General features: G+C 62.2%; 59 protein-coding genes (1 of these 59 only partly in view). 25 read left to right on the top strand and 34 right to left on the bottom strand.

Annotated features, from left to right (window positions below; translation table 11 throughout):
- Positions 1–486, top strand: the 3' portion of a protein-coding gene (locus tag HEP69_RS13410; RefSeq protein WP_290559050.1) for an alpha/beta hydrolase. The gene continues 246 nt to the left of window position 1, outside the view; only the last 486 of its 732 coding nucleotides appear in the window; its start codon lies beyond the left edge, outside the window; its stop codon occupies positions 484–486.
- Between the two features lie 4 nt (positions 487–490).
- Here HEP69_RS13410 and HEP69_RS13405 read toward each other — a convergent pair whose 3' ends face one another.
- Entirely contained in the window at positions 491–1,096 is a 606-nt protein-coding gene (locus HEP69_RS13405) for a DUF6151 family protein (RefSeq protein WP_290559049.1), read from the bottom strand.
- 6 nt (positions 1,097–1,102) lie between these two features.
- On the bottom strand, positions 1,103–2,374 hold the full coding sequence (gene phaZ, locus HEP69_RS13400; RefSeq protein ID WP_290559048.1) for a polyhydroxyalkanoate depolymerase: 1,272 nt from the start codon (positions 2,372–2,374) through the stop codon (positions 1,103–1,105).
- Positions 2,375–2,483: 109 nt separating this feature from the next.
- Between phaZ and phaC the strand changes: the two genes are divergently transcribed.
- The 3 genes from phaC to phaR all read left to right on the top strand — a co-directional run bounded on the left by phaC (position 2,484) and on the right by phaR (position 5,686).
- Positions 2,484–4,289, top strand: a complete 1,806-nt coding sequence (phaC, locus tag HEP69_RS13395; RefSeq protein WP_290559047.1) for a class I poly(R)-hydroxyalkanoic acid synthase — start codon at positions 2,484–2,486, stop codon at positions 4,287–4,289.
- Between the two features lie 131 nt (positions 4,290–4,420).
- Positions 4,421–4,867, top strand: coding sequence for a phasin family protein (locus HEP69_RS13390; RefSeq protein WP_290559046.1), 447 nt, complete (start codon positions 4,421–4,423; stop codon positions 4,865–4,867).
- A 255-nt stretch (positions 4,868–5,122) separates the two neighbouring features.
- Positions 5,123–5,686 (top strand): polyhydroxyalkanoate synthesis repressor PhaR, encoded by a 564-nt coding sequence (gene phaR / locus HEP69_RS13385; RefSeq protein WP_290559045.1) that lies wholly within the window; start codon positions 5,123–5,125, stop codon positions 5,684–5,686.
- Positions 5,687–5,967: 281 nt separating this feature from the next.
- Here phaR and HEP69_RS13380 read toward each other — a convergent pair whose 3' ends face one another.
- From HEP69_RS13380 to secG, 14 genes are all read right to left on the bottom strand, one after another.
- A complete protein-coding gene (locus tag HEP69_RS13380) occupies positions 5,968–7,158 on the bottom strand; it encodes an aminotransferase class I/II-fold pyridoxal phosphate-dependent enzyme (RefSeq protein WP_290559044.1) in 1,191 nt (396 codons plus the stop codon).
- A gap of 120 nt (positions 7,159–7,278) precedes the next feature.
- Positions 7,279–8,583: an FAD-binding oxidoreductase gene (locus HEP69_RS13375; protein ID WP_290559043.1), complete on the bottom strand. Its 1,305-nt coding sequence runs from the start codon at positions 8,581–8,583 to the stop codon at positions 7,279–7,281.
- Between the two features lie 57 nt (positions 8,584–8,640).
- The gene (locus tag HEP69_RS13370) at positions 8,641–10,005 is read right to left on the bottom strand and encodes a glutamine synthetase family protein (RefSeq protein ID WP_290559042.1); all 1,365 of its coding nucleotides are present in this window, start codon (positions 10,003–10,005) and stop codon (positions 8,641–8,643) included.
- Positions 10,005–10,685, bottom strand: coding sequence for a type 1 glutamine amidotransferase (locus tag HEP69_RS13365; protein ID WP_290559041.1), 681 nt, complete (start codon positions 10,683–10,685; stop codon positions 10,005–10,007). The genes HEP69_RS13370 and HEP69_RS13365 overlap by 1 nt, the downstream gene beginning before the upstream one ends.
- A 60-nt stretch (positions 10,686–10,745) precedes the next feature.
- On the bottom strand, positions 10,746–12,065 hold the full coding sequence (locus HEP69_RS13360) for a glutamine synthetase family protein (protein ID WP_290559040.1): 1,320 nt from the start codon (positions 12,063–12,065) through the stop codon (positions 10,746–10,748).
- Positions 12,066–12,129: 64 nt separating this feature from the next.
- Positions 12,130–12,936 (bottom strand): ABC transporter permease subunit, encoded by an 807-nt coding sequence (locus tag HEP69_RS13355; protein ID WP_290559039.1) that lies wholly within the window; start codon positions 12,934–12,936, stop codon positions 12,130–12,132.
- A gap of 178 nt (positions 12,937–13,114) precedes the next feature.
- Positions 13,115–13,999 (bottom strand): ABC transporter permease subunit, encoded by an 885-nt coding sequence (locus HEP69_RS13350; RefSeq protein WP_290559038.1) that lies wholly within the window; start codon positions 13,997–13,999, stop codon positions 13,115–13,117.
- A gap of 68 nt (positions 14,000–14,067) precedes the next feature.
- On the bottom strand, positions 14,068–14,790 hold the full coding sequence (locus HEP69_RS13345) for a transporter substrate-binding domain-containing protein (protein WP_290559037.1): 723 nt from the start codon (positions 14,788–14,790) through the stop codon (positions 14,068–14,070).
- Between the two features lie 28 nt (positions 14,791–14,818).
- The gene (locus HEP69_RS13340) at positions 14,819–15,592 is read right to left on the bottom strand and encodes an amino acid ABC transporter ATP-binding protein (RefSeq protein ID WP_290559036.1); all 774 of its coding nucleotides are present in this window, start codon (positions 15,590–15,592) and stop codon (positions 14,819–14,821) included.
- 221 nt (positions 15,593–15,813) lie between these two features.
- Entirely contained in the window at positions 15,814–16,554 is a 741-nt protein-coding gene (locus HEP69_RS13335) for a PhnD/SsuA/transferrin family substrate-binding protein (RefSeq protein ID WP_290559035.1), read from the bottom strand.
- Positions 16,551–16,988, bottom strand: a complete 438-nt coding sequence (locus HEP69_RS13330; protein WP_290559034.1) for a TerB family tellurite resistance protein — start codon at positions 16,986–16,988, stop codon at positions 16,551–16,553. Before HEP69_RS13330 ends, HEP69_RS13335 begins: the two co-directional genes overlap by 4 nt.
- Positions 16,989–17,069: 81 nt before the next feature.
- Entirely contained in the window at positions 17,070–17,516 is a 447-nt protein-coding gene (locus HEP69_RS13325; RefSeq protein WP_290559033.1) for a TerB family tellurite resistance protein, read from the bottom strand.
- Between the two features lie 16 nt (positions 17,517–17,532).
- Positions 17,533–19,176 carry a CTP synthase gene (locus tag HEP69_RS13320; RefSeq protein ID WP_290559032.1) on the bottom strand — a complete coding sequence of 548 codons (1,644 nt, stop codon included), beginning with the start codon at positions 19,174–19,176 and terminating at the stop codon, positions 17,533–17,535.
- Between the two features lie 188 nt (positions 19,177–19,364).
- Positions 19,365–19,745, bottom strand: a complete 381-nt coding sequence (secG, locus tag HEP69_RS13315; protein WP_290559031.1) for a preprotein translocase subunit SecG — start codon at positions 19,743–19,745, stop codon at positions 19,365–19,367.
- A 111-nt stretch (positions 19,746–19,856) separates the two neighbouring features.
- Here secG and nthA point away from each other — a divergent pair, with 111 nt between their 5' ends.
- Genes nthA through HEP69_RS13300 form a run of 3 tightly spaced genes read left to right on the top strand, consistent with a single transcriptional unit; the run spans position 19,857 to position 21,486 of the window.
- Complete coding sequence (gene nthA, locus HEP69_RS13310; RefSeq protein WP_290559094.1) at positions 19,857–20,492, top strand: nitrile hydratase subunit alpha; 636 nt, start codon at positions 19,857–19,859, stop codon at positions 20,490–20,492.
- A complete protein-coding gene (nthB, locus tag HEP69_RS13305) occupies positions 20,489–21,163 on the top strand; it encodes a nitrile hydratase subunit beta (protein WP_290559030.1) in 675 nt (224 codons plus the stop codon). Before nthA ends, nthB begins: the two co-directional genes overlap by 4 nt.
- Positions 21,163–21,486: a nitrile hydratase accessory protein gene (locus HEP69_RS13300; RefSeq protein WP_290559029.1), complete on the top strand. Its 324-nt coding sequence runs from the start codon at positions 21,163–21,165 to the stop codon at positions 21,484–21,486. Before nthB ends, HEP69_RS13300 begins: the two co-directional genes overlap by 1 nt.
- 78 nt (positions 21,487–21,564) lie before the next feature.
- On the opposite strand, the gene HEP69_RS13295 is transcribed toward HEP69_RS13300, so the two are convergent.
- Together HEP69_RS13295 and HEP69_RS13290 are read right to left on the bottom strand one after the other, a co-directional pair.
- Positions 21,565–21,792, bottom strand: coding sequence for a hypothetical protein (locus tag HEP69_RS13295; RefSeq protein WP_290559028.1), 228 nt, complete (start codon positions 21,790–21,792; stop codon positions 21,565–21,567).
- Positions 21,792–22,187, bottom strand: coding sequence for a DUF6524 family protein (locus HEP69_RS13290; RefSeq protein ID WP_290559027.1), 396 nt, complete (start codon positions 22,185–22,187; stop codon positions 21,792–21,794). The genes HEP69_RS13295 and HEP69_RS13290 overlap by 1 nt, the downstream gene beginning before the upstream one ends.
- 150 nt (positions 22,188–22,337) lie before the next feature.
- Between HEP69_RS13290 and HEP69_RS13285 the strand changes: the two genes are divergently transcribed.
- Positions 22,338–23,630, top strand: a complete 1,293-nt coding sequence (locus HEP69_RS13285) for an adenylosuccinate synthase (protein ID WP_290559026.1) — start codon at positions 22,338–22,340, stop codon at positions 23,628–23,630.
- A 10-nt stretch (positions 23,631–23,640) separates the two neighbouring features.
- Entirely contained in the window at positions 23,641–23,877 is a 237-nt protein-coding gene (locus HEP69_RS13280; RefSeq protein ID WP_290559025.1) for a DUF2842 domain-containing protein, read from the top strand.
- 517 nt (positions 23,878–24,394) lie between these two features.
- Here HEP69_RS13280 and HEP69_RS13275 read toward each other — a convergent pair.
- The 5 genes from HEP69_RS13275 to HEP69_RS13255 form a co-directional block, all read right to left on the bottom strand.
- On the bottom strand, positions 24,395–25,276 hold the full coding sequence (locus HEP69_RS13275) for a transglutaminase family protein (RefSeq protein WP_290559024.1): 882 nt from the start codon (positions 25,274–25,276) through the stop codon (positions 24,395–24,397).
- A gap of 368 nt (positions 25,277–25,644) precedes the next feature.
- A complete protein-coding gene (locus HEP69_RS13270; RefSeq protein WP_290559023.1) occupies positions 25,645–26,766 on the bottom strand; it encodes an alanine/ornithine racemase family PLP-dependent enzyme in 1,122 nt (373 codons plus the stop codon).
- Positions 26,763–27,947, bottom strand: a complete 1,185-nt coding sequence (locus tag HEP69_RS13265) for a DUF1611 domain-containing protein (protein ID WP_290559022.1) — start codon at positions 27,945–27,947, stop codon at positions 26,763–26,765. The genes HEP69_RS13270 and HEP69_RS13265 overlap by 4 nt, the downstream gene beginning before the upstream one ends.
- Before the next feature lie 89 nt (positions 27,948–28,036).
- Positions 28,037–28,834, bottom strand: coding sequence for a hypothetical protein (locus HEP69_RS13260; RefSeq protein WP_290559021.1), 798 nt, complete (start codon positions 28,832–28,834; stop codon positions 28,037–28,039).
- A gap of 43 nt (positions 28,835–28,877) precedes the next feature.
- Positions 28,878–29,231, bottom strand: a complete 354-nt coding sequence (locus tag HEP69_RS13255; protein ID WP_290559020.1) for a hypothetical protein — start codon at positions 29,229–29,231, stop codon at positions 28,878–28,880.
- Between the two features lie 334 nt (positions 29,232–29,565).
- Between HEP69_RS13255 and HEP69_RS13250 the strand changes: the two genes are divergently transcribed.
- Together HEP69_RS13250 and HEP69_RS13245 are read left to right on the top strand one after the other, a co-directional pair.
- Positions 29,566–29,982, top strand: a complete 417-nt coding sequence (locus HEP69_RS13250; RefSeq protein WP_290559019.1) for a hypothetical protein — start codon at positions 29,566–29,568, stop codon at positions 29,980–29,982.
- A 171-nt stretch (positions 29,983–30,153) separates the two neighbouring features.
- A complete protein-coding gene (locus HEP69_RS13245) occupies positions 30,154–30,354 on the top strand; it encodes a hypothetical protein (protein WP_290559018.1) in 201 nt (66 codons plus the stop codon).
- Between the two features lie 56 nt (positions 30,355–30,410).
- On the opposite strand, the gene HEP69_RS13240 is transcribed toward HEP69_RS13245, so the two are convergent.
- Positions 30,411–31,142: a Crp/Fnr family transcriptional regulator gene (locus tag HEP69_RS13240; protein WP_290559017.1), complete on the bottom strand. Its 732-nt coding sequence runs from the start codon at positions 31,140–31,142 to the stop codon at positions 30,411–30,413.
- Between the two features lie 155 nt (positions 31,143–31,297).
- On the opposite strand from HEP69_RS13240, the gene HEP69_RS13235 reads away from it, so the two are divergent.
- The gene (locus HEP69_RS13235; RefSeq protein ID WP_290559016.1) at positions 31,298–31,534 is read left to right on the top strand and encodes a hypothetical protein; all 237 of its coding nucleotides are present in this window, start codon (positions 31,298–31,300) and stop codon (positions 31,532–31,534) included.
- 38 nt (positions 31,535–31,572) lie between these two features.
- Here the strand turns inward: HEP69_RS13235 and HEP69_RS13230 are convergent, their stop codons facing one another.
- Positions 31,573–31,707 carry a hypothetical protein gene (locus HEP69_RS13230; RefSeq protein WP_290559015.1) on the bottom strand — a complete coding sequence of 45 codons (135 nt, stop codon included), beginning with the start codon at positions 31,705–31,707 and terminating at the stop codon, positions 31,573–31,575.
- 677 nt (positions 31,708–32,384) lie between these two features.
- On the opposite strand from HEP69_RS13230, the gene HEP69_RS13225 reads away from it, so the two are divergent.
- Complete coding sequence (locus HEP69_RS13225; protein ID WP_290559014.1) at positions 32,385–33,044, top strand: cation transporter; 660 nt, start codon at positions 32,385–32,387, stop codon at positions 33,042–33,044.
- Positions 33,045–33,090: 46 nt separating this feature from the next.
- On the opposite strand, the gene HEP69_RS13220 is transcribed toward HEP69_RS13225, so the two are convergent.
- Positions 33,091–35,043 carry a hypothetical protein gene (locus tag HEP69_RS13220; RefSeq protein WP_290559013.1) on the bottom strand — a complete coding sequence of 651 codons (1,953 nt, stop codon included), beginning with the start codon at positions 35,041–35,043 and terminating at the stop codon, positions 33,091–33,093.
- 199 nt (positions 35,044–35,242) lie between these two features.
- Here HEP69_RS13220 and HEP69_RS13215 point away from each other — a divergent pair, with 199 nt between their 5' ends.
- Positions 35,243–35,872, top strand: coding sequence for a thiamine diphosphokinase (locus tag HEP69_RS13215; protein ID WP_290559012.1), 630 nt, complete (start codon positions 35,243–35,245; stop codon positions 35,870–35,872).
- Here HEP69_RS13215 and HEP69_RS13210 read toward each other — a convergent pair.
- From HEP69_RS13210 to HEP69_RS13195, 4 genes are all read right to left on the bottom strand, one after another.
- Positions 35,790–36,731 (bottom strand): DMT family transporter, encoded by a 942-nt coding sequence (locus HEP69_RS13210; protein WP_290559011.1) that lies wholly within the window; start codon positions 36,729–36,731, stop codon positions 35,790–35,792. The genes HEP69_RS13215 and HEP69_RS13210 overlap by 83 nt on opposite strands.
- A 288-nt stretch (positions 36,732–37,019) precedes the next feature.
- A complete protein-coding gene (locus HEP69_RS13205; RefSeq protein ID WP_290559010.1) occupies positions 37,020–38,393 on the bottom strand; it encodes an L-serine ammonia-lyase in 1,374 nt (457 codons plus the stop codon).
- Position 38,394: 1 nt separating this feature from the next.
- Positions 38,395–39,102 (bottom strand): glutathione S-transferase family protein, encoded by a 708-nt coding sequence (locus tag HEP69_RS13200; protein WP_290559009.1) that lies wholly within the window; start codon positions 39,100–39,102, stop codon positions 38,395–38,397.
- 78 nt (positions 39,103–39,180) lie between these two features.
- On the bottom strand, positions 39,181–39,630 hold the full coding sequence (locus tag HEP69_RS13195; RefSeq protein ID WP_290559008.1) for a hypothetical protein: 450 nt from the start codon (positions 39,628–39,630) through the stop codon (positions 39,181–39,183).
- A gap of 75 nt (positions 39,631–39,705) precedes the next feature.
- Between HEP69_RS13195 and HEP69_RS13190 the strand changes: the two genes are divergently transcribed.
- From HEP69_RS13190 to HEP69_RS13160, 7 genes are all read left to right on the top strand, one after another.
- Positions 39,706–40,140 carry a MarR family transcriptional regulator gene (locus tag HEP69_RS13190; protein ID WP_290559007.1) on the top strand — a complete coding sequence of 145 codons (435 nt, stop codon included), beginning with the start codon at positions 39,706–39,708 and terminating at the stop codon, positions 40,138–40,140.
- 103 nt (positions 40,141–40,243) lie between these two features.
- A complete protein-coding gene (gene rpiA, locus HEP69_RS13185; protein WP_290559006.1) occupies positions 40,244–41,032 on the top strand; it encodes a ribose-5-phosphate isomerase RpiA in 789 nt (262 codons plus the stop codon).
- A 6-nt stretch (positions 41,033–41,038) separates the two neighbouring features.
- Positions 41,039–42,502, top strand: coding sequence for an FAD-dependent oxidoreductase (locus HEP69_RS13180; RefSeq protein ID WP_290559005.1), 1,464 nt, complete (start codon positions 41,039–41,041; stop codon positions 42,500–42,502).
- A gap of 73 nt (positions 42,503–42,575) precedes the next feature.
- On the top strand, positions 42,576–43,736 hold the full coding sequence (gene hflK / locus HEP69_RS13175; RefSeq protein ID WP_290559004.1) for an FtsH protease activity modulator HflK: 1,161 nt from the start codon (positions 42,576–42,578) through the stop codon (positions 43,734–43,736).
- Positions 43,736–44,650 carry a protease modulator HflC gene (gene hflC, locus HEP69_RS13170; protein WP_290559003.1) on the top strand — a complete coding sequence of 305 codons (915 nt, stop codon included), beginning with the start codon at positions 43,736–43,738 and terminating at the stop codon, positions 44,648–44,650. Before hflK ends, hflC begins: the two co-directional genes overlap by 1 nt.
- A complete protein-coding gene (locus HEP69_RS13165; RefSeq protein WP_290559093.1) occupies positions 44,650–44,844 on the top strand; it encodes a DUF2065 domain-containing protein in 195 nt (64 codons plus the stop codon). Before hflC ends, HEP69_RS13165 begins: the two co-directional genes overlap by 1 nt.
- A 338-nt stretch (positions 44,845–45,182) precedes the next feature.
- On the top strand, positions 45,183–46,661 hold the full coding sequence (locus HEP69_RS13160; protein ID WP_290559002.1) for a Do family serine endopeptidase: 1,479 nt from the start codon (positions 45,183–45,185) through the stop codon (positions 46,659–46,661).
- Positions 46,662–46,722: 61 nt separating this feature from the next.
- Here HEP69_RS13160 and HEP69_RS13155 read toward each other — a convergent pair whose 3' ends face one another.
- On the bottom strand, positions 46,723–47,193 hold the full coding sequence (locus HEP69_RS13155) for a peptidoglycan-binding domain-containing protein (protein ID WP_366111415.1): 471 nt from the start codon (positions 47,191–47,193) through the stop codon (positions 46,723–46,725).
- A 396-nt stretch (positions 47,194–47,589) separates the two neighbouring features.
- Between HEP69_RS13155 and HEP69_RS13150 the strand changes: the two genes are divergently transcribed.
- Together HEP69_RS13150 and HEP69_RS13145 are read left to right on the top strand one after the other, a co-directional pair.
- A complete protein-coding gene (locus HEP69_RS13150) occupies positions 47,590–47,913 on the top strand; it encodes a 2Fe-2S iron-sulfur cluster-binding protein (RefSeq protein WP_290559001.1) in 324 nt (107 codons plus the stop codon).
- A 2-nt stretch (positions 47,914–47,915) separates the two neighbouring features.
- Positions 47,916–48,650 carry a VCBS repeat-containing protein gene (locus tag HEP69_RS13145; protein ID WP_290559000.1) on the top strand — a complete coding sequence of 245 codons (735 nt, stop codon included), beginning with the start codon at positions 47,916–47,918 and terminating at the stop codon, positions 48,648–48,650.
- A 449-nt stretch (positions 48,651–49,099) separates the two neighbouring features.
- Here HEP69_RS13145 and purD read toward each other — a convergent pair whose 3' ends face one another.
- Positions 49,100–50,365 carry a phosphoribosylamine--glycine ligase gene (gene purD, locus HEP69_RS13140; protein WP_290558999.1) on the bottom strand — a complete coding sequence of 422 codons (1,266 nt, stop codon included), beginning with the start codon at positions 50,363–50,365 and terminating at the stop codon, positions 49,100–49,102.
- A gap of 73 nt (positions 50,366–50,438) precedes the next feature.
- Here purD and xseA point away from each other — a divergent pair, with 73 nt between their 5' ends.
- Positions 50,439–51,977, top strand: a complete 1,539-nt coding sequence (gene xseA, locus HEP69_RS13135; RefSeq protein ID WP_290558998.1) for an exodeoxyribonuclease VII large subunit — start codon at positions 50,439–50,441, stop codon at positions 51,975–51,977.
- 117 nt (positions 51,978–52,094) lie between these two features.
- Here the strand turns inward: xseA and HEP69_RS13130 are convergent, their stop codons facing one another.
- Positions 52,095–52,496, bottom strand: coding sequence for a hypothetical protein (locus HEP69_RS13130; RefSeq protein ID WP_290558997.1), 402 nt, complete (start codon positions 52,494–52,496; stop codon positions 52,095–52,097).
- A 22-nt stretch (positions 52,497–52,518) separates the two neighbouring features.
- Complete coding sequence (locus HEP69_RS13125; RefSeq protein WP_290558996.1) at positions 52,519–53,592, bottom strand: alkane 1-monooxygenase; 1,074 nt, start codon at positions 53,590–53,592, stop codon at positions 52,519–52,521.
- Positions 53,593–53,792: 200 nt separating this feature from the next.
- Here HEP69_RS13125 and HEP69_RS13120 point away from each other — a divergent pair, with 200 nt between their 5' ends.
- Complete coding sequence (locus HEP69_RS13120) at positions 53,793–55,490, top strand: NAD(P)H-dependent oxidoreductase subunit E (RefSeq protein WP_290558995.1); 1,698 nt, start codon at positions 53,793–53,795, stop codon at positions 55,488–55,490.
- Positions 55,491–55,668 lie beyond the last annotated feature (178 nt).

Genomic DNA, 55,668 nt, shown 5'->3' with positions numbered 1-55,668 from the left:
GCGCCGGAACGGGTGAACCGGATCGCGCTGATGGGGGTCGACCCGCAGGCTGACACCCCCGCCATCGCCGCCGAACGGGACTTGCAGATCGTGCGCGCCCGCAGTGGGCGGCTGGACGATGTCATGGCGCAGGTCCTTCCGCCCGACCATCTGGCCCCCGGACCCGGTCGGATGGAGGTACAGTCCCTGATCCGTACCATGGCGCAGGATCTGGGGGCCGAGTTGTTCGTGCGCCAGACCCGTGCGATGCAGCGGCGGCGCGACTATCAGGGGGAGCTGCGCCGGATCAAGGTGCCCGCCACCGTGATGGGCGGGGCCGAGGATCGCGCCATTCCACCCAAGCGCCAGCAATTCATGGCCGATCTGATCCCCAAGGCCCGGCTGCACATGATCGAGGATGCGGGCCGGATGCCCATGGTCGAGCAGCCGCAGGCGACGTTGCGAGCGCTCAACGCGTGGCTGGTTCAGCCGCTGATTTTGGGCTGAGAGTTCAGCCCGCGGGACCGACAGCCTGCGGGCGCAGCCCCAGCGCACTCCGCTCGTCCTGAGTGAGGATCGTGGCATCGCGCACGGGATTGCGTGTCTCGGGGTCGAAGAACACTGTGTTGCGCCAATCGCCGCTGATCAGCCCTGCGAGGGAACGGACGGCCACGGGCCATATCATCCGCATTGGGTGTTCATGCCCCCGTTTACCCTTGCGCTTGGGTACAAAAGCCCGCGCGCGCACCGGCCCCGCCCGTTCGGGGTGGTCGATGCGGTTTGTCCGCACCGCAACCAGTCTGATCTTGGGGGTCGCTGTGGTATTGAACATCGGTGTCTTGCAACAATCGGCGTACCAGCGCAGCAACCCGGATGGATAAAGACGAAACAGCGCCAGATGTGCCTCGCCGCTGTCGATACTGACATCCGAAGGACTGACCTGTACCAGATCTACCCCGGTCTTGGCCGGGTCCGGTTGACCAAGATTGAGGTCGGCGGCCCGGCAATCGGCGCAAAAACAGACCGCGCGCACAACGGTGCCCGGACTCATGTTTCGTACATGCCCGGTCAGAGTGCCGCAAGCGCAGGAAAACCGGTTATCTGCGCTCTGTGGCATGGCGCATCAGGCCGCCGCGTTTTTGTTGGCCGGCTTTCTGCCCTTCTTGCCGCTATTTGCGTCAATGAATTCCAGAACCAGCGGGCGGATATTGTCGCGCCAGCTGCGCCCTGCGAAGATGCCGTAATGCCCCGCACCCGGTTCAAGATGGCTGGCCTTCTTCTCGGGCGGCAGACCGGTGCAAAGATCGAGGGCGGCCACACATTGACCAGGGGCCGAGATATCGTCGTTTGCCCCTTCGACGGTTTTGACCGCCACACGGGTGATTTTGCCGATATCGACCATGTGGCCGTCGACCATGAACTCATTCTTGGCGACCTCGCGGTTCTTGAAGATCCGCTCAACCGTCGACAGATAGAATTCGGCCGTCATGTCCATCACGGCGAGATATTCGTCATAGAACCGGTTATGGGCGTCGTGATCGGACGCCTCGCCCTTGCTGACCCGGCTGATCTGATCGTTAAAGGCCTGGCTGTGGCGTTCGCCGTTCATCGACATGAACGAGGCAAGCTGCAAGAGGCCCGGATAGACCATGCGCCCGACGCCGGGATACTTGAACCCGACACGTTGGATCATCGTCTCTTCGAGTTGACCCATCGTGACGCGGCGCCCGAAATCGGTGACTTCGGTGGGGGTGGCGTCGGGGTCGATGGGACCACCGATCAGGGTCAGCGTCGCGGGCTGCGCGTCTGGATCCTGTTCGGCCAGATAGGCGGTCGCGGCCAGGGTCAGCGGCGCGGGCTGGCAGACTGCGATCACATGGGTGTCCGGCCCCAGCTCCCGCATGAAATCAACGAGGTAGAGCGTATAATCCTCCACATCGAATTTGCCCTGGCTGACCGGGATGTCACGCGCATTGTGCCAATCGGTGATATAGACCTCGCAATCGACCAGCAACGATTTCACGGTCGAGCGCAGCAGCGTTGCGTAATGCCCCGACATCGGCGCCACCAGCAACACCTTGCGCGTGTTTTTCTTGCGGCCCGACACGTTGAAATAGATCAGATCGCCAAAGGGCCGCTCGACCACCGTTTCGACATTCACCAGGTGATCCTTGCCATCCTCGCAGGTGAATGTGCGGATGCCCCAATCGGGTTTGACCACCATGCGCTGAAACGTGCGTTCGGTCACTTCACCCCAGGCGGCCATCCATTGCAGGCCGGGGTTTGGAAACATCGAGAAAATAGGGTAGGATGCCATGGCTTGCGCAGTTGCACCCAACCATTGGTTTGTATTTCGGGCGGTTTCCATGAGATCATACGTCATCATGTAGCGCATCGGGCTCTCCTTGAAGTTAACCCCGGAGGGTCGGACTTTTCGTCGCTTTGCCTCCCGAAACCGGCGACGGTATTCTGCATAGCAGCGAGGTTAGGGGGAAATAGTTAAAATGACAACTGTCGATGATAACGCGGTTGAGATGAGCGGCGAACACCTTGAACAGCTTACCGAAAATCTGGCAAAGGTGGAAGCGCTGTCAAAACGTCTGATCGACGTGGTGTCGAACAAAACCACGCATCACCCGGCTCTGGACGGTCCGAATCAAGAGCTTTATGCAAAAGCAGCAACGGCTTATTGGGCCGAGGCTGTGCAGAATCCCGCCAAGATTATCGAACACCAGATCGACTACTGGTCGAAATCGGTTCTGCATTTCGTCGAGGCGCAACAGGCATTGGCCAAAGGCAAATTGCAGGCGCCCGCGGATCCGGGCCCCAAGGACCGCCGCTTTGCCAATCCGCTCTGGGACAGTCACCCCTATTTCAACTTCATCAAGCAGCAATATCTCATCAACGCCAAGGCGCTGGAAGAGGCGGTGACCGGGCTGGAAGACCTGGAGGCCAAAGACCGGCGCAAACTGACCTATTTCACCAAGCAGATCGTCGACATGATGTCGCCCACGAATTTTCTGGCCACCAACCCGGATGTGCTTGAAAAAGCGGTGGCCACGGAAGGCGAAAGCCTGGTCAAGGGGCTGGAAAACCTGATCGCCGATCTGGAGGCCAATAACGGCGAGCTGGTGGTCAAGCTGGCCGATGACACCGCGTTCGAGCTGGGCGCCAACATCGCGACCACGCCGGGCAAGGTCGTCTATCGCAACCGGATGATGGAGCTGATCCAGTACGAACCGGCCACCGACACCGTCTATGAAACGCCCATCGTGCTTTTTCCGCCATGGATCAACAAATACTATATTCTCGATCTCAAGGCCCAGAACAGCATGGTCAAATGGGTGACCGAGCAGGGCTATACCCTGTTTGTGGTCAGTTGGATCAACCCCGATGCCAGCTATGCCGACATCGGTATGGAAGACTATATCGAGGACGGGTTCCTGACCGCCATTCGCGAGGTCAAGGAGATCACGAATGTCAAACAGGTCAACGCCGTGGGCTATTGTATCGCCGGTACGACGCTGTCGCTGACCCTGTCGCTGATGAAAAAGCGTGGCGACAAATCGGTGAAATCGGCCACCTTTTTTACCGCGCTGACCGATTTCTCGGATCAGGGCGAATTCACGCCTTTCCTGCAGGACGATTTCATCGACGGGATCGAAGAGGAAGTCGCCGAAAAGGGCATGTTGCCGTCCTATATCATGGCGCGGACATTCTCGTATCTGCGGTCCACCGACCTGGTTTATGCCCCCGCGATCCGCAGCTATATGATGGGAGAGACGCCGCCGGCCTTCGATTTGCTTTACTGGAACGGCGATGGGGCGAACCTGCCCGCGAAGATGGCGATGCAATATCTGCGCAGCCTGTGCCAGCGGAATGAATTCACCGAAGGCGGCTATGATCTGTTCGGCGAGACCTTGCATGTGCGCGACGTGGATGTCCCGGTCTATGCGATCACCTGCGAGACCGACCACATCGCCGCGTGGAAAGACTGTTACCGGGGCGTGCAGATGATGGGGTCAAAGAACAAAAGCTTTGTGGTCAGCGAATCCGGTCATATCGCAGGCATCGTCAATCCGCCCACAAAGGAGAAGTACGGCCATTACATCAATGGCGATCTGAGCCTTTCGGCTGACGATTGGATGGAGGGCGCGGAGTTCCATAAAGGATCGTGGTGGCCGCGCTGGGATGAGTGGTTGAAACGACGGTCGGGCAAGAAGGTTGCCGCTCGTATTCCGGGTGATTCGGGACATCCCGTCCTCGAAGACGCTCCCGGAAGCTATGTTGCTGTCAAGGCAAGCGGTTGATTTCAAAAGATTTTCGTAGATTTTTCTGCGGTGCAGCAAAAAATACTTGAAATGCTGCACCGCAGAATACATATTCATTTCAGACGCAAGGAGCGGGGTGGGCCCGCAAGGCGCACGAAAGGAACGGATCAATGGCTAAGACCACACAAGATTTCACCGCTGTGATGAAAGACATGATGGGCGCATTCCCGGTTGATACAGCCGCAATGGAAGACGCGTTCAAGACCACCGCGACACTGAACGAGAAACTGTCGGGCGTTGCTCTGGAAGCTGCCGAAAAATCGGCCGAGATTTCCAGCAAATGGACCAAAGACACCATCGCCAAAATGGGCGAGATGTCCAAAGCCAAGGCAGAGCCTGCCGATTACGCCAAAGCAATGACCGATTTCGCCTCCGCTTCCGCTGAAGTGGCCGCCGAAAACATGGCCGCTTTCGCCGAGATCGCCAAGAAAGTCCAGATGGACACCGTCGAGCTGATGATGGCCGCAGGCAAAGATCTGTCGGAAGACGCAGCCTCGGCCATGAAAAAAGCCACCACCGAGGTGACTGCGGCGGCCAAGAAAGCCACTGCCAAGTAACACACACTCAAATTTGCACCCTCTCCTCCCAACCAGGTGCAAACGCGAGAAGGGCAGGTCTTCGGACCTGTCCTTTTTTGTGTCGGGCGGTTCGGACAGATGCTTGGGGGCCCTGCCGCTAGGTGGCCCAGAGGTCCAGTGCCGTGACGCAGGTTCGGACCGGGGCCACGCCTTGCACCTATTTCAGCGCCCTTTCTTTTTCTACAACGCTGGCATAGGCTTGCTGCACTGCATCATGTCCGGGGAGTGAAAGACATGGCCGAAGAACAAAAACCCCTGCTGATCAAGCGTTATGCCAGTCGGCGTCTCTATAACACCGAGACCAGCGATTACGTGACACTCGAAGATATCGCGGGGTTTATTCGAGATGGCCGTGAGGTGCAGATCGTCGATCTGAAATCCGGGGACGATCTGACCCGGCAATACCTGCTGCAAATCATTGCCGAACACGAAAGCCGGGGCGAGAATGTGCTGCCTGTCAACGTGCTCAACGATCTGGTGCGCAGCTATATGATCCCCGGGGGCGGGATGATGCCGCAATTCCTGCAAAGCTCGTTCGCGATGCTGCGCGAAAGCCAGTCCAAGATGGTCGAGAATATGACGGCGATGAATCCGATGTCGAAAATGCCCGGGTTCGAGGCAATTCAGGCCCAGCAAGAAGCGTTCATCAAGGCGATGACGGGGGCGATGGCCGGCAAATGGGGGCCATCCGGTCCGGCCCCCGAGGTCCAGGCCGATGACGAGGCCACGGGCGAAGATCTCGACGACATCAAAAAGCAGCTTGCCGACTTGCAGCAAAAACTGTCGAAACTCAGCTAAAGCGTCCCGACCGAAACCTGCATCACCCGTCCCCGTCTGAAACCTGGCGCTTACATCGCGACAGCCGATGCGGGGTGTCTCCGGTCAAGGTCAAGACGTCATTCTCAACCGGCGCGCCTGTCTGGCACGCACCTGCAGTGCCTGGAAAAACGGACTGCGGCCACTGATGCGATCCTTGTCGATCGGATCACGGCGGCCTGGACTTTGGGTGTTCCATTCGATCGCTCGGATCGCCCCCGACCGCCGTGGTGTCGCGTCAGCCCCATAGATGACAGACCCCCTCAGGTACCGTAGGCGCGCACCGGTCCGGTGACCTCCGCCAAGGCCTCCAGCAGGATATCGGCCACCGCGTCCAGCTCCGCCCGGGTCAGCCGGACAGGCAGCCGCACATCGCAAGCCCGCATCAGCATCGCGCGTGTCTGGGGCAGATCCGGCAGATCCCCCAGAAACTGCCAGTTCCAGAAGGCGCGCGCATTGTCGGCCGACAGCCCAAAGACCTGCACGGCCACTCCTCGGGTCTTGGCAGCCTCGGCAAAAGCACGGATGTCGTCCTGATCCAGCCCCAACAGGTTGAACTGAATGGAATCCGGCGCGCGCTGTTCCGGTGCCAGAGGGGCAGGGACCGTGACATATGGCGACGCTTCAAGCCGTTCTGCGACATAGTCATGATTGGCCCGTCCGTCGCGCACCCGGCGCGCCAGTTCCGGCAATTGCGGGCGGATCACCACAGCGGAAAGGTTCGACATCCGCAGATTATAAAGCGGCAACTGGTTCTGCCAGCGGGCAAAGGCGTCCTGCAACACGGGGTGCTTTTTCCAATTATGCTCATAGGCGCCCGACATGATGATCGCGCGCCCCACCAGATCGGCATCATCCGTGATCAGGATGCCGCCTTCACCCGCGTTGATCATCTTGTAGGATTGAAACGAGAAACAGCCGATCTTGCCAATCGTACCGATATTGCGCCCGTTCCAGGTGGTGCCCAGCGAATGCGCGGCATCTTCGATCACCGGAATGCCCCGCGCATCGCACAAGCCCATGATGGCGTCCATATCGCTGGTGTGACCACGCATATGGCTGATGATCACCGCCTGCACGGTGTCCAGCTTGGCCTCGAAATCCGCCAGATCGACGCGGTAATTCTCACCCACCTCGCACAGGACGGGGATGCAATCGGCATGCACCACCGAGGACGGCACCGCCGCAAAGGTAAAACCCGGGATCAGGACACGCGCGTCGCGCGGCAGACCAAGCGCCTTGAGCGACAAAAACAGCGCGGCAGAACAGGATGAGACGGCAAGCGCGTATGTCGCGCCGATCCGTTCGGCAAATTCCGCCTCCAGCAGAGAGACCGGTGCGTTTTCAGGCGCGGTATAGCGAAAAAGATCACCCGACTGCAAAAGCGCCTCAAGCCCGGCGCGGGCAGCCTCGGGGATGGGTTCAGCCTGATGGACATCGGGTGCCTGTCGCATATTCGGATTTCCTTAATCAGAGTTTCCAGAAATATAAATCAGAACTGCGGATGACAAAAGCCCCAACCCCGCGGCAGCGCGGATTTTCACAAACCTGTCGTGAAGAGAGGCCGCCTGAGCCTAAAGGCCCAGCCGGTCGCGCAACGCGTACCAGCTCATTGCCAGCACCAGCAGCGGGGAGCGCAGCTTCGGCCCGCCGGGAAATGGGGCGGACGGCAGGCGCGCCATTGTGTCAAAGCCCTCAACCTCGCCTTGGATCGCGCGGGCCATTAATTGCCCCGCATGGGTGGCGGTGCCCACACCATGCCCGGAATAGCCGGAAGCGGTCAGGATGTTGGGCGCCAGCCGCGCCAGATACGGCAGGCGTTTCATGGTGATCGCCAGCGTGCCGCCCCAGGCATAGTCAATCTTCACATCCCGCAGATGCGGGAAGATCTCTGTCATCGGTTTGCGCACCAGCGCCGCGATATCGCGCGGAAAGCGATAGCCATAAGTCTCGCCGCCGCCGAAAAGCAACCTTCGGTCACCGCTGAGACGGAAATAGTTCACCACGAACTTGCTGTCGGCGACCGCCACGTCCCGGGCCAGCACACGCCCGGCCTCGTCACCCAACGGCTCCGTCGCTGCGATGAAATTGTTGATCGGCATCACCCGTGCGGCCACCTGCCGGTTCAGCCCGCCAAGATAGCCATTACAGGCCAGGATCACATGATCCGCTGTGACACGCCCTTGGCCCGTGCGCAGACCTGCGGGCGACCCGCCGTCGATATCAAGGACTTCCGTGCCCTCATAGATCCGTACGCCCGCCGCCTCGGCCGCGCGCGCCAGCCCCAGCGCATAGTTCAGAGGATGCAGATGCGCCGCGCCCATATCCAGCGTGCCGCCATGATAGGCCGGAGACGGGCAAACGGCGGCAAAGGCCGCAGGGTCCAGCAGTTCCACCTGGTCATAGCCATAGCGGACCTGCACCCGCTCGGCGTAATCGTGCAACTCGTCCATCTCGGCCTTGGAAAAGCCGGTGTTGGCCACCCCGGGTTTCAGATCGCAGTCGATCCGGTGTCGCTGGATCAGATCCTTGACCAGATCCTTCGCCTCTTCGGCCAGGCGCCAGAGTTTGTCGGCGTCATCGCGCCCGACCATCTTGTCCAGACTATCCTGATCGGCGCGCTGGCCCGACCCCAACTGCCCGCCATTGCGCCCCGATGCACCAAAGCCCGCACGATGTGCCTCCAGCACCGCAACCGAAAGGCCCGCCTGGGCCAGATGCAGCGCTGCCGACAGGCCGGTATATCCGGCGCCGACAACACAGACATCGACCTTGATATCTGCGTCCAGCCGGGCCCGCTCCGGCGCGGCCTGCGCCGTCGCCGCATACCAGCTTCGCGGATATGTCCCCGCCTGATCATTGGCATAAAGCAGGTTCACCGCGTGCCCCCGTGCTTCTTCTTGCCAAAAATACGCAACACGACCTCCGCCACCCGCTCAGACATTCAACAAAAGATGCTCCCGCTCCCACGGAGAGATCACCTGCAGGAACTCCTCGTACTCGGCCCGTTTCACGATCGAATAGACCCGCGCGAACTCCGGTCCCAGAACGTCGTGTAATTCAGGCGCCTCTTCAAAAATGCTCAGCGCCTCACCCATGATGCGGGGCAGGTCGCCCTCGCTGTCTTCATAGGCATCACCCTTGAAGCTCTTGTCGGGGCGCTCTTCGTTGACCAGGCCCAGATAGCCACAGGCGAGGCTGGCGGCGATACCCAGGTAAGGGTTGCAGTCCATCCCCGCGATCCGGTTTTCGACGCGCCGCGCCTCAGGCCCAGAGAGCGGCACGCGGATGCCCGTCGTGCGGTTGTCGCGGCCCCATTCCAGGTTAATCGGGGCCGCGTGATCGCGCACAAACCGCCGGTAGCTGTTCACATAGGGCGCCATCACCGCGATGGCGGCGGGCATGTGGTTCTGCAAGCCCCCGATGAAATAGAAAAACGCATCCGTCTCTCCGCCTTGCGGCCCGGAGAAAATGTTGCGGCCGGTCTCCGTCTCCAGCACCGAATGGTGGATATGCATCGCCGATCCCGGCTCATCGGCAATTGGCTTGGCCATGAAGGTCGCAAAACAATCATGGCGCAGCGCGGCCTCCCGGATCAGCCGTTTGAAGTAAAAGACCTCATCGGCCAGCTTGACCGGATCGCCATGCCGCAGGTTGATTTCCAACTGGCCGGCCCCGCCCTCCTGGGTGATGCCGTCGATCTCGAAGCCCTGCGCCTCGGCAAAGTCGTAAATGTCGTCGATGACCGGGCCGAACTCGTCCACGGCGGTCATCGAATAGGCCTGGCGTGCGGCTGCCGGACGGCCAGAACGGCCCATCATCGGCTCGATCTCCTTGGCCGGATCGCGGTTGCGGGCGACCAGAAAGAACTCCATTTCCGGCGCCACCACCGGGGTCCAGCCCTTTCGCGCATAAAGCTCGACCACCCGTTTCAACACGTTGCGGGGGGCAAACTCGATCGGCGCGCCCTCGCGGTCATAGGCGTCATGGATCACCTGCAAGGTCCAGTCGCCGGTCCAGGGGGCGGCACTGGCCGTGGACATATCGGGCTTGAGGATCATGTCGCGCTCGATGAAGCCTTCTTCGCCCGCGGCCTCTCCCCAATCCCCGGTGATCGTCTGGTAAAAGATCGAATCCGGCAGGTGAAAGTATTCCTGCCGCGCGAATTTCGACGCGGGCACCGCCTTGCCGCGCGCGATGCCGGGCAGGTCCGAGATGATGCATTCCACCTCATCCAGCCTGCGCCCTTCAAGATAGCTTTGTGCGGCTTCAGGCAGGTGCGTGATCCAATCCTTGGCCATCAGGCCCTCGCTTTCTTAAAGAACTCGGCCATGAATGCGGCCATTTCGGCATTCTGCGTCGGGCCGTTCAGATTGGCGGCCGCTTCGGCCAGTTGGGTGTCGGGCACCACGCCCTTGCCCCGGCCCTTGATCAGGCCGTCGATAAAGGCGGGACCGAATTCAGGGTGGGCCTGGACCGTCCAGATATGATCGCCATAGGCCAGAAAGGCATTCTCGCAAAAACCGCTTGAACCGGCCACGCGCGCTTCTGCGGGCCGCTCGACCACTTGATCCTGATGCCACGCATTCAGAGCCACGGGTTTGCCCGCAAGCATGTAATCGGTCACGCCCACGGACCAGCCTTCGGGATACTTGATCACCCGCCCCCCCAGCGCTTGCGCAATGATCTGATGTCCGAAACAGACCCCGACCATGGGGCGCCTTTGCGCATGGATCTCCCGGATCAGCGCCTCCAGCTTCGGGATCCATGGCAGATCTTCGTAGGTGCCATGTTTGGACCCGGTGATCAGCCAGCCATCGGCGGCATCAGGCCCATCGGGAAAGTCCATGTCCACGACATCCCATGTCTCAAAGCCGAACCCGTGCCCGTCCAGCATCTTCTGGAACATGTCGGTGTAATCGCCCAGTGGCTCCAACAGCTCTTTTGGCGCGTGACCGGTCTGCAGAATACCGATTTTCATCGCTCACCCATAATTTGATCAAATTCAAATTATGACAAAGACCATCCCTTGGGCAAGGGGTCAGACCGCCTCGAGGTAAGTTTGCCAGTGCAGGGCCGGGTCTATGGTCGAGAAACGCGCGATCTCCTGTCGTTTGGTCCGGCACAGATTGTCGATGAGGGCAGACGGGAAAATCCGTGCCAGCATCGCATCTGCGGCCAGCGCGTCAATTGCCGCGCCCATGTCGTCGGCCAGTTGCGGCACACCCGACGCCGCATAGGCGTTGCCGGTGATTGGCTCGGGTGGCGTCAGCTCTGCTTCGATCCCCTCCAGCGCTGCCCCCACCACGGCGGTCAGCATCAGATAGGGGTTGATGTCGCCGCCCGCCGTCCGATGCTCGATACGCCGCGCGGCAGGAGCGCCGCCGGGGATACGAATGGCCGCCGTGCGGTTTTCATAGGCCCAGGTCGCCCCGGTAGGCGCATGGGCGCCCGGCACCAGCCGGGTATAGGAATTCAAGTGCGGCGCAAAGATCAGCGTACTGGCGGGCATTGCCGCCAGACAGCCCGCAACCGCCTGGCGCAAAAGCGCGGTGCCCTTCGGCCCGCCATCGTCGAACACATTGTGCCCGGCACCATCCACCACCGAGAAATGGACATGCATGCCATTGCCGGCATCATCCGCAAAAGGCTTGGCCATAAATGTCGCGGCCAGCCCGTGCTTGCGCGCCATTCCCTTGACCAGCGTCTTGAAAAGCCAGGCGTCATCGGCCGCCCGCATCAGCGGCTGATGGGTCAGGTTGATCTCGAACTGGCCGATACCGCTTTCGGAAATGGCGGCCTGTGCGGGGATATCCATTGCCTCCGCACCTGCATAAAGATCGGTGAAGAACCCGTCGAACGCATCAAGCTGGCGCACCGACAGGATCGCCTCGCCCGCCAGCGCCCGCCCGGTCTGGGGGTGCGGCGGATGGGCCAGAGCATCGCTCCGGTCATCGACCAGCGTGAATTCCAGCTCGGTCGCGGCCATCACAGCCCAGCCCCTGGCCCGGAACCGCGCGTCGATACGGGCCAGAGCATGGCGCGGATCGCCTGCGAATGGAGTGTCATCGTCATGATGCATCCACAGCGGCACCAGCGCGCTGGGCGCGGCAAGCCAGGGCATCGGAACCGGTCCGCGATCGGTGGGCCGCATCACGCCGTCCGCGTCACCGCTGTCAAACACCAGCGGGCTGTCCTCGATATCGGCCCCCCACAGATCCACGTTCACGGACGACAACGGCATGCGCACCGCCCCGTCGCCCAGTTTCCCGGCATATGATCCGGGCAGCCGTTTGCCCCGCATCTGGCCGTTCAGATCCGAGGTTGCGACCCGTATCGTGGGTAAATGGGAGATATCCATGCGTGCCCCGTCCGTCTTTTGCTCCGCCATAACGCGCAGCCCAGGTGCCTGTCTATCGCTTTGCTCAGCGGATCATGTTGGGTCTGATCCGCATCTTGGCGCGCCGCTCTTGCGGCAGATGCCGGTTCAGGTGGCGGTTGATCAATCCGAAAACGCCCACGATCACGAGGGTAAAGAGGATGAAATAGAATGCCAGGATCGGGTAGGGGACAAACGGGTTGAAGGTCTTGTCGGCGAAGTAATTCGCGTAGTAAAGCGCATCGCCGCGCTGTTGCCATGCGGGGAAGCCGGTGAAAAACACCAGCGTGGTGGCGTGGAACAGAAAAATGGCTTCATTGGTATATGCAGGCCAGGCCAGCCGCAGCATGGTGGGCCAAACGATGCGCCGGAACCGGGGCAGCCCGGTCATGCCATAGGCATCCGCGGCCTCCACATCGCCCTTGGGGATCGACCGCAGCGCACCATAGAAGATCTCGCCCGAATAGGCGGCTGTATTGAGAAAGAGCACGATCAGCGCTCCCAGCCACGCGGCGGTGAACGGATCCCAGAAGGGTGCGGTGCTCTTGAGACTCAAAAACAGGAAATAGGCAAAAAAGAACTGAATAAAGAGCGGCGAGCCCCGGAAGAGAAAAATGAACCATTCCGCCGGTTTGCGGAGGAACGCGCGCGGCGACATCTTGGCCACGGCCAGGGCCGTGGCGAAAAAGAACCCAAGGCTCAGCGCTATCACCCCGAAATAGACATTCCAGATCATACCCGAGCCGATCAGGGTGAAATGTTCGCACAAGGTAAAGTCGCTGCGCGGCAACAGCCGCTCGCCATAACCCAGCGAGCGGAACGCATAATCCTGAACAGTTTGCCAACAGGACATTACCGTCGCCTCCATGGGAGGCGACGCGTGCGCGAAAGCGGGTGCGCAGCACCTGCGTGCGGCACCCATTTGCCCCCAACGCGCCGCCACCGCGAAAGCGGGCACGCCCCCTCGATCTCTATCGCCCATCGGTCCATGGAGCATCCCACCCGCGCGCGCGGTGTGACCACATCCCGCCTCATGCCACGGCCTTGCGTTGGGCTTCGCCACCGGTGGTGGCCTGTCCATGGGTGAGGCGCTGCATCAACCGCTCGAGCGCCACTTCCGAGACCCGCGTCATCATCAGATAAAAGATCAGCAAAGCCAGAAAATACCACATCCGCCAGTCGCCATGGGGATAGTCGGAAAAGCGTGAGGTCTTGGTGCCGCCCAGTTCCCGCGCCCAATAGACGATATCCTCGATCCCCAACAGGAACAAAAGCGGTGTCGCCTTGATCAGCACCATCCACAGGTTCGACAGCCCGGGCAGCGCAAACACCCACATCTGCGGCACTAAGACACGCCAGAAGGTCTGCCGATGGCTCATGCCATACGCCTCGGCCGTTTCCAGCTGCGCGCGCGGCACAGCGCGCATCCCGCCATACAGCACATTGGCCGCAAAAGCGCCAAAGACGATGGCAAAGGTGATCACCGCAAGAAAAAACCCATAAGTCTCATGCACCCACTCCGGAGAGGTGCCAAGCGGCAGTTTCGCCTGCTGGCAGACCAGGAAATCGCTGCCTTGCCGAACCGGCTCGGTCCAGTCGGGGCAAAGCACCCGGTGGCGCAGATACTCGAAGGCCTGATCGAGGGCGATCACGAAAAACAGAAAGAACGCGATATCCGGCACGCCGCGCACAATGGCAATGTACCCCTTGCCGATCCATCCAATGGGGGCAATCCGCGACCGCGCCGCCATGGCGCCGACAAAGCCAAACGCCAGCGCCACCGGTGCCGTGATCGCCAGAAGCAGCAGCACCTTGAAGAACGAGGCGTAAAACTGCATGTGCACCCCGGTCGTGAGATAACACGAAAACCAGCGAAAGGTGCCCAGCGTGTCAGGGTCGGTGCAATAAGAAAACATGATGTCCGATCATGCGGGGGCCGTGCCCGGCCCCCGCCGTAGGGCGGGATTTATCCCGCCGCCCGTCCTCAATAGGTTTGGGTGTCTTCGCCGAACCATTTGATCAGCAACGCGTTCAGCGACCCGTCTTCCTTCATCGAAGCGATCGCGGCGTCGAACTGGTCTCTCAAGGCGCCATCGCTTTCGCGCAGGCCCATGCCAACGCCGCCGCCCAGCGGAACCGGGGCGCCCACAAATATCAGCTCACCACCAGATTCGTCCACCAGCGGCACCAGATAGTCGCGATCGGCAAAGACCGCGTCGGCCTCGCCATTGCGCACAGCGGCCACTGTCTCTTCAGGGGTTGCGAACTCAACCAGCGTGGCACCGCTTTCGGCGACATACCCGGCCTGGATGGTGGCGGATTGCGCGGCAACCACACCACTCTCCAAATCGGCGCTATCGGATGTGGCGACATAGGCCGATGCCGTGGGCGGGTAGTAATCTTGAGTGAAATCAATGACTTCGTCGCGTTCTGCGGTGATCGACATGCCTGCCATGATGGCGTCGTAATTGGCCGACACCAGGTTGGGAATGATCGAGTCCCAATCGTTCTTAACCCATTCGCAGGTCAGTTCGGCCCTCAGGCACAGCTCATTGCCAAGCTCGATCTCGAACCCGTCGAGATCGCCGTTATCATTGATGAAGTTATACGGCGCATAGGCGCCCTCGGTGCCGATACGCACCGTATCGGCCATTGCCAGCCCGGCGGTCAGGGCCAGTGCGGCCGTGCTCAGGATCAAGGTCTTCATGACAGTTACTCCCTTTTGTTTGTTTGGGTTACGCTGCGCGTGTCGCCGATAGAAAGCCGCGCAATCGTTCTGATTTGGGCGCACCGAAAAGAGAGCCCGGCGGCCCGTGTTCCTCAACCAGGCCTTGGTGAAGAAAGACCACATGGTCGCTCACATCCGCCGCCAGCTTCATGTCATGGGTCACCAGCAGCATGGTGCGCCCTTCTGCGGCCAGATCCTTGATGACCCGGACCACCTCTTGTTCCAGTTCGGGATCCAGCGCGCTGGTCGGCTCATCGAACAACAGAGCCTCGGGCTCCATGCACAGCGCGCGCGCGATGGCGGCCCGCTGCTGTTGCCCGCCGGACAGCTGCGCGGGATAGACATCGCATTTGTCGCCGATACCGACCTTGTCGAGATACGCACGCGCGGCCGCCTCAGCCTCGGTCTTGTCGCGGCGCAGAACGGTACAGGGCGCTTCCATCACATTTTGCAGGATCGTCATATGCGCCCAAAGGTTGAATTGCTGAAACACCATCGACAGGTTGGTGCGGATGCGCAGCACCTGTTTGGCATTGCCCGGATGTCGGTGTGCGCCCTGGCCTTTCCAGACCACCGGCTCGCCCTTGAACAGGATGTCGCCCTGTTGGCTGTCTTCCAGCAGGTTGGCACATCGCAGCAACGTTGATTTGCCCGATCCCGATGACCCGATGAGCGAGACGACATCGCCCCGATGCGCAGTGACGTCCACACCTTTGAGGACCTCCAGCGATCCATAGGCTTTGTGCAGGTTGTGGATTTCTATGACGGGTGTGTCGGTCAAGCAGGGCTCATGAGCTGGCGGATTACCGCAGCTAATAGGGATGAAATTTTGACCCATTGCAATGTGCAAAACGGCAGTTTGCCCGCGTGAGCGCCCGATTTGACCAAAGGGAAACCGATTTTTTGGGCGTTTTCTGCACGACCTGCCACAATATGCACCGAACCGCCCCGGCAGCGGTCGGGGCAGCCTGCGAGGAACAGGCCGGCTTGCAGCGGCTGGCCTCACATCCGGGGCGCCGGCGGTGTCGCTACGGCAAGATAGGTCTCCGACGGGATCGCGATCAATCCTTTCAGGTGCAGGGCTGCGCGATCCTCAGGCGTCAGTTCGGTGATGGCCTGGCGCAGGGCTGTCGCGATGACCTGCACGTCCCGGTTGCGCGCGGTGATGTAGGGCAGGCCGGGCGTCGGCTCGGTGCGGGCCAGCACGCGCAAGCGCCCTGTCACCGCCTCGTGTTCGCCCATCAGCGTCCAGGTGAGCGCGTCCAGTCCGGCCAGATCCGCCCGCCCGTCGGCCACTGCCTGGGCCGAGGCCACATGCGCGCCGGTTTGCATCAGCTCTCCCATCGGCACGCCGCGGGCGCGCAGATGGACCACCGGTGCAGCCCAGCCCGATTGCGAGAGCGGTTCGTTGAAGGCAAATCTCGCCCCGGCAAAAGCATCCTCGCTTTGCCTTGGATCGTCGGCGCGTACCACAAGAACCGACCGGTAATACCCCGGCGGACATCCCTCCACCCCGTAATCGGGCGTGCCCACGAGCGCCACGTCATCACACAGTCTTGTGCGATAGGGCATCCCGCAGGTTTGCGCCAGCAGCAAATCAGGGCTCTGCCAGATCTCCCACAGCTCGTCGGCGCGGGTCAGCCGGTCGGGTCCATAGCCGAGTGCCGCGCGGATAAGGTCCCAGAACCTGTCATTGGCCGCCTGAACGGGCGCCATGTCATACATGCCGAGAGAGGCGATCACGCCCCTTGGGCGCGTTGGCGGGCCAGCGCGCTGTCGCGGTCGTTCACACCCAGCAGGCTGGCGGCCAGCCGCAGGATCGCATCTTCGGCATCGTCGCGTTCGCCATCGGCCAGGGCGACCTGCCACAGGGCTTCGATGACGCTGCGCCGGTCCTCATAGGGGACCGCTTCCTTGATCGCGCGGGTAAACCGTACGGTGTCGGGGGCCTCACTTTCCAAGGTCTCCGCATCCCGGCGCAGCGCTTCGGCGGCCTCGCCCTCCAGGCCATAGCGCTGGGCGATCACGGCCTCGATCTGGGCCACCTCATCGCTGTCGTAATGCCCATCGGACCGCGCAATGCGTACCAAGAGCGCGGCCAGGGCCAGGCGCGCGTCTTCATCGGGCAGGGGGGCGGGAGACGGGGCGGTCAGACGCCGCAGGAAATCACCAAACATGAGCGCAGATATAGGGCCAAGTGCCGCGCAGGCCAACCTGCTTCTTTTCGGCCCAGCCCTGCCTCGCGCAACCCGCAGGCCTCACCCGGCCTCTGCGGCCCTTTGATGGGCGCGGGCACTGTCGGCCTCGGTCAGGCCCAACGCGGCGCGCACGGCCTCGACGATGGTGACCTCGCCGGGATCTTCATCGCCGTCGACCATCACCACCCGCCACAGATCGCAAAGCGCTTCCATACGCTCATCGTGGCTCAGCTCCTTGCGGATCAGTTCGGCGAACTCGCCAGACAAGGGGGCGGCGGCCTGAAGCTTTTCGCAGGTGGCGCGCATCTTGGCGGCCTCCACTGCGTTCAGCCCGAAATGCTGTGCAAGGATGCGGTCGATCAGGCTGATCTCCGACACGGTATAGACCCGGTCGGATTTGGCGACCCGCACCATCAGCGCTCCCAGCGCCAGCTTTTCATCCGGTGCAGGCAACGGTTCGGGATGGGTCTCGCGAAATCCGCTCAGCAGGCGTGACAATAGCGACATCTCGGGTCCTCCTGTCTCAGACCAACCGGCTCATATCGCGCGCGGCGCGCACGAAATCGGCAAACAGCGGGTGCGGCTCGAAGGGTTTGGATTTCAGCTCGGGGTGGAACTGCACCCCGATGAACCAGGGATGATCGGGCCATTCCACGATCTCGGGCAAGCGGCCGTCCGGCGACATGCCGGAAAACCGCAGGCCCGCACCTTCGAGCTGTTCGCGGTATTTGATATCCACCTCATAGCGGTGGCGGTGCCGCTCATCTATCGCCGTCGTACCATAGACTTCGGCCACCTTTGAGCCATCGCTCAGCACCGCGTCATAGGCGCCCAGCCGCATCGTACCGCCCTTGTCGTCATCCAGCTTGCGGGAAATCTTGTAATTGCCCTGCACCCATTCCTTGAGGTGATACACAACGGGCGTGAAGCGTTTCTTGCCCGCCTCATGGTCGAACTCCTCCGAGCCCGCATCGGCCAGATCCGCCATGTTGCGGGCCGCCTCGATCACCGCCATCTGCATGCCAAGGCAGATCCCCATATAGGGCACCTTGTGTTCGCGCGCGAATTGCGCGGCCTTGATCTTGCCCTCGGTGCCGCGTTCGCCAAAGCCTCCCGGCACCAGAATGGCATGGAACCCTTCGAGATGGGGCGCGGGATCTTCACGCTCGAAAATCTCGGCATCGACCCAGTCGACCTTGACCCGCACGCGATTGGCCATGCCGCCATGGGTCAGCGCCTCGGCAATCGACTTATAGGCGTCCTCCAATTGCGTGTATTTCCCCACGATGGCGACCTTCACCTCACCTTCGGCATTGTGGATGCGATCGCTCACATCCTCCCATTTGGTCAGATCGGGCCGGGGCGCGGGCGAGATCTGAAACGCATCCAGCACCGCCTGATCCAGCCCCTCGCGGTGATAGGCCAGCGGCGCGTCATAGATAGTCGACAGATCCTGCGCCGCGATCACGCTGTCAGGCCGGACATTGCAGAAAAGCGCCAGCTTCTCGCGTTCCTTTTCAGGGATCGGACCCTCGGACCGGCACACCAGAATATCGGGCGCGATCCCGATCGACCGCAGCTCCTTGACCGAGTGTTGGGTGGGTTTGGTTTTCAGCTCCCCGCTTGCCTTGATCCAGGGCAGCAGCGTCAGATGCATAAAGATGCACTGCCCGCGCGGCTTGTCCTGGCTGAATTGCCGGATCGCCTCAAAGAACGGCAGGCCTTCGATATCGCCCACCGTGCCGCCGATCTCGCAAAGCATGAAATCGACCTCATCCTCTCCGATCTTGATGAAATCCTTGATTTCATTGGTCACATGCGGGATCACCTGGATCGTTTTTCCCAGGTAATCGCCGCGCCGTTCCTTTTCCAGCACATTGGAATAGATCCGTCCCGAGCTGACGGAATCCGTGCGCCGCGCGGCCACGCCGGTGAACCGTTCGTAATGGCCCAGATCCAGATCGGTTTCCGCGCCGTCATCGGTCACAAAGACCTCGCCATGCTCAAACGGGCTCATCGTGCCGGGATCGACATTGAGGTAAGGGTCAAGCTTGCGCAGGCGCACCGAAAACCCACGCGCCTGCAAAAGGGCGCCCAACGCGGCCGAGGCGAGCCCTTTGCCAAGGGAGGAGACCACGCCACCTGTGATGAAAATAAAGCGCGCCATATGCTCGGATGCTCCCCGTGAGATGCAGCGGTGCCTCATCTGAGAAACACCCCATTGGTCAATGCGATTCGGCGGTCAGAAACCGCAACATCACGGGACTTATGGAATAAGAGATTCCCACCCGTTTTGCAACCCTGCCCGCAAGATGCTGTTGCGCGCAGGAGGGTCCTGTCAAAACCTTGTGGATTTCAGTCGGCGCTGGGCACCAATGGCGCGTTGTCGCCCTCGGCAGGTGGCAGCAGCCCCCCTCCGCCAGGCAGGCCCGGGATCACCGGTGTGTCGGACGTGTCAGAGGCCGGCGGCGGAGTGACACCCAGCCTGTCGATCACGGATGTGCCGGACGCGTTCTGGGCCGCAAAGATCGTCAAGGTCATGGATGTGCAGATAAATGCGATCGCAAGGATCCAGGTCAGTTTGCCCAGCGCGGTCGCGGCAGACCGGCCTGACATCGCGCCGCCACCTCCACCGCCGCCCATGCCAAGGCCACCCCCTTCTGAGCGCTGCATCAGCACGACAGCGATCAGGCCCAGAGCCAGAAGAAGGTGGATGATGAGAACGACGTTTTCCATTGAAACCTGCGGTGGCTTTCGTGACGGGCGCTATGTAGGCCCAAATATCGACCGGGGCAAGGCGAGACTTTGGGACTGGACATCGCCTTCCAGCCGCGTAACGCTTGCGCCATGCCACATGACCATCACGACCATGATCACGACGCGGATCATCCGCATTCGCATCTGCCTTCGGACCCCGCATTGCGCGTCAAGGCGCTGGAGACGGTCTTGACCCGCAAAGGGTTGGTCGATCCCGCCGCTCTCGACGAGATTATCGACACCTATCAAAACCGCATCGGCCCCAAGAACGGCGCGCAGGTCGTGGCGCGCGCCTGGTCCGATCCAGAGTTTAACCGCGCGCTGATGCACGATGCCACAGCCGTGGTCGCCGAGATGGGGTTCTATGGTCGTCAGGGCGAACATATCACCGCCGTCGAGAATACGCCAGAAACCCATAACATGGTCGTATGCACCTTATGCTCGTGCTACCCCTGGCCATTGCTGGGCATTCCGCCGGGCTGGTACAAATCCGACGCCTACCGGGCCCGCGCCGTGCGCGAGCCACGCGCGGTTCTGGCGGATTTCGGTGTCAGCCTGCCCCCGGACACCGCTGTGCGCGTCTGGGACAGCACCGCCGAGATGCGGTATCTGGTGATCCCGCGCAGGCCCGAAGGAACCGAGGGCATGGATGCGGAGGCTCTGGCCGCTCTGGTCACGCGCGACAGCATGATCGGCACCGGCCTGCCGAAAGAGCCCGCGACATGACCCGCGTGCATGACATGGGCGGCCGGTTTGGGGATGGGCGCGTTGTGCCCGAGCCCGAGACGCCGGTCTTTCATGCAGACTGGCATGCGCGCGCCCTGGCCGTGACACTGGCCGCGGGGGCGCTGGGGCAATGGAACCTCGACACCTCGCGCCACGCGCGCGAGCGACTCAGCCCTAAGGATTATACGCGCTTTTCCTATTATGAGAAATGGCTCGCCGCCCTCGCAGATTTGCTGGTGGAAAACGGCGTGCTGAGCGAGGCCGACCTGCACGGGGAGGGCAATGCGGCGCGCCATCCATTGGCAGAGCGCGCATTGCACCCTCAGGCCGTGGCCCCGGCCCTGGCCAAGGGTGGCCCGGCGGATCGCCCCTCGGCCATTGCGCCGCTCTTTGTGGCGGGGCAAGCGGTGCGCTGCCGCAGGCCTGCCGCCAATAGGCAGGTGCCCGGCGGCCATACGCGCCTGCCTGCCTATGCCGCCGGAGCCCAGGGGCATATCCTGCGCCTGCATGGCAGTCACGTGCTGCCCGACAGCAACGCGCATGGGTTGGGCGAGGCGCCCGAGCCGCTTTATGCCGTGGTTTTTCCGGCCTTCGAGCTTTGGGCCCACCCCGAACATCCGCGCGATGAGGTGGTGCTCGATTTGTGGCAATCCTATCTGGAGCCCGCCTGATGCAGGCGCCTGAACCGGTCTTTTCCGAACCCTGGCACGCACAGCTTTTTGCGCTGACCGTATATCTGAACGAGGAGGGACATTTCGCCTGGCCCGATTGGGCGGCGCGGTTTGCGCAGACCCTCAAGCGCCACGGGTTTGCCAAAGAGCTGGATGGCGGAGACGATTACTTCAACGCCTGGCTCGAAACGCTGGAGGCGGTTCTTGCCGAGCGGGGGGCGGCGGGCGCAGAGGAGGCGGAACAGGTCAAGGCAGCATGGGAGGCGGCCTATCTGCGCACACCGCATGGGCAGCCGGTGCATCTGACCTCTTCGGAGGGGTGAGGACTGTTTGCAAGAAAGCCGGCAATCGGGGCGGGGCGGTCTTTCTGCGAAGCCTCTCTGCCGCCTCTGCCGGAAAATCTATTCGTGTTTGGGACGTTTGGGGCGTGAGGTCAGCCCGGCCTTGGCCAGAAATCGGCGCAGATCGCCCCGGCGTGGCAGCCGCACCAGCGGTACGTGGCGCGCGGGCTTGCCCGCCAAACGCTCGGCCTCATGTATGTCGATCACCCGCTCCGCACAGCCACAGCCTTCGCCGGTCGCGACCTTGTCAAAGTAGAACCTCGTGAAATCCCGATCCCGCCTGCGCATCATTCCTCCACATCGTCCATATCGACCTGGCCCGACAGCGCCCGGCGCACGATGGACCAACTCAGCCCGATCCCCAGCACGACCGAGAGCGACAAGATACCCAGCCAGGTGTTCAATTGGCGGCTTTCCAGGCTCAAGAGCCCGAAATCGTAAAGCACCCACAGCAGGGCTGCGACCACCGCCAGGACCAGGATCATGCCGAACCCGCCGATCGAGCGCAACGTCGCGCGCAGGTAGATGATATAGCCGATCATCAGCAACAGCCCCAGAAACACGACCAGGGAAAGATGCGTCTCGTATTGGCTCATCGACCAGCGGACATAGCTCCACTGAGTTGGATTATAGGTGGCCGCCAAAAGCAGAAAGGCGAACAGCCACCGCAGGAAAATGCCCATATCCCTTTGCCCTTTTCGTCCATGCTTGACCCAAAGCGGCCGGTCCTGTCCAGCATTCTCGTGCCGAGATCGTGAAATTGAGGTTTCCCTGTTGCCCGGCTGTCGGTATACGGACGCGGGTTTGACCAAAGCATCTCAAAAGGACCGAATATGGCCAACGTGGTGGTTGTCGGCGCTCAGTGGGGCGACGAAGGCAAGGGAAAGATTGTCGACTGGCTGTCGGAGCGCGCGGATATCATCGCGCGGTTTCAGGGCGGACATAACGCGGGCCATACGTTGGTCATCGACGGCGAGGTCTACAAGCTGCACGCGCTGCCCTCTGGCGTTGTGCGGGGCGGCAAGCTCAGCGTGATCGGCAACGGCGTCGTGCTGGATCCATGGAACCTGATCCAGGAGATCGAGACGATCCGCGCGCAAGGCGTCGAGATCACGCCAGAAACGCTGATGATTGCCGAGAACGCCCCCCTGATCCTGCCCTTTCACGGAGAGCTGGACCGCGCCCGTGAAAGCCAGAACTCGGTGGCCAAGATCGGCACCACCGGACGCGGCATCGGCCCGGCCTATGAGGACAAGGTCGGGCGCCGGGTGATCCGCGTCGCCGATCTGGCCGATGATGCGACGCTGGCCACGCGTGTGGATCGGGCCTTGGTGCATCACAACGCGTTGCGCAGCGGGCTCGGCTTGATGCCGATTGACCGCGACGCACTGATCGCCCAGCTCAAGGACGTTGCGCCCGAGATCCTGAAATACGCGGGTCCTGTCTGGAAAGTGATGAACGAACAGCGCCGCGCAGGCAAACGGATCCTGTTTGAAGGGGCGCAAGGGGCGCTTCTGGATATCGACTTTGGCACCTATCCCTATGTCACCTCCTCCAACGTCATCGCGGGGCAGGCGGCAACGGGCACGGGCATCGGTCCGGGGTCCATTGATTTCGTGCTGGGGATTGTCAAAGCCTATACCACCCGCGTCGGCGAAGGGCCGTTCCCGAGCGAGCTTTTCGACGAGGATGGTCAGCGCCTGGGCGAGCGCGGGCACGAGTTCGGCACCACCACGGGCCGCAAGCGCCGCTGCGGGTGGTTCGACGCGGTTCTGGTGCGCCAGACCTGCGCCACCTCGGGCGTGAACGGGATTTCGTTGACCAAGCTTGACGTGCTCGACGGGTTCGAGACGCTCAAGATCTGCGTGGGCTATGACCTGGACGGGACCCGGCTGGATTACCTGCCCACGGCCGCCGATCAGCAGGCGCGCTGCGTGCCGATCTATGAAGAGATGCCGGGCTGGTCGGAGTCCACCGAAGGGGCGCGCAGCTGGGCGGATCTGCCCGCGAACGCGATCAAATACGTGCGCCGGGTCGAAGAGTTGATCGATTGCCCCGTGGCCCTACTTTCCACCTCACCGGAGCGGGAGGATACCATTCTCGTGACCGACCCCTTCGCAGACTGACAGGGCGGATATGAGCAAGACCAAGCCAACCCTCAGCTACAAGGCCCGCCGCCGGTGGGCACTGGTGATCCTGCTGATCGGCTTGCCGCTTTACATCATGGCGGCGGTGTCGGTGATCAGCTGGTTCGAGCGGCCCTCGATCCTGGTCGAATTTCTGGTCTATGTCGGGCTCGGCATTCTCTGGGCCGTGCCATTCAAGTTTATCTTTCGCGGGATCGGTCAGGCCGACCCGGATGCCAAAAGCTAAGCCGGATGATCCTGCGCGCACAGCGCGCGATCTCCACGTGACGCCAATTCTGGAACGCCGCGCATCTTTGGTACGATGCAGCCATTCCTGACCCATACCGGATCTTCACCGCTGTCTGGGCAAAGATCGGCAATGCCGAGAGGCTGACCTGTGCAGGCGCAGCTATTGCTGGCGCAGAAAGACAGATGGTCTCTTCCGTTCGCATGGCATGTGTCACCAGAGCGGTCATTAGACGCCGATCTCGGGTATCATGTCCGAGCAGCCAATCCGATGCAGTTTGCGCCCACGACCGAGACACGGGGCAATACCGCCGCCAGGCCTGCAGAAACGAAAGATCTTTAGGTTTTCTGCTGCGGAGTTCCTCTTCCGGCTGCACATGGACCGCACAGGCTTGATCCGCCTGGCGCTGGATCGCGCAGCGGCTCGGCTAGGCAGTCGAACAGCGCCCGCATCGGACAGATGCCCAAGAGCCGTGGAATGCCGCGTGTTCGTTCGGCCCACTCTTACAACCGTCGAATTACTCCCGGCGAAATCGCTCATCCTCAACCCGGACAGTCACGTCCAGGGCAATGAGATCACCATTCTCGCCCTGAAAACTGCCAATCACCGGAGTGATCTGTGATATGTCGCGGGCAACCGCCACCGGGATCAGGTGCGCTGACCCCATGGACATGTTCGTCGGGTCGAACGGGATCCAGCCCGCCCCGGGGACATAGACTTCGACCCATGCGTGCGTGGAGCCTGCCGCCGCTGATCCAAGCTGGTCACCGGCGGGGTCGTACAGGTAGCCGGACACCAGGCGGGCCCCCAATCCAAGGGTTCGGACGGCGTCAGCCAAGAGAACGGCAAAGTCGCGACAGGAGCCAAAGCCCAGGTCGATTGTGTCAAGCGGCCCTTGCGTGCCTTCGGCATCGCGGATCTCATAGGCGATCTGCGCCCCGATGCCGGTACTGATATCTTTCAACAGAGACAGCGTGTCGGTTGGCCTGTTCATCACGAATTGCTCGACCCAGGTCGACAGGCGCCCGGCGTCGTCGACGTATTGAGGCTTTGAAAGCGCTCCCAGATCTGTCCAGTCCGCGTCAGAATAGATGAATGGATAAGAGGCGGCGGATGCTGCGATCGGAAAGACAGGCCAGGCAGGCGCCGTCAGATCGACTGTTGTAACAGACCGGATCAAAAGCGTGTCCGTTGTGGCGTCAAAACTGGCGGCGGCGATGGCATTGCCCGCAACGTCGTGGGACCAGTCGATGCGGGCGGTCGGAGCAATCTGGAGATCGAAAGACCTCAAAGCCAGGTCCTGCGTTTCGCGGGGACGCAGCATGAGCCTGTGAGGCCCGGGTTTCACCGGGGCTCTATAGCGATAGATGGTTGCGTGGGTGATTGTGATCCGCGTCACACAGAGAGGCCCTAATAAGAGCGACCGCCGGAACGGCGCCGCCCTTGACCGATGCCTTCCGGCAACGCCGAGCGCCAGACCGAAGACCCTTTGCAACGGTTACAGATACGCTGGCCGAACCCTTCGCTCCAAAACGAGGCGTTGCACCTCAAGCACAAGCGCGCCTTTGGCACGTCTTGCTGGGCACGCCCCTGATGATCTCTTTCGATGTCGTCTACTTTGGTTTGCATATGCTCCCCACATTTGATTGCGAGCAAGGTCGCGTTTCCATTATTGGTCGCAAAGGGATGAAGGGCGCGGTGTGCGTGACAGCCGTTTGTCTTTTGGCGAGGCGAGTGTCCTGATTCACCGCAACAGACATTCGGATTTCATACCAGCCGCAAACGTGGCTGGGGTTTGGCGCCTTTGACCGCGCCGTCGATCTGCAGCCCGTGATCGACCCTTTTTTCGACATCCGGGGCGCTCATGGATCGCATGAGTGCGCTGTAGTTCATGCTTATTTTCATTTCGGACCCGACGGACATGTCGGCGTCGCTTGTGTCGACAACGAGGTGATCGCTCGTCGCGCCTATGAATTTCACCCCAGACGGAAAGGTCAAACCGCTTGCGTCCGTGTCCTGCTGCCCAACGGCGAGGACAGAGCGGCCTTTATAGTCACTCTTGAGAATGAGTTCGAGCGTCCCGTGCTTCGGCGCCTCCGGTCTCTTCGGCATTGAGCACGGCTTCAGTCCTGTTTCGATGACTTCGGCGAACAGCGCAAAGGCATCTGTGTGAAGGCCGTGGATCGGTTGCCCCGACACGGGGTCGATGCCCAGCAGGATCGCTTCGCCCAGACGCAGATTGTTGATCCGCCCGGTTACCCTTTGGCCAAGCGCCCAGGCCAGATTGGCCGAGCTGCCACCGGACACGAGGGCCACATGAGGTCCACATTTGGCTTCGACCTGGTCGGCCAGTCGCGAGAGCATAGCCATGTCGCCGACCGTCGGCGCAGTGATGCCCATGCAGGCGAAATTCGCCGCGATCCCCTTGAGGATAACGCCCGGCGTCGCAACGACCCGTGACGCGACATCGTTTAGGTCTTCGGGCATGATACCGTCGCGCAAGTCCCCCATTTCGACCATCAGGATGACATGGTGCTCTGTGCCTTGTTCTCGCGCGGCAGAGCCGAGTTTCCGGATCGTGTCGATCTCCGTATTATAGCTGGTGTCGCAGCACCGGACGACATCTTCTATGCTGTGCGACACAGGCGCACGGATCATCGAAATCGGGCAGGCGATCCCTGCTGCCCGCATCCGGATGACGTTGCTGACGCGCGAGTCGGCCAAGTCAGCGACGCCGCCGCTCAGCATCGCCTTTGCGACGTCAGGATGACCGCAAACAGCCTTGGTCACACCGGTGACAGAGATGCCACGCGGGCCAAGGCGACGGACGAGGCATTGGGCGTTCTGCGTGATCTTGCCAAGATCGATCTCGACACGTGGCGTGGTCATCCTGCGGCCGCGAGAGGTGCGGCGCGCAGCTGCGGGAAGGCGGCCAGCACCATGTCGGCCAAATGCGCCTCAGGGCGGGTCAACGCATCCGTCACCGGGATGCCGAGATCGCGTGAATGCGTTTCGATTGCCAGGCCGACCTGGGCGTCCGTCATCCCCTCGTGATTGATCGTCACGCCGACGACCCGCGTGTCGGCAAAGGCTTGGATGAGGGCGACTTCACTTTTTGCGCCAGGCATCGGGAAGGTGGGAAAGTCGCAGCGATGCGCACGCTTTGGCGCGTGCTGGAGAATCACGCCCTGCGGTTGGCTGCCGCGCAGAATGAATGCCGAGGTGCAAAAGGCCGGATGGCTGAGCGCCCCCTGGCCTTCGATGAGGATAACGTCTGGGTCTTCGTCATCAGATGCCGCGACAATCACACGCTCAAGCTCCCCGCAGCAAAATTGCGGTGGCACGGCGTCCATTGCGATCCCGTATTTTGCCCCCTGCATCAGGCCGGTCTGACCCGTGCCCACAAGGACAGTCTTGATGCCACGTGCATTCAGCGCCTTCGCCAAGACGGTCGCCGTTGTCCGCTTGCCGATCGCGCAATCGGTCCCCAGCACCGCGATGCGGATCGCGTTCACCTGTGCGACGCTACCGTCAAACAGGCGCATATCCTTGCTGGGCCGGGGTTTGCGAATATCGCGGATCGTCACCTTGGCCGCCTGGGCAGCCGTTGAGATTTCGGGATCATCCCCGAGGTATTCATGCAGCCCGCTGACGATGTTCATGCCAAGTGCTATTGCATCCAGCACAACCTCTCGATCTGATGGCGACAGTTTCCCCGTCGACGGTGCCATGCCATAGATCAGCGTACCGGGAATGGTGGCTTCTCGCGCAACCGCGTCTTCGATATCTGCAACGATGGGAATTCCGTTGCTGATAGTGTCCAGCACCTGCCCGCTGTCGCGTCCAGCAAGCGTGCTGTCGATTACCGAAAGGATGCGATAGGCTTGTGAATGACGAACAAGCCCGTTTGCCGTCTTGCCGTCGATCTCTCCGAAGTTCCCTTCGCAGTAGACTACCGCAGTCGGTACCGCTGCGTTCAGGGGCTTGCTGGCGCGAGATTGGTCTGGCGGGGCTTGCGGGCCCATGGGTGACAGCCGTGTCGTCGGTTTATCTGTGGTGTTCGCTTTCATGGTTTTTCCTTAGCCAAGTGGCATTTTATGCGTCCGATCAGGTGACCCGGAACGCTGGGTGGGGCGCGGTTCATTTAGGATCGCTTGCGCTAGTCGTTCAGAACGCAGCGCCCTTGCGATCGCTGAAAATTCCGGTGGCATTCCCATCGGTTTCCCGATCTGTCGAGATGTGCATTGTCGGGCAGGTCGATCTTGGTGCAGTCATCATCAGACGCGGCAAAGCCTCGATTGCACTTCCATCCCGGCCCATAGCTCGCGTCGTCGAAAAAGGCGTTCGCCGGAACCATCACGGCAGCACAGCGCCCCTCAATCTCGAAGTATCCCCGCTCGCATGTCCACGGCTGACCATGGCGAGACCCGTTTAGAAACGCGTTCTCCGGCACGGCAATCGCCGCGCATGTGTCGCCGTCAACCTCGAACCCCCGGTCACATAACCAAACCGATCCAAAGGAACTGTCTGTCAGATATGCATTCGGCGGCAAAACGATCTCGAGACAGCGATCGTCAACCTCCATGTATCCGCGCAGGCAGCTCCAGCTCTTGCCTGATGGGTCAAGATATCCGCCATCCGGAAAGACGACCTCGATACAGCTCGTTTCATCGACTTCCAGAAATCCGTGCAGACAGGCCCAGCCCGAACCATAGGTTCGATTTGTCGCGTAGGCGTTCTCCGGTATGGTGATGGCGAGACAGGCATCGCCGTCTTGCCGAAATCCCCGAACGCATTCCCACCCGTCGCCATAGCTTTCGGCCTGCGCGTTGGCTGGTATCTGAACAGCCTGAGTTTGCGCGGCCAAAGGCGATGCGGCTGCGACCAGCAAAGTGAATGCGAGCGCGATGAGCCCCTTGCAGGACAGGGCAAGGCGGCCTTCCGTCGTTGGGAGCATACCTGTGGCACCCTTTGGCACGACGGATGGCCGGGTGAAGCGCTTACGATGCATCAAGGTCGAGACCTTCAATACACGCTTGCGCCAATTCGCGGTTCGGGCCCTCGGCTCCGGGCATGGTCGCCCAGCCTGCTTCCATGACGGCGTCGCGCCGCCTGAAGGACGATGTCTCACGGATCGCTGCAAGCTTTGCGATACGTTCTTCGTCGGTGCGGGACATGTCGAGGCAGAATGGGACGAGTGCCGTGATCACTCGGTCTTCCGCCATTTCGCTTGCCATCTTCTCGGCGTTGGATCCGGTCACCCATCCTCCCCAGGTGAACCCGACAATACCGACAAATACCGCGCCAATCAGTGCGCCGTAGATGCCGGGTTTCAGCCATTCAGGTGTGGTCATGTCATGTCCTCCAGCGGGGAAAGCGCCGCGTCGCTATTTTGTCATGTCGACAGACGCAGGGTTCACAGCCCATGCCATGTTCCGGACGTCCAAAATGTGTGTTTCGTGACGCTTGCCCACGGCTGGGGCCCACCACCCAAACCAGGTCGTGTTGACATCTGCCGACAAAGCTCTCCGGCAATCCCAAGGCGATTGAGCGCACATTAGCCAATCCTTGCAATGGCGATGCTGATCGAGATTAGCCCGCGCCGAAAAAATCGCTGTCAGTATGAACGCAAAAGTTCGGGCTTCACTCTGGAAGCCTCCTTGGCACCTTACTCCCGAAAGGAAACGCATGTCCGTCTCAGACGTTCTTCGCCCGGATGGCTCCGACTACGACGCCTTCCTGCAAGCAGAAGTGGGCGAGGACAGAACCGGCGTGGCTGTCACGGTCCTGTCGGCACTGGCACGGATGGGGCTCGAGCCCTGGACCGAAGCCAAAGAGCTGGCGCATCTTAGCAAGGAAGACGCCGAAATTCGGTTGAACGCCCATCTTGACGCGATCACGGACGTACCTGCACTTGCTCTGGCACGCGAAAGCAAGGCGACCAAGCTTGTGTCTTTGTTACCCCAGCGGGCGTCACGTCTTTTTGTCAACGAATGTCAAACGGGCAGCTTCAGATTTCCACGGGTAAGCGCGTTTGGGGTCCTGTCCGTGTTTGTCGTCATCGCAGTGATCGCGCGGATCTTCTATCTGGCCCAGATCGGCTAACTTGCGTCAGTACGCGGTCTTCCGAAACCGGATAAACCGGACCTGACCACCACATGTCAGGGTGGCAATTCTACCGAGTATCCGAGAGGCGCGGGAAACATGCAGTGTTTCCCTTGTACTGCATGGTCTTTGCGCCTCTTGTCCTCGGCTCTTCCAGGAAAGGACAACTTTGTGAACGAACACAATCAAGAACAAGAAAGCCAGACCGTGAAGCACATGGCTTCGGTCAAGGCCGCGTGGGACAAGGCACCCGAAGGCCCCAAGAAGGCGACCGCGCTGATCCACTACCAGGCTGCCGAAAAGGCGCATGAAGCGGAAAACGACGAAAAAGCGCACGAGGAGCTCAAGCAAGCAAGCCGCGCCTTGATGTGATGCCGTAAATGCGATGTGATCTTGGGCCGCCCGAAGACAGATCTCGGGCGGCCGTCTTAGGGCAAGAGAGGCCGCGCGTGGTCGAGATACGCAGGATCGAACTCGGCCAGAGCCACGAGACCCTCGTAATCATCAATCGTCACGAGACCTTCCCGAAACGTCACGAGTCCACCTTCCCGAAGCTTGCGCAACACACGGTTGACATGGATGGCGCTCAAACCCAAAGCGTCGGCCAGATGATATTGCGTGAGCGGGCACGCGTAGCCTGCCTTGCTCCCCATCCCGACGAGCGACAGCCTGACGCCAAGCTCTAGCAGTAAATGCGCCACGCGCGCATCCGCGTCGCGCCGCCCCAGCCCAACCAGATGTTCCACAACCATCGCCTCGTCGCGCGACACAGCCCACAGGATGGCAGTGGCAAGGCGTGGCGTCTCGGCAAAAGCCTGCAAAAGGTCGCTGACCAGAACCTCCGCCGCCTCGATCTCGACAATCGGTTCGATCCCATGATCGGACGTGTGCAACAGGACGCTCCGCAATCCCAGAAAATCCCCCGGTACCTGGAAATCGACAATCTGGCGGGATCCATCGGGCTGGATTTTATAGGACACGACCCAGCCTGCTGCCAGAATATACGCCGCCTGTTCCGATTGGCCTTGATGGACCAAGTCGCGTCCGGCGGAAAAGGACTTCCGTCGCTCATGCAACCGCTCCAGCACGCCAAGTTCTGACACCGAAAGCTTGACGAACGCGGAGAGCTTTCGGGTGAGCGGACTGGTTTCAATTGCCATGACTGGTCCCTCTCGAACCTGTGATTGCGCCTAACGGAACTCTGCATCGAGACTGCTTTCGATCAGTACGGACGACAAAAACCTGCCTGACAGTATTCAGGAGCATCACGATCTCGCCCTTACGTGATGCCATGAATGAAACAAGGAATACAGCGATGTTAGACCAACCAGACCCCGCAGGCATGGCTGCCCTCTCGATTTGCGAGGCCTTGCTGCTCGCCCTGCTCGATCGCAACGTGCTTCCCGAACGCGAGATCGTCGGCATTCTACGCGATGCCGCCGAAACCCACGAAAACGCCCATGGATCGGACTCGGAGCGGCAACTGCATGCGGCAACCGCCGATCTGATCAACGAGATCATCGAAGAAGGAAACCTGTCACGCCACTCTTGAAGCTGTTTGGGTGAACCGGGAGTCCTAGGACGCTGCTGTCAGTCTTGTGATGACTCGGCAGGCTTGGTTGCCGATGCCGTGCTTTCGTCGGTCTTTGTCGGTGATTTCGGTACTTTTTCTTGCAAGGCCTTTTTCTTGTCGGCCTCTTTTCTTGCCAGGTCGTTGAACGACATGCGGGCTTTCCTTTGCGCGCCACCGGGGTGCCCGGCAGCTTGTTAGCGATAAAGGATTGATGGCCCGTTGGCAAAGGAAACATTGGTCGTCAGACACCGCGCACCCGTTAACTCTCCCGGGTAGGCACCATGTGAAACGTGCAGCCGACCTCCATTCGACTTTCTGTTTTCCTGTATCGGCTCTTCCAGCACCTCTGCCATGGTTTGCACGACGGTCAGCTTTGCCGTTTTCTCGGATTTTATGGCTTTTCGAGTTTAACTTGAGGCATCTAACATCACTTTTCGCGTTCGACCGAAAGGAGAGGCAGCGACCAAGGGGGTCAAGTTTTACTCCAAATGCCTGTCTGATGACTTTTCCTGCCACCATGCGAAGATGGAGCCTCTGCTCGCCACGCCATTTATGGCGGGCAGGGGCGGTGTGTGGATCGGGACATGCTTGGTCGTAGCGGACCGTTCTAGAGTATGATCCATTGCCCGGAAGTCGTTTTGCGCAGCAAAGCGATGAGAGGGACACATCGTCCTCTCACGAGGCCTGAAGGGATACCCGGGATTGCCGTCCCGGATGACAAGCATAGGACATGACGAAGCTGACCAATCGAGAACATCGGCATTTTTCCTCTTGAACGCCTCCCCACTAGAGCCGTTACATCGGAGGTCAGGCAAAGAAGGGATCTGAGATGTCCGGGTGCTGTGGTCGTGACGTTGTTTTTGACGGGGTGTCTGCCGAATACAAGCGCCGCTTGTGGATGGTGATTGCGCTGAACGCGGGCATGTTCGTGATCGAGATGTCGGCCGGGCATCTGGCGGGCTCCAAGGCGTTGCAGGCAGATGCGCTGGATTTTCTCGGCGATGCGCTGACCTATGGTTTGTCGCTTGCGGTGATCGGTGCGGCGCTGCGGGTCCGGGCCGGGGCGGCGCTGGTCAAGGCGGTCAGCCTCTTTGCGATGGGGTTCTGGGTACTGGGCTCGACACTCTATCAGGTGCTCGCGGTGGGCCTGCCCTCGGCCCCCGTGATGGGGGTGATCGGGGTGCTGGCGATGGCGGTCAATCTGACCAGCGTGGCCTTGCTGGTGCGCTTTAAGGATGGCGACGCGAATGTGCGGTCGGTCTGGTTGTGTTCACGCAATGATGCGATCGGCAATGTCGCGGTGGTATTGGCGGCGGTCGCCGTCTGGAGCACGCAGAGCGGATGGCCCGATCTGATCGTTGCGGCGTTGATGGCGACGCTGTTTCTCAACTCGGCCCAGCAGATTCTGCGCCAGGCGTTGGGCGAATGGCGCAGCGTGGATGCGCAGCGCATCCAGATCCCGTCTGAAACAGAAGAACGCGCCCCCTGACGAGCAGGACCGGGGGCGCGTTCAAAGGCATGCGGTTTGCGACAGGCTAGCCTGCCGCGCGCATGTCCTCGGGACGAAACCCGATCCGGTCTGAGACGGTGAACCGCCCCGCTTGTGTCTTTTCGATCTTGCCGTCACGCAGCAAGAGCCCGAAGGACCGCAACCCGTCTTCGCGGCTGAACCCCTCTTGCCCGACCGTGCGTACCTTGGTCATCAGCTGCGGGCGCGAGAAATGCTCCTGCCCCTCGACAAAGGACAGATAGGCGGCGGCGGCTTCCAGCAGATCGGGCAGATCGACCGCGCCGACACCGGATGCATAATCGGCGAATTTCATTTTGCCGTCCGTCCCATCCTCCTGGATCTCTTCGGCGGGGGTCGACATCACGCGGCGCGGTTGGACCGGGGTCTGATCGGCATCGACGCGCTGAGCAGCGACCAGTTTCAGCGGTGCGGGCTTGTCGTCCTGCGGTCTGCGGCTGCGCACCTCGGCGGTGGCGGGACGACGCGGACGCACCACGCGTGCTAGATCCTCGCGGTACACGCCATCGCTGTGCTCTTGGGTGATCGAACCGCCGGCGTCTTCTTCGGCCTTGCCTGCGGCCATCGCGGCACGCAGATGGGCGAATTCGGATCGGCGGTCGCTGGTTTCGGGATCGTTGAGCCGTTCATCGGCCTGTTCCATGATACGCGAGACAACCGGATCGGGATCGCCCTCCGCCTCCGCCTCGGCGTCACCGCTCAGAATGGCGCGCTCCTCGGCGAAATCGTCGTCGGCATCACCGCTGTCGTCTTCGCTCGTTTCGGCAAAGATCGATTCGATCCGATCGTCCTCGGTGCCGTGAACCTCGGCCTCGACCTCGGCCAGTTCGCGCAGCAGATCGGCTTCTTGCTCGGCCGAGAGAGAGCTCTCGGTCGCTGCGGTTTCGGGCATGTCCTCGCCGCGATCGGCGGCCAGAAGCGCATCGAACTCCTCGCGGCTGACCTTGACCACACGTGCCTGCGCGCGGGGCTGAGGCTCCGCTTCGTCGGCGGTGTCGGGCTGCGGGTCCGTGATGGCGGGCGTTTGAGCGTCCTCGACGGGGGTCTCCGGCGCGGCCTCTTGCGGGGCGGGGGTGTCCGCGCGCGGCAAATCTTCGAGCGCATCGAGATGGGCGGACAGATCATCCTCGACGTCACTGAAATCGACCTGTGCCGCGTCTTCCGGCTCATCCTCGGTTTGCACACTGGCGATCAGCGACGAGATGTCCTCGCTCACATCCGCGCCGATGAGCGGTTCGGCATGTTCGTCTTCGGTGAAATCCTGTGTCTTTGCCACCGTCCCGCTTTGGGAGACGACAGCACGAATACGCTGAAGCTTGGCGGCAATGCTGTCGGCGGCTGTTGTCGCGGCCGGTTCGGGCATCTCTTCGGCTACCGGTTCTGCGATATCCTCGGGGGCGGGGTCGGCCGGAATGTCTGTGACAGCCTCGGCGGCGCCGATATCCGACTGGGTTACCGCCTCGTCAGTCGCGGCCGCTTCTGGGGTGGTCCCCGCCTCAGCGGCATCCCCCTCAAAGAATGCGGCTGCTTCGGCCTCGGCGACAGGTTCGATGACGGTCTCTGCGACGGTCTGTGCCGCTACGGTCGTCGCGATGTCGGCCACGGTTCTGTCCTGCGGCGTTTCGGTCGTGCGTGCGGGGACTGCTTCGGTTTCGACCGGTTGCACTGCGGCAGCGCTCTGCGTGAGGGCTGCCGGGGCCGCCATGTCCTGGGCGCGCAGAACGATCCCGTTGTCATCGCGATGCGCCTCGACCCGGCGCGCGACCTCCTGCTGCGCGATATGGGCCAACATGTCGGCATCCGGCTGCGGCGGCTCGGCTCCGAAATAGCGGTCTTCGGCAGCCAGGTCGCGAAAATACTCAGCAATGGCCTTCATTGTGCCAAAGGCGTCGTCGAACCCTTCAAGCGTGCATGAGAACGTGCCATAGGACACCGTCAGGATTTTGTTGCTTTGTACCATGGGATGCTCGTCCTCATTCATTTGTGTCAAATGCTTACCAAACACTCAGGGACAAAACCGGCCCGAATCTGTGCCAATGACAGTATCATTTTGTGGCCAGATTGTGATCTGTTTCCAAAAAAGGCATCAATGCTGAATGTCAGGCATAATTGTTAACAGTGCAGAATGTATTACCCTGCTGGGTGGGGGATCCGTGTCAATGGCGGTCCTGGAAACTGTGCGATCCAAGGCGCCGACGGTGGTGGCTGCGGATGGCGGCGCCCGCCATGCGGTAGAGGCAGGGTTTCTGCCCGACGCGGTGATCGGGGATTTCGATTCTCTGGGCGACCACATGCAGGCAACGCTCCCTGCCCACTCGCTGCACCGGATCGGCGAACAGGACAGCACGGATTTCGAGAAATGCCTGTCGCGAATCCGCGCGCCGCTGGTGGTCGGGCTGGGGTTCATGGGTCCGCGCCTTGATCACCAACTGGCCGCGTTCCATGCGCTGATGCGCTGTGCCGATCAGCGCTGTGTTCTGGTCGGTGAGACACAGGTCGCGTTCCTGTGCCCACCGGAGCTGCATCTTGCGCTGCCGGTTGGCGCGTTGGTATCGGTCTTTCCGCTTTGTGCGGTTTCGGCGCGGTCCAAAGGGGTGGAATGGCCGCTCGACGGGCTCGACCTTGCTCCGGGTCGTGTGATCGGGACATCGAACCGCGCGGCGGCGGATCAGGTGTCGATCTATTGCGATCGGCCGGGTCTTCTGGTCATTCTGCCGGGTCAGCAACGCGCGGCGGCGCTGGCGGCTCTTTTGACAGCGCCCGTGCCATGGCCCGCTCCCGGACGATGATATAAAGGCCGGCGACCACCGTGATCATGATCCCCAGGGCGGCCAGCCCGTTGGGCAACTCGGAAAAGACGATAAAGCCGATCACCGTCGCAAAGGGAATTTCAAGATACTGCATCGGTGCCAGCGTCGCCGAGGGGGCAAAACGCAACGACCAGGTCATCATCAGATGCGCGAAGGTGCCCAGCACCCCAATGGACAACAAAAGCCACCAGTCGCGGGTCGACGGTGTCACCAATTTCAGCGCGCCAATATCGGCGTCCCGGAAAACCAGAACGAGCGGCAGAAGAAACGCCGTGGCGATCACGCCCGAGACTGCCTGTAACCCGATCGGATCCGTTTGCTTGGCGATCTGACGCGTGGTGAGCATGAAAAGCGCAAATGTCACCGCGACCACCAGCGGCAAGAGGGCGGGCCAGCCGACCTCGACGAAACTGGGCTGGATCACCATCAAGGTGCCGGCAAACCCCACCGCGCAGGCCAGGAGGCGCCGCAGGCCGACCTCTTCGCCCAGCACATATCTGCCCAAGAGCAGCATGATAAACGGCATCACAAAGGCGATTGCGATGGCATCGGCCAGCGGCAGGTATTGCAGCGCCGTAAACATTGCGCCGATCCCGATGATATGCAGCGCCGTGCGCTGAACGGTCAACCGCAAGACGCGCCCTCGCATGCGCCAGTGGATCCCGGTCAGCCACACCACCGGAACCAGGATCAGGGCCTGTATCCCGAACCGCACAACCAGAAGCTGTCCAATCGGGATCTCTGCACCCAACACTTTCGCGATCGCGTCCCCTACAGGTGCCACAATACAAAAGCCCAGCATCAAAGTGATGCCCAAGAGAGGTCTGTCCGCCGTCATGCGCGCACGCTATGCGGGTAAAACGGGAGGATCAACTTTAGACATGGGATTTTTTTGCAGCTGATTAACAAAACGTGCGTTTGACGCGATAGCGCATCAGGGTGTCGCCGATTCAGATGGCCTGTCCACTCACACCGCACCCGCCCAGCAAGGCCTCTTCAGGCGTCTCGCGCAGACCTGTCCCATCACCGACGCGGCGCGCCCGGACAGAGCGGGCTTGCCAGGTCCATCTGCGCGGTGCCGCTTTGTCGACCGGGTGTTGCACCAAGCCCCCTTCCGACACAGCGCTCAGCAATTGGGCACGTTCACGGCCAGCCCCCCCAGCGAGGTTTCCTTGTACTTCTCGCTCATGTCCTGACCCGTCTGGCGCATGGTTTCGATACAGGCATCCAGCGGCACCAGATGGGTCCCGTCCCCGCGCAGGGCGAGGCTGGCGGCCGAGACCGCCTTGATCGCGCCCAGCCCGTTGCGTTCGATGCACGGCACCTGCACCAGCCCTTTGACCGGATCGCAGGTCATGCCCAGATGGTGCTCCAGCGCGATCTCGGCGGCGTTTTCCACCTGCTCGGGCGTGCCGCCCATCACCGCGCACAGCCCCGCCGCCGCCATGGCCGAGGCGCTGCCCACCTCTGCCTGACAGCCTGCCTCGGCCCCGCTGATCGAGGCGTTGTACTTGACCAGCCCGCCAATCGCCGCGGCTGTCAGAAGAAAATCCTCCACATGGGTCTGGCTGGCTCCGGGGACGTGATCCAGGTAATAGCGCAGCACCGCAGGCACGACGCCCGCCGCGCCATTGGTGGGTGCGGTGACGACTTGCCCGCCTGCGGCGTTCTCCTCGTTCACGGCCATGGCATAGACGCTCATCCAGTCATTGATGGTGTGGGGCGGGGTCAGGTTCATCCCCCGCTCGGCCAGCAGCGCGTCATAGATCCCCTTGGCGCGGCGTTTCACCGACAGACCGCCGGGCAAGGTGCCATCGGTGCTCAGCCCCCGGTCGATGCAATCGGTCATCACCTGCCAGAGCCGCGCGCTGCCTTTGGCCAGGCTTTCCGAACAGCCGCGCGACACTTCGTTGGCGCGCTTCATCGCGGCGATGGTCTTGCCGGACGCCTTGGCCATCTCCAGCATCTCGGCGGCACTCTTGAAAGGGTAGGGGACCGGTGCGCCCTCATCGGTGGCCTTGTCCGCGGCCAGTTCCTGTTCGGTCATCACGAACCCGCCACCGATGGAGTAGAATACCTGTTGCAGAATGATATCGCCCTGGGCATCGGTGGCCATCAGGATCATCCCATTGGCATGACCGGTCAGCGGCGTCTCGAAATCAAAGATCAGATCGGTCCTGGGGTCGAATGCAAGATCGCCCAGACCCTCAGGCGTTACGGTCTGCCTGCCGTGGATCTCGGCCAGCGCCCGCTCGGCGGCTTCGGCGTCATAGGTCTCGGGCGTGAACCCGGCGAGGCCCAGAACGGTCGCCCTGTCCGTGGCATGCCCGACCCCGGTAAACGCCAGCGAGCCATGCAGCGACGCCCGCAAACCCGCGAAATGAAACGGCGAGGCGCGCATCATGTCCAAAAACCGCGCCGCGGCCACCATCGGCCCCATGGTGTGGGAGGAGGAGGGACCAATGCCCACTTTGAACATCTCGAAAACGGACAGGAACATGTCAGGTCGCACTCCCTTCTGGGGGCTGTGGATGATGCGGTGCGGTAAAGGGCGTGGGACCCAATCCTTCGGCATCTGTGGCTGCGGCAACAGCGGGGCGTGTTTCAAGCCGCAAGAGCAGTGTGCCAAGATGTGGCGTATCTGCCAGCGAAAACCAACCCCGGTCCTGATCGGCCGGGTAAAGCGCCATCCAGCGCAGGCAGGCCGCGAGATAATAGTCCAGAACCGAAGGCGCGGCCGAACCCAGAAACCGGCATGGTTCTTTGGCCAGCGCTTCCAGATGGGCCAGATGTGTTCTCAGACGGGCCTGTACGGCGCGGCGCATCGTGGCGTGATGGGACTTGGACGGTCCTGCGTAACGATGCGGATAGAAGGTGATCCTGAGATCGGCATGCAAGGTGTTGGACACAAAAAACAGCCATTTCAGAAAGGCCGCGCGATCGCAATGGGTCGGTCCGGGTGCCATCTGGCCATGGGTGTCGGCAAGCCAGAGCAGAATTGCGCCGGTCTCAAAGATCGGCCCATGCGGCGTTTCCAGAACCGGGATCAGCCCGTTGGGGTTCAGCCGCAGGTAATCGGGCTTGCGTTGCCCCTCTTTCGCGCGATCCACCAGCGCGGTGCGATAGGGCAGGCCCATCTCTTCCAGTGCCAATCGGATGATCAGCGAGGCGTTGTCGGGTGCATAATGCAGGACATATGGCATGGTCATGGCGCGGGTGTAGCGCCGATGACCATGATTGAAGCGCCGGTTAGCGACCCCTTGCGCCGGATTTGCGCAATGGCGGGCTCAGCCGCGCGCTTTGGCACTGCGCCTGCGAGATATGGCCAGACCATCGGCCATGTTGCGCGCCAGAAGCGTGATGTTCAGGGCCCCGGCCACCAGCTCGATCCCCTGTACGGCGTAAAAGCTGGTATCGAACATGCCCGCCCGTGCCTTGAACGCCAGAAACACCGCGCTTGGCAGCAAGACAAGCAGCCCGTTGGCGGCGATGATCTTCATCCGGCGCAGTTTGGCGGCCACCTGCGGCAGGCGCCAGCCTTTGCCCAACCGCGCGCCCGTTGACCCCGCGGTGGCCATCGCGGGGATCAGGACGACCATGCCATAAAGGATACCGGTCTTGATCTGGGCAATCGTCGCATGACTGCCAAACAGCTCGGACGTCACGGTGCCCAGCCAGAAGGCCGAGATCGTGAGCAGAGCGATGGCTCCGGCGGCGGCGTGCAATTTGGGTGACATGGGAAAGACCTCTTTTAGATAGCGTGCTATCTAAATATGATTGCATAGCCTGCTATTCAAGTGCTTTCTGTCCCGATGACCTTCAAAGACAGTTCCGCCGGATTTCTGGCCAATCACATGGCGCGTCTTTTTGCGCATGCGCTCGCGCGCGAGATCGGGCCGCTCGGGCTGGCTCCGGCGCAGTTCATGGTGCTTTTGGAGTTGTGGGAGGAAGACGGCGTGACCCAGGCGGCTCTGGTCGCGGCGCTGGATGTGGAGCAGGCCACAATGGCCAATACGCTGTCGCGGATGGAGCGGGACGGGCTGATCACGCGCCATCCCAACCTCGGCGACAAGCGCGCCCGGAATGTGTGCCTGACCGACCGGGCGCGGGCGCTCAGGCCGCAGGCGATGGCGGCGGCGCGCCAGGTCAACGCCCGGGCTCTGTCGTCTCTGGACGCGCAGGACCAGGCCCAGTTGAGCGCATTGATGCAGCAGGTCATTGCGGCCCTGAAGCGATCACAGCCCTGACGCGGGCGCCGTGTCCTGTTCGGGTCAAAGGCCCGGCAATTGCCTCTCGCACCTCTGCGGCATCTTGCCTATAACCGCCCCACGCCAACGGGGAGTCGCTTCTATGACCGGAGAATTGTCGCCCATCGACAAGGCCAAATTCGTGGCGGCGAAACGGGCCGCCGATTTCGTCGAGGACGGGATGCGCGTGGGGCTGGGCACCGGTTCGACCGCGGCCTGGCTGGTGCGCTGTCTGGGCGAGATCGTGCGCGACGACGGGCTTAAGATCAAAGGGGTGCCAACCTCGACCCGCACCGCCGAACTGGCCCGCGATGTGGGCATCGACGTGATCTCGCTCGATGAGGCGCGGTGGCTGGACCTGACGATTGACGGCGCGGATGAATTTGATGGCGATCTCAACCTGATCAAGGGCGGCGGCGGTGCGCTTTTGCAGGAAAAGATCGTGGCCACGGCCTCGGACCGGATGATCGTGATCGCCGATGTGGGCAAAGAGGTCGAAACGCTGGGCGCGTTTCCACTGCCGGTCGAGGTGATCCCTTTTGGCTGGCAGACCACCCAGGCCCTGATCGAAGAGACGCTGATCTCGATGGATGTGATGGGCCGACAATCGTCCTTGCGGATGAACGGTGATGCGGCCTTTGTCACCGATGAGGGGAACCATATCCTGGATCTGCACCTGAACCGCATCGGCAACGCACGCCAATTGGCGCTGGTGCTCAATCAGATGCCGGGCGTGGTGGAAAACGGTCTGTTCATTGATATCTGCGACACGGTCGTAGTGGGCTTCGGCGATGGCCGGGTGGAGATCCGCGACATCAATGAGGGGACGATCGAACAGGACCGTCTCGACTTCCTGGAAACGGACAATCTCTTTAGCGATCTTGCGGATTAAGGTGATTTGATGAGCTTTGATTATGATCTTTTCGTCATCGGTGGCGGATCGGGCGGGGTCCGTGCCGCGCGCGTGGCGGCCGGAGAGGCGGGCGCGAAGATGGCCCTGGCCGAAGCGGACCGCTATGGCGGGACCTGCGTGATCCGGGGCTGTGTGCCCAAAAAGCTGATGGTCTTTGCGTCCGAGTTCTCCGCTCTGCCCGCGGAGGCGGCCGCCTATGGCTGGGACATGTCGATGGGGGCGTTCGACTGGTCGAAATTCTCGGGCCATCTCAATAGCGAACTGGACCGCCTCGAAGAGATCTATCGCAGTCTGCTGAAGAACTCCGGAGTGGAGACATTCGATGCCCGCGCGCGGCTCAAGGATGCCCATACCGTCGAGCTCTCGACCGGGCAGACCGTGACCGCCAAGCATATTCTGGTGGCCACCGGCGGGCGGCCCGTGCGGCCCGATATCCCCAATGCGCATCTGGGGATCGTGTCGGACGATATCTTTCGTCTGCCGAAACTGCCCAAATCGGTGCTGATCATCGGCGGCGGCTATATCGCGTGTGAATTTGCCTGTATCCTCAACGGACTGGGTGTCGAGGTGACGCAGTATTACCGCGGCGCGCAGATCCTGCGGGGGTTCGATGACGAAGCGCGCGGCCTGATCGCGGAATCCATGCGTGAAGCCGGGATCAACCTGCATCTGGGCACCAACATCATCGAGATGGCCTCGGCATCCGCCGACACAACCGCCAGCACCGGGGGCACCGGGTCGGATGCGGCAATGGGAGCCAGCGCCCGGGCCAGCGGCGATCTTGTCGAACCGGCGGGCAAACCGGGCGGGCCGGTCTGGGTCAAGGCCACAAACGGGTCGGAGCGGGTGTTTGACGCGGTCCTTTTTGCGACCGGGCGCGATCCCAACACCGACGATATGGGGCTGGAGGAGATCGGCGTGCAACTGGGCCGCCGGGGTGAGATCGCGGTGGACGCCTATAGCCAGACATCGGTCCCATCGATCTATGCCATCGGAGATGTGACAAATCGTGTAAACCTGACGCCGGTGGCGATTCGCGAGGGCATGGTCTTTGTCGAGACGGTGTTCAAGGCCAACCCCACGCCTGTGGATCACGACCTGATCCCAAGCGCCGTCTTTACCCAGCCCGAACTGGGCACTGTCGGGCTGAGCGAGGAAGACGCGCGTGAGCAGGAACCGGTTGAAATCTATTGCACATCCTTCCGGCCGATGCGCACGGCCTTTGCCGGGCAGCCTGACCGCGTGCTGATGAAGCTCGTGGTTTCCAAAGCCAGCCGCAAGGTATTGGGATGCCATATCGTGGCCCCCGGAGCGGGGGAAATGATCCAGCTTGCCGGTGTCGCGGTCAAGATGGGCGCCACCAAGGAAGATTTTGATCGCACGGTTGCCGTTCACCCGACCATGTCGGAAGAGATCGTAACGATGCGAACACCGATGCGGGTCGCTTGATATCCCGCAAAAAACACACAGGTTAGGCATGGACGCCGCGACGCGCGGCATGAAACAGGGAAAAGAGGACAAAATGGCAGGAAACAACGGCGGCCCCTGGGGGGGCGGCGGTTCCTCCGGCGGTGGGGGTAACAAGGGCGATAACGGCCAGAATGGCGGCGGTGGCGGTGGTCGTCGGCCAGACGGCGACGGGCCCCAGATCCCCGAGATCGACGAATTGATGAAAAAAGGCCAGGAACAGCTGCGCGTCCTGATGGGCGGTCGCGGCGGCGGTGGCCAAAACGGCACCGGTCGCGGTGGCGGCGGTGGCCCACGGTTCACGCGCGGTACCATCGGTCTGGGCCTTGTGGGCGCGCTCGTCCTCTGGGGCATGGCGAGCTTTTACACGGTCCGTCCCGAAGAGCAGTCCGTCGAATTGTTCCTGGGCGAGTTTTACTCTGTGGGCAATCCGGGTCTGAACTTCGCGCCCTGGCCTGTCATATCGGCCGAGGTGATCCCGGTGACGCGCGAACAGACCGAGGATATCGGCGTTGGCGGGCGCGGCTCGGATGCGGGGCTTATGCTGACCGGTGATGAAAACATCGTCGACATCGACTTCCAGGTGGTCTGGAACATCAACGACCCGGCGCAGTTCCTGTTTAACCTGCGCGATCCGCGCCCGACGATCCGGGCCGTGTCGGAATCGGCGATGCGTGAGATCATCGCGCAATCCGATCTGGCGCCGATCCTGAACCGGGACCGGGGCTCGATCGCCAGTCGGCTGGAGGAGTTGATCCAGTCCACGCTCGACAGCTACGATTCCGGGGTCAACATCATCCGGGTGAACTTTGACAAGGCCGACCCGCCGACCTCGGTGATTGATGCCTTCCGTGAAGTTCAGGCCGCCGAGCAGGAGCGTGACCGTCTGCAAAACGTGGCCGATGCCTATGCCAACCGGGTTCTGGCCGAGGCGCGCGGTGAAGCGGCGCAGCTTCTGGAAGAGGCCGAAGGGTATCGCGCGCAAGTGGTCAACGAGGCCGAAGGTGAGGCGAGCCGGTTCTCGGCGGTGCTTGAGGAATATCTTAAGGCCCCCGAAGTGACCCGCAAACGTCTTTATCTTGAGACAATGGAAGCTGTTCTTGGCCGCGTGGACATGATCATTCTGGACCAACCCAACAACGGCAATACCCAGGGCATCGTGCCTTACCTGCCGCTCAACGAGCTGCGCCGCAACACGCAAGAGGGGACCAACTGATGCGCTATCTTCTGCCACTTGTTGTTCTGGCCGTGGTGGGCTTTTTGTCGTCGATCTTTATCGTGGACGAGCGTGAAAAGGCGCTGGTGCTGCAATTCGGACGTGTCGTCGCGATTAAGGAAGAGCCTGGGCTCAGCTTCAAGATCCCGCTCATTCAGGAGGTTGTGCGCTATGACGACCGGATCCTCAGCCGTGATATCGACCCGCTTGAGATCACGCCCCTGGATGACCGGCGTCTGGTGATCGACGCCTTCGCGCGCTACCGGATTATGGATGTGAACCAGTTCCGTCAGGCCGTCGGTGTCGGCGGCATCCAGACCGCTGAAAACAGGCTTGATTCGATCCTGCGTGCCGAAACACGTGAGGTCTTGGGTTCGGTCAGTTCGAACGATATCCTCAGCTCGGACCGGGCGGCACTGATGCTGCGCATCCGGAACGGGGCGATTGACGAGGCGCTCGCGCTGGGGGTCGAGATCATCGACGTTCGTCTGAAACGGACCGACTTGCCGTCCGAAAACCTCGACGCGACATTCGAGCGGATGCGCGCCGAACGGGAGCGGGAGGCGACTGACGAGCGCGCCCGGGGTAACGAGGCGGCCCAAAGGGTGCGTGCCCAGGCCGACCGGACAGTGGTCGAGCTGGTGTCCGACGCCCAACGTCAGGCCGAGATCATTCGCGGTGAAGCCGATGCCCGCCGCAACAACATCTTTGCCGAAGCCTTTGGCCGCGATCCGGAATTCTTTGAGTTCTACCGCTCTCTGACCGCGTATAACCGCGCGTTTCAGAGCGGAAATTCCTCCATGGTGCTCACCCCGGATTCAGAGTTCTTTAACTACCTGAAGTCGCCCGATGGCGCGTCGCAAAGTAGCGGCGCAGGTCAACAGGCCTTGCGGAGCGCGCCGCAATCGAACTGATCGCGATATCCCTGCTCGCTATTGGGCTGGTGCTGATTGTGGAGGGGCTGGCCTATGTGCTGGCCCCTTCGCTCATTGAGCGGGTGTTGGAACAGCTGCGTCTGCTGCCCGAAACGGTGCGCCGACAACTGGGCGCGCTGGCAATTGTGATCGGGCTGATCTTTTTGTGGTTGGCGTTCTGGCTGGGCATCTGAGCCATGCCAGGCGGTTGGAAGACGCGCAAGCGATCGAGGTTTGTGCGTTCGATTGCGGTAATCTGGCCCCGAACCGTGCAGCACACCGGCGTATCGGGCGCCGTCCCATTCAAGGTTTGTTTCAGATCCTCGCATCGCCGTTGGATCGTCACAAACAAGAAAGTCCATCGGATCAACAGGTTGTAAACCAGGCTCTGACATATGTGATCACGCAGGATTTACGGGGCTTCAGCGTCCACGCCTTTGATGTTGAACCTCTGCCGCCCTAGATGCACCATAGAGACTGAGATTTCTGGCGCCCGGTTTTGTTCGCGCGTTGACAGGTAAGGAGAATGAGGATGAAACCTCGGACCATTGCATTGGCAAAACCCACTCAAACACCGCAACAGGTCGCTGCGCTGCGGCTGATCTGGCTGAGCCTGGTGGCCTTCGGGTTTTTGATCGCCCAGGCATTGGCCGCGCAGGCCCGGCCAGAGAGCCTGGCGCCGCTGGCAGAAACCATCAGCCCCGCGGTGGTCAATATCACGACATCCACCGTGGTCGAAGGGCGCACCGGCCCGCAAGGGATCGTGCCCGAAGGATCCCCGTTCGAGGATTTCTTCCGCGAATTTCAGGACCGGAACGGGCCGGGCGACCGTCCGCGCCGCTCCTCCGCGCTGGGCTCGGGTTTTGTGATCTCCGAGGATGGCTATGTGGTGACCAACAACCACGTGATTGACGGCGCCGATGAGATCTTGATCGAGTTTCTCGGTGGAGAGGAGCTGGAGGCGACCGTGGTGGGCACCGATCCCAACACCGATATTGCGCTTCTTAAGGTCGAAGCGGACGGCCCGCTGCCCTTCGTGCCTTTCGGTGACAGCGACACCGCGCGCGTCGGTGACTGGGTGATTGCCATTGGCAACCCGCTGGGGCAGGGCTTTTCCGTCTCGGCCGGGATCGTATCCGCGCGCAACCGCGCGCTTTCGGGCAGCTATGACGATTACATCCAGACGGATGCCGCGATCAACCGGGGCAACTCGGGCGGGCCGCTCTTTAACATGGATGGAGAGGTTATTGGGGTGAATACCGCAATCCTCAGCCCGAATGGCGGCTCTATCGGGATCGGGTTCTCGATGGCCTCGAACGTGGTGACCCGCGTGGTCGATCAATTGCGGGAATTCGGGGAAACGCGGCGCGGCTGGCTGGGCGTGCGCATTCAGGACGTGACCCCGGATGTGGCCGAAGCGATGGGGCTGGAGGCCGCTGCAGGCGCTCTGGTCACCGATGTGCTCGAAGGACCCTCGCGCGATGCGGGACTTGAGGCGGGCGATGTGATCATGTCCTTTGACGGGCGTGAGGTCGAGGATACCCGTGGTCTGATCCGCCAGGTTGGCAATACCGAAGTGGGCAAGACCGTCCGCGTTCTGGTCCAGCGCGAGGGCAGCACGCAGACGATTCTGGTCACGCTTGGTCGCCGCGAGGATGCCGAGCGCACCGTGCCTGTGGCGCTGGATGCGCCGGGGACCTCGGATGAGCCTGCGGAAAAAGCGATCCTGGGTCTGACCATCTCGATCCTGACCGCTGAGATCAGGGCCGAGCTTGGCCTGCCTGACACGGCCGATGGGCTCGTGGTGGTGGATGTGGACGAAACCTCCGAAGCCTTTGAAAAAGGGCTGCGTCCCGGTGACCTGATCATCGAGGCCGGACAGCAGGCGGTCGAAACGCTCTCGGACCTCGATGACCGGATCGCAGAGGCGAAAGATGCCGGCCGCCGGTCGCTGCTTTTGCTGGTGCGTCGCGCGGGCGATCCACGCTTCGTCGCGCTGGGGCTTGAGTAAGCCGCGCGGGCCAATCGGTCACAGCGTCGAACGCTCCGGTGTTTCCGGGGCGTTTTTTGTCTCAGATTTCGGGCCGGATCTCGGCCAGGCCCAGCTGGCGCGCCGCCGCCAGAGACAGAATGCCTGAATCGAGCCCTTGCGGCTTTTGAAACCGGCGCACGGCAGCGCGTGTGCGGGCATCCATCTCGCCCGAGATCGCGCCTGAATAGACGTCCCGCGCCGCAAGCGCGCGCTGGACCGAGCGGATGAACTCAGGCGTCATGTCGGTGGGGCAGGGTGTCTGGAACCAGGTTTCCTTGCGCTCGCGGACGATGGCCTGGCGGGTTTCGGTCTTGTAGATCGCGGGCTGCAAGACGGTTCCGTCCGTGCTCACCTCGGCCGGTTGCAGCATCACCTGTTCGGTCACCGTTTCGATGATCGCGGGTGTTGTGGTCTTGCCCCAGCAGGTGCCCGGTTCGGCCCCGGGTGGCGCGACCTGCGTCAGAAAGGCCAGATCCGGCTCGCGCAGGGCTGCGACATCCGGCACCGGCACCGAGGTTCAGGCCGCTACCGCAAAACCCAGCGCGCCAAAGGCGGCCCCTTTAAGTGAAAGTCTGCTCATCTCAGCCTCTGCGGGCGGTCGTTTTGCCGCAAGATACCTCAATCGCGTCCGGTCTCCCAGCTTTTTGAGTCAAAGACCCGTGTCATCGGGCGATGTGTGTCCTGCAAGGCGCGGCGTATATCACCGCCCGCCACCGATTGGCCTGCAAGACGGGGTGCCCCTCCGCCGTGCAAACCCAGGAACATGGCTCCGATTTGCGCTCGACATCGCCCGGGGTCGCAAAAGGGGCTGGTGTGTCCTACATCGCTTGTCTAGACATTGATCGGATATCTGGCCCTGCCGCTGAACAGGGCCATCGGCGAGATGAGCAAAGGGAACACAGACGGTATGGCAAAGATCACCTATATCGAACATGGCGGCAAGGAACATGTGGTCGAGGTCGCCAATGGCCTGACCGTGATGGAAGGCGCGCGCGACAACAACATCCCCGGCATCGAGGCCGATTGCGGCGGCGCCTGCGCCTGTTCCACATGTCATGTCTATGTGCATCCCGACTGGGTCGAAAAACTGCCCGCCAAAGACGATATGGAAGAGGACATGCTCGACTTCGCGTATGAGCCCGATGCGGCGCGCTCGCGCCTGACCTGCCAGCTCAAGGTGTCCGATGCACTGGACGGGCTGGTGGTGCAGATGCCGGAAAAACAGATCTGATCATGCGCGGCATCCCGGCACTTGTTCTGGCGGGATGGCTGGGCCTGGCGGGCCAGGCCGACGCGCAGGACATCGTGGCGGCCGACTATGCCGAGCCCACCCTGGCCTATCCCCATGGCGTTCTGGGCGATGAGGAGGAATGGGCCGCGCTGATGGTCACCGTTCGCGAGGCGTCGGGAGAAGGCACCAGAACCTACCGCATCCCGGCGCGCGCTGACATGGTCTTTGAAGACACCGCGCCCCGGCTCTGGGACATCACCGGAGATGGTTTGCCCGAAGTGGTCGCGGTCGCGGCACATCAACGCTATGGCGCGCAACTGGTGGTTCTGGGGCTTGTCGGCGGCACGATCGGCACGATCGCCAGCACGCCGATGATCGGGACCCGCTTTCGCTGGCTGGCGCCCGTGGGGGCCGCCGATCTGGATGGCGACGGGCATATCGAGATTGCCTATGTCGACCGCCCGCATCTGGCCAAGACCCTGCGCGTCTGGCGCTTCACGCCAGAGAGCTTCACCGAAATTGCAACGCTGACCGGGCTGACCAACCATCGGATCGGCGAGGATTTCATCACCGGCGGCCTTCGCAATTGCGGGCAGGGGCCGGAAATGATCCTGGCCGATGCACGCTGGTCCAGGATTTTGGCTGTCAGGCTTGGCGCGGATGGTCTGGCAGCGACCCCAATCGAGGCTTTCCGCGGCCGCGCATCGGTCGATGCCCAACTTGGATGCCCGGACTAGGACCAACCCACATGCGCTGTCCGGTCCGCGCCTACCCCCGGCGGGGCGCCCGCCCTGCTCCGCGGACGGGAGGGCAGTTTGGCGGCCTATGTCGAACGTCCGCTGTGCCCCTTGTACGGGCCTCTGCGGTCAAATGTCGGGATTGGCCCCGCCCGAGGCCGGGCGCGGCCATTTCGGCCTTGAGCGCGCGGTGCCATAAGACATCGTCAATGCGTTCGCGTTAAACCCCCTCCCGCAGCTGCAAATACCGTCCGGGTCTGACACGCTCGACGGTACGCTCGGGACAGATGGTTTTCCCATCGCGCATATCGCAAACGCACTCGGATCCAGGATCCGGGGGCCGCTGCGGCCATCGCCAGTTCGGCGGATCCGCCTTCCTGATGTCGATACTCAATCGGTTCGGATCACAGCCTGCCGGGGCAGCCCCGCGCGGGCCGAACCTGCCGGGCTCACTCCAGCGCGCGCCAGCCGATATCGCGCCGATAGAAACCCTCCGGCCAATCCACCGCATCGGCCATCGCATAGGCCCGGTCGCGCGCCTCTTGCAATGTGGCGCCCCGTGCGGTTGCGTTCAACACCCGTCCGCCTGATGCCAGAAACCGTCCCTCGGCGCGCGTGGTGCCTGCGTGAAAACACATTGCAAAGCTCGTTTCTGGCAAAGCGTCCAGCCCGCCGATGACACTGCCTGTCGCATAGCTGCCGGGATAACCCTTGGCAGCCAGCACCACCGTCATTGCGTGATCGTCCGACCAGTTCACCTGCGCCTCGGCCAGCCGACCTTCGGCAGAGGCATGCATCAGATCCATCGCCTGCGCGCCCAGCCGCATCATCAGCGCCTGACATTCGGGATCGCCGAAGCGGACGTTGTATTCCACCAGCCGGGGCGCCCCGTCCTGGATCATCAAACCGGCATAAAGCACGCCCTGATAGGGCATGCCGCGACGGGTCATCTCCGCCATCGTGGGGCGGATGATTTCATCCAGCGCGCGCCGGGCCACCGCGTCGGTCAGCACCGGGGCGGGGGAGTAAGCCCCCATCCCGCCGGTATTGAGCCCGGTATCGCCTTCGCCCACGCGCTTGTGATCCTGAGCGGTGCCGATGGGCAGAACCGTCTCGCCATCGCACAGGACAAAGAACGAGGCCTCTTCCCCCTGCATGAAGTCTTCGATCACCACTTCGGCGCCGGCACCTCCAAAGGCGCCGCCGAACATATCGTCCACCGCCGCCAGCGCGGTTGCCTCATCCATCGCCACGATCACGCCCTTGCCCGCCGCAAGGCCATCGGCCTTGACCACGATCGGGGCACCTTGGGCGCGGATATAGGCCTTGGCCGCGTCCGGATCGGTGAAATGGCGATAGCCTGCGGTGGGTGCGCCTGCGGCATCGCAAATCTCTTTGGTAAAGCGTTTGGAAGCTTCCAGCCGCGCGGCGGCCGCCGAAGGGCCAAAGACCAGCATGCCCGCCTCGCGCAATCGGTCCGCGACGCCCGCGGCCAGCGGCGCTTCGGGGCCGACGATGATGAAATCAATCGCGTTTTCCTCGGCAAAGGTGACCACCGCGCCGCCATCCTCGATGTTCAGCCGGGCGCAATCGGCGATCTGGGCGATCCCGGCATTGCCCGGCGCCACGATCAGCTTGTCGCATTTGGGGTTTTGCAGCACGGCCCAGGCCAATGCATGTTCGCGGCCGCCGCCGCCCAGGATCAGGATGTTCATCGCGTGCCCTTCCGCTTGGCCTTGCCTTCTGGGCGTTCTAAGCTGGCAGCGTGCCAGTGACAAGGTGAGCCGGATGGACCTGATCGACACGCCCGAACCGGGGCAGAACGCGCCGGAGTTTTCGGTCTCTGAGATTTCGGGCGCGATCAAGCGCATGATCGAGGGGGAGTTTTCCCATGTGCGCATCCGGGCCGAGGTGGGCCGCGTGTCGCGGCCTCGGTCGGGGCATGTCTATCTCGATCTCAAGGATGATCGCGCGGTGCTTGCCGGTGTGATGTGGAAAGGGGTGGCCGCGCGCCAGACCACGCAGCCGGAAGAGGGGATGGAGGTTGTGGCCGTTGGGCGCCTGACCACCTTCCCCGGGCAATCAAAATATCAGATGGTCATCGAAGAGATCCGCCCGGCGGGTATGGGCGCACTCATGGCGATGCTGGAAAAACGCAAGGCGCAGTTGACTGCCGAAGGGCTGTTCGACCCCACGCGCAAAAAAGCCTTGCCATATTTGCCCGACGTGATCGGTGTGGTCACGTCTCCCTCGGGCGCGGTGATCCGCGATATCCTGCACCGTCTTCGCGACCGCTTCCCGCGCAAGGTGCTGATCTGGCCCGTTGCCGTGCAGGGCGAGCGTTGCGCGCCCGAAGTTGCGCGCGCGATTGCCGGTTTCAACGCGATGAGCCCCGGAGGTGCGCTGCCCCGTCCCGATCTGTTGATCGTGGCCCGCGGCGGCGGGTCGGTCGAGGATCTGTGGGGGTTCAACGAGGAGACCGTTGTGAGAGCGGCGGCCTCTTCTGACATTCCGCTGATTTCGGCGGTCGGGCATGAGACCGATACCACATTGATTGACTATGCGGCGGATCAACGCGCGCCCACCCCAACAGCCGCCGCCGAACTGGCGGTGCCCGTCCGGCTGGAGCTTTTGGCCTGGGTGGAGGGGCAGGGTGCGCGCCTGTCGCGTGGCACCGCAACCGCTGTCCAGCGGCGTCGGCAACGGCTGAGCGATCTCAGCCGGGCCTTGCCGAAACCGGGCGCCTTGCTGGATGGGGCGCGCCAACGGCTCGATCTGGCGTCGGACCGGTTGCCTGCCGCGCTGGACCGCAGCGTTCAGCGACGCAAGCTGCGGTTGACGGAGCGTGCCGGATCGTTGCGGCCGCAGACCCTGGGTCGCATGGTGCGTGCCGAGCGGGAGAGGGTCGGCCGCACCGCATCCCGGCTGATCCCGGCATTGGTCCGGACCGTTGCAACCAAGCGAGATACGTTTCGCCAGCAATCCAGATTGGTCCAGCCGCAGCGGCTCAGGGCTGATCTTGAAGGGCAGGTGCAGGACCTCACGGGCTTGTCGAGACGGCTGTCACAGGCCGGATCTGGCCAGATCGCGCGCTGGCAGGCCCGCGTGGAGGCGGCAGGTCGGATGCATGAGACGCTCAGCTACAAGGCCACGCTGGAGCGGGGGTATGCGGTGGTGCGTGCGGAAGGGGCGGTGGTGACGCGCAAGGCGCAGGCTCGGAGCGGGGCCGTCCTGGAGATCGAGTTCGCGGATGGGCGCCTGACTGTGGGCGGCAAATCCGCGCCGCGCGCCAAGCCCAAGCCCCCAGAGCAAGGCAGCCTGTTCTGAGGCCCATTTTCTGACACAGAAAATGAGCAGAAACTGACACAGTTTCTGGGCGCTCACGGGGACGTCCCGCGCCATTTTCTGCGTCAGAAAATGACCTGGGCCCGTGCCGGTTCCTGGTCAGGTGCCGATCTTGGGACCGAGGCACACCATGTCCTCGCCCCGGTCGGAGGCAAGATACTCTGCCATCCGGCCGTTTTCATCGGCAAACTCCGCCTTCAGCCCGCGAGGCGTCTGCGTGAAGTACCAGCATTGCGGTGCGTCCCATGCCTCATAGGCAAAGCAGATCCGCCCGGCCTCTTCGTACCATGTGCCATCGATGCATTCGCCATCCAGGAAGGACCATTGCACCCGCCGTCCGTCCAGGTAGCGCTCGACCCCGTAATCCGCCCCATCTACGCTGTAAAAGAGCGTCTTGCCTGTCGTGTAGGCTTCAAACTGTTCCGCCGTCATACCGGCCTGGGCATCCGGGGCGAGCAGCGTGGAGGCCAGGACGGCCGGAATCAATGCGCGTAGGAACATGGGCCGAGTGTGGCAGATCGGGTCAGGTCCTGCCAAGGGCGTGCGCGCAAGGTTGCGGATCTTTGCGCGAGGGCTCTGCCGGTCTGCTCCATTTGGCGGCGCGTTTGTCCATGACACGACGCCATAGGGGCGGAACCAGCGCAACCGATGCCATCACCGGCAGCGACCGCGGCAGCACCGGCATCGTTTCCGCGTTCAGACGCAGTTCGGGAAATCCGCGCGCCGGATGTTCGTGATGATCCGAATGGCGCGGCGCATTCAGCATCAGGGCCGAGGAATACCATTGCGGCGCGTTCCAGCTGTGGTTCGGACCGGCAGGCTCCCACCCGCCATCCGCGCGCGATGCGCGGCGCAGCCCGTAATGCTGGACATAATCCGACAGGATCAGCTGCATCTGCGCATAGGCCGCAAGCCCGAGCCACAGGGCAACGCCCGGCAGCCCGCCGATCAGCCAGCCGACCCAAAGGCTCAGCGCGGCGCCCGCCACGTAGATCACATAGGGGTGCAGGCCGCGCGATCCGGCCTTGCCCTGGCGCAGACGGGTCTCGGCGGCAAGGCCCGCGCGAAACGATCCGATCCAGGCCCGTGGCCAGAACCGGTAAAACCCCATCCCCAGGGGCGCCGAATTCGGGTCTTTTGGCGTGGCCACATAGACATGATGCACCCGCGTATGGGCCGAGGCGTGATGCCCAAACAGCAGGCTGGCATAGACCGCCACACCCAGACGGCGCGGCCAGCGGGCGGCGCGGTGGATCAGCTCATGCGCGTTGGAGTTGGAGACCTGGCCAAAAAAGAGCCCCAGCGCCAGCGCCGTCACCCAGGCCGCAGCCCCCTCCAGCGCGTCGTTGCGGGTCAGCGCCCAGATCCCCAGCGGCATCAGCAGCAGATGGGCCAGACCCAGCGCGGTTGTAATCCGGTGCCCCAATGCGACCGCCCGCGCACCCGTTTCGGGCGGGGCCGGCGCCATGATCCGGTCCATGCCAGTGACCAGCAGCGTCACGCTGATCAGGGCGGCAACGCTCCACCACCCGCCCAGCAGGCAAGCGGCCACCAGCAACGCCACCGGCAGAAACGGGACGATCACAAAACGCAACATGTCTCTCTCTCGCTCATCATGCGCGTGCAGCATATCACAGGCCTGCGCGCTTGGTTACGGCGCCAATGTATAAAATTCGCAGCGTGGCGTTCCGATCGGAACGGACCATGCGCGCAAAACTGCACAACATTGTCGTTTTTGAGCGCAGGCGCCGGGCGGTCCGCGGTATAGAGTAACGAGCCGCAGGGGAGGATCGCGCAATGGCATTGGATCACGACACGTCTGGCCAAAAAGGTGTGTGGAAACAGGGCAAGGGCAAAGGCCGCGTCACGCCGAAAGGGCGCCAGCTTGATGACCGCGCCTGGGACCAGCTGCGCGCGTTACTGGCCGGACGCCCGATGCGGCGCGATCTGCTGATCGAGCATCTGCATCTGATCCAGGATGCCTTCGGTCATCTGTCGGCGGCGCATCTGCGGGCTCTGGCCGAAGAAATGCGGCTGAGCATGGCCGAGATCTATGAGGTTGCCACGTTCTATGCGCATTTCGATGTGGTCAAGGAAGGGGAGGCGCCGCCGCCCGCGCTGACCATCCGCGTCTGCGATTCGCTGTCCTGCGAACTGGCGGGCGCACAGGCCCTGAAATCCGCGTTGGCGGAGGGGCTCGATCCCGCCCGGGTGCGGGTTCTGCGTGCGCCCTGCATGGGCCGGTGCGATACCGCGCCGGTGCTGGAACTGGGCCATAACCATATCGACCATGCCACGCCGTCCAAGGTCGAGGCCGCGATTGCCGCGGGCGACACCCATGCGCATCTGCCCGACTACGAGACCTTTGCCGATTACCGCGCCACGGGTGGCTATGAGGCTTTGACTGCCCTGCGTCAAACGGGCGACTGGGAAGAGGTGCAGGAGCGGATCCTGTCCTCCGGCCTGCGGGGCCTGGGCGGAGCGGGCTTTCCGTCGGGGCGCAAATGGGGCTTTGTGCGCGCCAAAGGCGGGCCGCGCTATCTGGCCGTGAACGGGGATGAAGGGGAACCGGGAACATTCAAGGATCGCTATTACTTGGAGCGTGTTCCTCATCTTTTTCTTGAAGGCATGCTGATTGCCGCATGGGCGGTCGAGGCCGAGACCTGCTTCATCTATATGCGCGATGAATACCCCGCCGTGCTGGAGATTTTGCGGCGTGAAATCAAAGCGCTGGAAGACGCAGGCGTTGTGGATAAGGGCTATGTCGATTTGCGCCGGGGGGCGGGCGCCTATATCTGCGGCGAAGAAAGCGCGATGATCGAATCGATCGAAGGCAAGCGCGGCCTGCCGCGTCACCGCCCGCCTTTCGTGGCGCAGGTCGGCGTCTTTGGCCGCCCGACGCTGGTGCATAATGTCGAGACATTGCATTGGGTGGCGCGCATCTGCCGCGAGGGGCCGGAGGTGCTCAGCAGCACCGAAAAGAACGGGCGCAGGGGGCTGCGCAGCTATTCGGTCTCGGGCCGCGTGGCCCGTCCGGGGGTCTATCTCCTGCCCGCAGGTTCCACCATCACCGATATCATCGAGGCTGCGGGCGGCATGGCAGAGGGCCACAGCTTTAAGGCCTATCAGCCGGGCGGGCCGTCTTCGGGGCTGTTGCCTGCCTCCATCGACGATGTGCCGCTGGATTTCGACACCTTGCAGCCCTTGGGCAGCTTCATCGGCTCGGCGGCCGTGGTGGTTCTGTCGGAGCACGACAGCGCCAAGGGCGCCGCGCTGAATATGCTGCGGTTTTTCGAGGATGAGAGCTGCGGACAGTGCACGCCGTGCCGGGTGGGCTGCGAAAAGGCCGTCAAGCTGATGCAGGCCGACCATTGGGACCAACCGCTGCTCGAAGAGCTGTGCGAGGCGATGGCGGATGCCTCCATCTGTGGTCTGGGGCAGGCCGCTCCGAACCCGATCCGGCTGACGATCAAGCATTTTCCCGACGAGGTATGATGCTTTTCTGGGCTGGCGCGATCGCGGCGACGCTGGCCTATTGGCCGCTGGTGCGCCGCCCGCCATCGGTCTGGCGGTCGGTGCTAAAGACCCTTTCGGTGGCGTGCCTTGCGGCGGGGGCCGGGCAGGGGGGGCGGCCCCTTCTGGCCCGGGCGCGGGCCTTTTTCGCCCTGGGGGG

Source organism: Aestuariivita sp. (assembly GCF_021404545.1).
Lineage (GTDB): Bacteria > Pseudomonadota > Alphaproteobacteria > Rhodobacterales > Rhodobacteraceae > Aestuariivita.
The sequence above is the reverse complement of the archived record's forward strand: the minus strand, read 5'-3'. Positions and strand labels throughout refer to the sequence as shown.

Bases quoted from the DNA above. Each gene is read 5' to 3' on its own strand.
- HEP69_RS13325 (WP_290559033.1), bottom strand. From the start codon at position 17,516: ATGTCGCTATTGTCACGCCTGCTGAGCGGATTTCGCGAGACCCATCCC.
- HEP69_RS13285 (WP_290559026.1), top strand. From the start codon at position 22,338: ATGGCCAACGTGGTGGTTGTCGGCGCTCAGTGGGGCGACGAAGGCAAG.
- HEP69_RS13295 (WP_290559028.1), bottom strand. From the start codon at position 21,792: ATGCGCAGGCGGGATCGGGATTTCACGAGGTTCTACTTTGACAAGGTC.
- HEP69_RS13255 (WP_290559020.1), bottom strand. From the start codon at position 29,231: ATGACCACACCTGAATGGCTGAAACCCGGCATCTACGGCGCACTGATT.
- HEP69_RS13360 (WP_290559040.1), bottom strand. From the start codon at position 12,065: ATGGATATCTCCCATTTACCCACGATACGGGTCGCAACCTCGGATCTG.
- HEP69_RS13160 (WP_290559002.1), top strand. From the start codon at position 45,183: ATGAAACCTCGGACCATTGCATTGGCAAAACCCACTCAAACACCGCAA.
- HEP69_RS13390 (WP_290559046.1), top strand. From the start codon at position 4,421: ATGGCTAAGACCACACAAGATTTCACCGCTGTGATGAAAGACATGATG.
- HEP69_RS13220 (WP_290559013.1), bottom strand. From the start codon at position 35,043: ATGGTACAAAGCAACAAAATCCTGACGGTGTCCTATGGCACGTTCTCA.
- secG (WP_290559031.1), bottom strand. From the start codon at position 19,745: ATGGAAAACGTCGTTCTCATCATCCACCTTCTTCTGGCTCTGGGCCTG.
- HEP69_RS13120 (WP_290558995.1), top strand. From the start codon at position 53,793: ATGGCATTGGATCACGACACGTCTGGCCAAAAAGGTGTGTGGAAACAG.
- HEP69_RS13225 (WP_290559014.1), top strand. From the start codon at position 32,385: ATGTCCGGGTGCTGTGGTCGTGACGTTGTTTTTGACGGGGTGTCTGCC.
- HEP69_RS13130 (WP_290558997.1), bottom strand. From the start codon at position 52,496: ATGTTCCTACGCGCATTGATTCCGGCCGTCCTGGCCTCCACGCTGCTC.
- HEP69_RS13250 (WP_290559019.1), top strand. From the start codon at position 29,566: ATGTCCGTCTCAGACGTTCTTCGCCCGGATGGCTCCGACTACGACGCC.
- HEP69_RS13320 (WP_290559032.1), bottom strand. From the start codon at position 19,176: ATGGCGCGCTTTATTTTCATCACAGGTGGCGTGGTCTCCTCCCTTGGC.
- hflK (WP_290559004.1), top strand. From the start codon at position 42,576: ATGGCAGGAAACAACGGCGGCCCCTGGGGGGGCGGCGGTTCCTCCGGC.
- rpiA (WP_290559006.1), top strand. From the start codon at position 40,244: ATGACCGGAGAATTGTCGCCCATCGACAAGGCCAAATTCGTGGCGGCG.
- nthA (WP_290559094.1), top strand. From the start codon at position 19,857: ATGCCACATGACCATCACGACCATGATCACGACGCGGATCATCCGCAT.
- HEP69_RS13330 (WP_290559034.1), bottom strand. From the start codon at position 16,988: ATGTTTGGTGATTTCCTGCGGCGTCTGACCGCCCCGTCTCCCGCCCCC.
- HEP69_RS13125 (WP_290558996.1), bottom strand. From the start codon at position 53,592: ATGTTGCGTTTTGTGATCGTCCCGTTTCTGCCGGTGGCGTTGCTGGTG.
- HEP69_RS13380 (WP_290559044.1), bottom strand. From the start codon at position 7,158: ATGCGACAGGCACCCGATGTCCATCAGGCTGAACCCATCCCCGAGGCT.
- HEP69_RS13345 (WP_290559037.1), bottom strand. From the start codon at position 14,790: ATGAAGACCTTGATCCTGAGCACGGCCGCACTGGCCCTGACCGCCGGG.
- HEP69_RS13290 (WP_290559027.1), bottom strand. From the start codon at position 22,187: ATGGGCATTTTCCTGCGGTGGCTGTTCGCCTTTCTGCTTTTGGCGGCC.
- HEP69_RS13195 (WP_290559008.1), bottom strand. From the start codon at position 39,630: ATGTCACCCAAATTGCACGCCGCCGCCGGAGCCATCGCTCTGCTCACG.
- HEP69_RS13365 (WP_290559041.1), bottom strand. From the start codon at position 10,685: ATGAAAATCGGTATTCTGCAGACCGGTCACGCGCCAAAAGAGCTGTTG.
- HEP69_RS13300 (WP_290559029.1), top strand. From the start codon at position 21,163: ATGCAGGCGCCTGAACCGGTCTTTTCCGAACCCTGGCACGCACAGCTT.
- HEP69_RS13355 (WP_290559039.1), bottom strand. From the start codon at position 12,936: ATGTCCTGTTGGCAAACTGTTCAGGATTATGCGTTCCGCTCGCTGGGT.
- HEP69_RS13280 (WP_290559025.1), top strand. From the start codon at position 23,641: ATGAGCAAGACCAAGCCAACCCTCAGCTACAAGGCCCGCCGCCGGTGG.
- HEP69_RS13150 (WP_290559001.1), top strand. From the start codon at position 47,590: ATGGCAAAGATCACCTATATCGAACATGGCGGCAAGGAACATGTGGTC.
- HEP69_RS13260 (WP_290559021.1), bottom strand. From the start codon at position 28,834: ATGCTCCCAACGACGGAAGGCCGCCTTGCCCTGTCCTGCAAGGGGCTC.
- HEP69_RS13200 (WP_290559009.1), bottom strand. From the start codon at position 39,102: ATGACCATGCCATATGTCCTGCATTATGCACCCGACAACGCCTCGCTG.
- HEP69_RS13235 (WP_290559016.1), top strand. From the start codon at position 31,298: ATGTTAGACCAACCAGACCCCGCAGGCATGGCTGCCCTCTCGATTTGC.
- hflC (WP_290559003.1), top strand. From the start codon at position 43,736: ATGCGCTATCTTCTGCCACTTGTTGTTCTGGCCGTGGTGGGCTTTTTG.
- HEP69_RS13240 (WP_290559017.1), bottom strand. From the start codon at position 31,142: ATGGCAATTGAAACCAGTCCGCTCACCCGAAAGCTCTCCGCGTTCGTC.
- HEP69_RS13405 (WP_290559049.1), bottom strand. From the start codon at position 1,096: ATGCCACAGAGCGCAGATAACCGGTTTTCCTGCGCTTGCGGCACTCTG.
- HEP69_RS13230 (WP_290559015.1), bottom strand. From the start codon at position 31,707: ATGTCGTTCAACGACCTGGCAAGAAAAGAGGCCGACAAGAAAAAGGCC.
- HEP69_RS13270 (WP_290559023.1), bottom strand. From the start codon at position 26,766: ATGACCACGCCACGTGTCGAGATCGATCTTGGCAAGATCACGCAGAAC.
- HEP69_RS13265 (WP_290559022.1), bottom strand. From the start codon at position 27,947: ATGAAAGCGAACACCACAGATAAACCGACGACACGGCTGTCACCCATG.
- HEP69_RS13210 (WP_290559011.1), bottom strand. From the start codon at position 36,731: ATGACGGCGGACAGACCTCTCTTGGGCATCACTTTGATGCTGGGCTTT.
- phaZ (WP_290559048.1), bottom strand. From the start codon at position 2,374: ATGCGCTACATGATGACGTATGATCTCATGGAAACCGCCCGAAATACA.
- nthB (WP_290559030.1), top strand. From the start codon at position 20,489: ATGACCCGCGTGCATGACATGGGCGGCCGGTTTGGGGATGGGCGCGTT.
- HEP69_RS13350 (WP_290559038.1), bottom strand. From the start codon at position 13,999: ATGTTTTCTTATTGCACCGACCCTGACACGCTGGGCACCTTTCGCTGG.
- HEP69_RS13145 (WP_290559000.1), top strand. From the start codon at position 47,916: ATGCGCGGCATCCCGGCACTTGTTCTGGCGGGATGGCTGGGCCTGGCG.
- purD (WP_290558999.1), bottom strand. From the start codon at position 50,365: ATGAACATCCTGATCCTGGGCGGCGGCGGCCGCGAACATGCATTGGCC.
- HEP69_RS13190 (WP_290559007.1), top strand. From the start codon at position 39,706: ATGACCTTCAAAGACAGTTCCGCCGGATTTCTGGCCAATCACATGGCG.
- phaC (WP_290559047.1), top strand. From the start codon at position 2,484: ATGACAACTGTCGATGATAACGCGGTTGAGATGAGCGGCGAACACCTT.
- phaR (WP_290559045.1), top strand. From the start codon at position 5,123: ATGGCCGAAGAACAAAAACCCCTGCTGATCAAGCGTTATGCCAGTCGG.
- HEP69_RS13205 (WP_290559010.1), bottom strand. From the start codon at position 38,393: ATGTTCCTGTCCGTTTTCGAGATGTTCAAAGTGGGCATTGGTCCCTCC.
- HEP69_RS13370 (WP_290559042.1), bottom strand. From the start codon at position 10,005: ATGGCCAAGGATTGGATCACGCACCTGCCTGAAGCCGCACAAAGCTAT.
- HEP69_RS13215 (WP_290559012.1), top strand. From the start codon at position 35,243: ATGGCGGTCCTGGAAACTGTGCGATCCAAGGCGCCGACGGTGGTGGCT.
- xseA (WP_290558998.1), top strand. From the start codon at position 50,439: ATGGACCTGATCGACACGCCCGAACCGGGGCAGAACGCGCCGGAGTTT.